Here is a 45,875-nt window from a genome sequence, read left to right as displayed (position 1 = left end):
TTTGATTGGCAGAGTGAAATCGACGAATATCTCCCAATTCGCCAATGATAGATGTCGCTGTGGTTTCTGCGATGCCAGAAATTGACCGTAAGATGTTATACTCTGGTAAAGGCTGAGCTAGAGCTACCATGTCGTTTAAGACAACTTGTCTGCGTTCAGAAAGACGAAGCAATTCTTGAGCATAGTAGCGAACCTCTTCAAGCATTGGAGAGGTTTTCTTGACCGCACAAAAAGATTGTTTAGCGAGTTTTATCAGTTTATCAGTCAGGTAAGCAATACGCTTTTCAGAGATGCGTTTGGAGGTAGATTGACGGATAATCTCACACAAGTCACTTTGAGATAGGCTTAATACAAACTCTTTACATGGAAAAGCCATCACTAAGTTCCAATATTGCTCTCCAGTTGGTGTGGATAAGAGATTTTCCAATTCAGGAAAGGTGACTTGTAGGACCTTGTGCAGACGGTTTTTAGCTCGAACAAGATCTTCAGTCATATTTTGATAGAAACGGCTTAAATCACGCAGGTGTTGATAAACTTCTTCCTGCACGTAAGTTGGTTTACGATTGTGCACAAGCTGAGATTTAGCCAACTTTTCAGCGTCAATTTTATCTGTTTTACGAACTCGCAGACTGTCCAATTGCTAGCCGTATATAAGCGTAACCAGATTCCTCAAGAAAGGCCTGAAGACGCCGAGAATAGACGCCTGTGGCCTCAAATATAATCTCAGGGTTATGAACAGTTTTCAAGTCCCCCAACAGGCGATTGAATCCAATGGCATCATTGAGTATGGTGTAGCCATGAACCTTCTCACCGTTGACTAAAATTGTCACCTCAGAACTTGTTTTACTGACATCCATTTCAAATACTGCACGCATGACATTACCTCTTTTGTCTTGAATAATTCCATGTTTTAGTGATTTTATTTTCAATACGCGACGTTTAGCGTCCCACATACTTTGATCAAACTCCACCTAAAACAAGGTGTCTTGCCAGTTTTTCAAGCGACGTCTAGCGCCATAGAGCCCTACGACTTTACAAGACACCACTACTTTAACATAAAGAAAAAGTAGTGAGTACTCTCTTCCGTCGGAGATTTCTTCACTACTAATCTTAGTATGTTTGTCAACTGTAGTGGGTTGAAGTCAGCTAAGCTCGAGAAAGGACAAATTTCGTCCTTTCTTTTTTGATGTTTAGAGCGATAAAAATCCGCTTTTTGAAATTTTCAAAGTTCCGAAAACCCAAGGCATTGCGTTTGATGACCTTGATGAGGTTATTAGTGGCTTTTAGCTTTGCGTTTGAGTAGGTAAGATCTAAGGCGTTTATAATTTTAGATCCATAATTCCTACAGTGGTTTTACCCACTACAGAAATTATAGATTTTCTCATTATTGGAGAAAAATTCTTTTTCGATCCTTTTAGATTTCCATGCTTCATTGCTGGGGAAATGTGGTAAAATAAAAGATAGATTTTTACGAGGATGAGAGAAGAAATGTCTAAGAGAAAATTTGATAGCCATTCTATCACGGGCCGACTTTACCTTCTATTTGGTATAGTCGGGGTCTTATTTTTGGTGCTGATCGCTCGTCTGGGCTATATGCAGGTCGTCAATCAAGAATTTTATACAGATAAATTAGCTAAAGCAAGTAAAACGAAGATTAAATCTAGTTCGGTTCGTGGGCAGATCTATGACGCTTCGGGCAAGCCCCTGGTGGAGAACACAACCAAGCAAGTGGTGACCTTTACACGAGACAATAAACTTACAGCAGAAGAAATCCGTGAAACAGCACAAAAATTACTGCAGTATGTGTCAGTGTCTGACCTAAAGGTGACCGAGCGCCAAGAGGTTGATTATTATCTGGCGGATAATAAAGTTTACCGAGAAGTGGTTGAAAAATTACCCAAGGAAGAAAAATTTGATACGGATGGCAATCGTTTGCCTGAAGCCAAGATCTATAAGGCAGCAGCGGATAGTATTGATCCAAGCCAGCTAGGCTATACAGATGAGGAAAAAAGGATTATCGCTCTATTTAGCCAGATGAATGCCGTGCCAAACTTTTCAACAGGGACGATTCAGACGGATGATTTGACGACGGAGCAGGTCGCTACGATTGCGTCCATCGGCAAAGAGCTTCCGGGTATTAGTATTTCAACCAGCTGGAACCGGAAGGTTTTGGAAACATCGTTGGCTTCGATTGTTGGTCAAATTTCGACCGAAAAAACAGGTCTGCCAGCTGAGGAAGCGGATGACTATGTCAAGAAGGGCTATTCTCTGAATGACCGAGTGGGAATTTCTTATCTGGAAAAAGAGTATGAGTCTGTTTTACAAGGAAAACGAGCAGAAAAAGAAATTCGGCTGGACAAAAATGGCAACATGGAGAGCGTTGAGACCATTTCCGAGGGAAGCAAAGGGAACAACCTGAAACTAACCGTAGATCTGACCTTCCAGCAGGGAGTTGAGGATATTCTCAGAAATGCCTTTAATCTGGAGCTGGCAAAGGGCAATGCTACTTACTCAGAAGGTGTCTATGCCGTGGCTATGGATCCCAATACAGGATCAATCTTGGCACTGGCTGGTGTCAAGCACGATCTGGAAACAGGCGAAATCTCGGCGGATGCGCTGGGTACCATTACAAATGTCTTTGTTCCTGGTTCTGTCGTCAAAGCTGCTACCTTAACCGCTGGTTGGCAGTATGGAGCCATTTCAGGAAATCAATCCTTGGTCGATCAGCCGATTCTTTTTGCGGGTTCTACTCCCATCAATTCTTGGTTTACGGCCTACGGTTCACGTTCTATTACGGCAGTGGAGGCTCTGGAATACTCGTCTAATACCTATATGGTTCAGGTGGCCCTAAATATGCTGGGGACTCCGTATAGCCCAAATATGGCCTTAGGAACCAACAATGTCGATGCTTCAATGAAAAAGCTCCGTTCGACTTTTGCAGAATATGGTCTGGGGACTGGAACAGGTATTGATTTACCGACAGAATCAACAGGCTATATTTCTAAAAACTTCACAGTCAGCAATTATATTACGGATGCTTTTGGTCAGTTTGATAACTACACTCCACTTCAGTTGGCTCAATATGCGTCGACAGTAGCCAATAACGGCAAACGGGTAGCTCCGCATCTGGTTGAAGGCATTTACGCCAACAACGACCAAGGTGGACTGGGAGACTTGATTGAGAAGAAGAAAACAAAAGAATTAAATCAGGTCAATATTTCTGAGGAAAATATGGCTCTGATAAAACAAGGTTTCTATCAGGTGGTCAATGGATGGAGTGGCTTTACAACTGGACGGACGATTGCGCAGGGCGCTATGGTTTCAATCAGTGCCAAAACAGGGACTGCCGAAACTTTTGTCAACGGTGGTACATCTGCTATCAACACCAATGTTGTATCGTATGCACCAAGCGATAATCCTAAAATAGCTGTAGCCGTGGTCTTTCCGCACAATACTGACCTTTCCTCAACGGTCAGCCACAGTATTACCCGTGATATTATCAATCTTTATAACCAACAGCACCCTATGAATTAGAAAGGAAAAGCGGTAAAATTTGCTGATTATTTTACTGCTCAACTATTACTATTATGCTTTATCCAACCCCTATCGCCAAATTGGTTGATAGCTTTTCCAAGCTGCCGGGTATCGGCATCAAGACAGCTACTCGTCTGGCCTTTTATACCATCGGGATGAGTGACGATGATGTCAATGAATTTGCCAAAAATCTACTAGCTGCCAAGCGTGAGCTGACTTACTGCTCTATCTGTGGCAATCTGACGGACGATGATCCTTGTGCTATCTGTACGGATCAAACGCGCGATCAGACTGTGATTCTGATCGTTGAGGATAGCCGCGATGTGTCTGCTATGGAAAATATCCAAGAATACCACGGCCTTTATCATGTTCTCCACGGCCTCATTTCCCCCATGAACGGTGTAGGACCAGATGACATCAACCTCAAGAGTCTCTTGACTCGCTTGATGGACAGTCAAGTGATGGAAGTGATTGTGGCTACCAATGCAACGGCTGACGGAGAAGCGACTTCTATGTATATTTCTCGCGTGCTCAAGCCTGCAGGTATCAAGGTGACTCGACTGGCCCGCGGACTGGCTGTCGGCGCTGATATCGAATATGCAGACGAAGTGACCCTGCTCCGAGCGATTGAAAATCGGACAGAATTGTAAGATGAAAGAAAGATTTCCTGCTGAAAAACAGCTTTGGAAGTCTTTTTTCTATTCAAAAATGCCGGGAAATATGATATACTGAAACAGTCTAAAAAGAAGATGGGGCAACCCAAAATGAACTTATAGCTAGAAATGTTAGGATAAGATAATGGTCAAACAAACCTTGATTTTACTATACGGTGGCCGCAGTGCTGAGCGAGAAGTTTCAGTCTTGTCGGCTGAGAGTGTCATGCGAGCTATCAACTATGACAAATTTTCTGTCAAGACTTATTTCATCACAAAAGCTGGCGATTTTATCAAAACGCAGGAATTTACAGAAAAGCCGTCTGCAGATGAAAAGCTCATGACCAATGCAACGGTTGATCTTTCGCAGCAAGTCAAACCGAGTGATATTTATGAGGAAAATGCAGTTGTCTTTCCTGTTCTTCATGGACCGATGGGCGAGGATGGCTCTATCCAAGGCTTCCTTGAAGTGCTGCGCCTTCCTTATGTGGGCTGTAATATCTTGTCTTCAAGTGTTGCCATGGACAAAATCACCACCAAACGTATTCTGGAGTCTGCTGGAATCCCACAGGTACCTTATGTAGCAGTGATTGAGGGTGAAAATCTGGAAGAAAAAATTGCCGAAATCGAAGAAAAATTGACTTATCCGATTTTTACCAAACCATCTAATATGGGCTCTAGTGTCGGTATTTCTAAGTCTGAGAATCAAGAGGAGTTGCGAGCGGCATTGGATTTGGCCTTCAAGTATGACAGCCGTGTCTTGGTTGAGCAGGGAGTCAATGCGCGTGAGATTGAGGTTGGTCTCTTAGGAAATTATGACGTTAAGAGTACCTTGCCGGGCGAAGTGGTCAAAGATGTGGCTTTCTACGACTATGAAGCCAAGTATATTGACAATAAGATTACCATGGATATCCCTGTAAAAATCTCAGACGAGGTTATTTCAGTCATGCGTACGAATGCTGAGACAGCCTTTCGCGCCTTGGGCGGACAGGGATTGGCGCGCTGTGATTTCTTTTACACCGAAGAGGGGGACATTTTCCTCAATGAGCTCAACACCATGCCTGGCTTTACTCAATGGTCTATGTATCCCTTGCTTTGGGAAAATATGGGATTGCCTTATTCCGAGTTGATTGAGAAATTGGTAAATCTAGCTGAAGAGGCCTTTGCTAAGAGAGAAGCGCATCTTTTATAAATATGATATAATAGAGGGACTGAGATAACAGACTGAATATTTAATATTTAGTCTGGCCTCAATCCCTTCTTTTTTGGGAAAAAGCGGAAAAATGAGTTAAAAACATGAAATTAGATTTATATGAAATAGCAGAAGTCTTGGTTGCCAAAAATGATGTCAGTCAGTTTGAAAATGTGACTTTTAGAAAGGCTGAATTTGACAGCCGTTTGATTGAGGCGGGGGATCTTTTTATCCCGCTTAAGGGGGCGCGTGACGGTCATGACTTTATCGCGACCGCCTTCGCTCAGGGAGCTGCAGCGACCTTGTCTGAGCGTCCGGTAGCAGAAGGACCCTATATTTTGGTCGATGATGTGCTAGCGGCCTTTCAAAGTTTGGCTCAATACTATCTGGAAAAGACAGGTGTAGATGTGCTCGTTGTGACAGGCTCCAATGGGAAGACTACAACCAAGGATATGCTGGCTCAGCTATTAGCTACTAGCTACAAAACCTATAAAACTCAAGGCAACTATAATAATGAAATCGGTCTGCCCTACACGGTGCTCCACATGCCAGACGACACAGAAAAGCTAGTTTTGGAAATGGGACAGGATCATTTTGGAGATATCCATCTTCTGTCTGAAATTGCCAAGCCAAAAACGGGCATTGTGACCTTGATTGGCGAAGCTCACTTAGAATTTTTCGGAAGCCGTACGGAAATTGCCAAAGGAAAGATGCAAATTGCAGATGGCATGAGGAAAGGCGGTCTGCTCTTGGCTCCAGCAGACAAGATTGTCAATGACTTTCTGCCAGATCAGCAAAAAGTGGTTCGCTTTGGTCCCGATGCAGATATTTGCTTGACCCGTCTAGAAGAGCGCAAGGACAGCTTGACATTTGAAGCGAATTTTCTGGAGCAGGCGATTGACTTACCTGTGACTGGCAAATACAATGCGACTAACGCTATGATAGCCTCTTACGTAGCTTTGCAGGAGGGTGTCAGTGAGTCGGCGATCCGTCAGGCTTTTGCCCAGCTGGAATTGACTCGCAATCGAACCGAGTGGAAGAAGGCGGCTAATGGGGCCGATATCCTGTCAGATGTTTACAATGCCAATCCAACAGCTATGCGCTTGATTCTTGAAACCTTCTCAGCTATTCCAGCTAGTCAGGGTGGCCGCAAGGCTGCAGTCTTGGCGGATATGAAAGAGCTGGGTGCTGACTCCAAGCTGATGCACGGAGCCATGATTACCAGTCTCAATCCAGAGATTATCACCGATCTTTTCCTTTATGGAGAGGACATGGAAGCCCTCTACGTCTATGCTCGGGAAATCTACCCACCAAATCGGGTGCATTATTTTGTTAAAAATGCTGACAAGGATCAGTTTGAAGATTTGACCAGGACCGTTAAGACTTGGTTGCAATCCTCCGACCAAATCTTGCTCAAGGGCAGTAATTCGATGAAGTTGGATAAATTAGTGGAGGCCTTGGAGCATGGGGACAACTGATACAGCTTTAATTCTGCAACGACTGCTGGCTATAACGGATACAGGTTTGTCTTTTGCAGCCAGTGACTTTGATCGAGAACGCTATGCGGATATCAGAGAAAATCTGAATCAGCTGCTCAGCGAGACCAGTCATCTGGAACCGGATGAGCTGTCTGACTTGCTTCGTCCGACAGATTTTTATGCGACTCCTTTGGTTGATGCCCGAGCTTTTATCGTTCAGCAGGGCAAGATTTGTCTAGTACGAGGACAGCAAGAGGAGACATGGGCTCTGCCGGGTGGTTTCTGCGAAGTAGGCTTATCTCCCAAAGAAAATATAGTAAAAGAAATTCAGGAAGAAACGGGATTTCAAGCTAGTGTAGTACGCTTGCTGGCTGTCTTTGATAGCAATAAATTTCAGCCACAAAGTAAGCAGTACGTCAAGCTCGTGTTTGAGTGTCAGCTGAAAGAGGGAGATTTTCAGCCCAATTTAGAAATTGCCGAGCTGAGTTTCTTTGCCCCACAGGATTTGCCTCTTCTATCCGAGAAAAGGATAACAAAAGAGCAGATGCAGCTTCTCTGGGATATTTATCAGAATCAGCAAGAACAATATATAGACTAGATTGAAGTTGATGCTGATTGGATGCTTATATCCAATAGACCAGATAATCTAGCTCAATCTGTCCAGAGTTATAAGGGCCAGAAGCTATTACCTCTAGAAAGTTGAAAAACTTTTTGAGAAAAATTAAGGACTTTGCTAGGAAGAGCAAGCCCAGTGTCCTTAAAAAATATTTATTAGGATGAAAATTTTAAAGATGAATTTACTAGATTTTTTTACTAGTCACAAAACAGAACCGCCTGTGATGACGCCTTTTGCTTATATTCTGCTTTTGATGAGCCTAGTGTCCGTCATCTATGTTGCTAGTCGTTTTTTTGAGCGAAAGAAAGTACAGACTTTTTTTAGAGTTGCCCAAATCGTGCAATTAGTCTCTTTGTATGGCTGGTACTTAGTTATTCAGGAGCCTTTGTCGGAGAGTCTCCCCTTGTACCATTGCCGAGTCGCTATGTTTGCTGTCTTGCTACTGCCAGATAAAGTAGCTTATAAGCAATATTTCGCCTTATTGGGAGTATTTGGACCGATTTGCGCCATTGTCTATCCGATTTTGGACCCCTATCCATTTCCACATATCACGCTATTTTCATTTTTCATCGGTCATTTGGCCCTGTTAGGCAATTCGATTATTTACCTGATGAAGCATTATGATAGACTAAATCTGTCCTATCGACGTATCATAGAAATTACCTTTGGCTTAGATTTCCTCATCTTGCTTGGAAATATTGCATTCGGGGGCAACTACGGTTTCTTAAAGGAGCCACCTCTGGTAGGAGATCATGGTATGCTTGGGAATTATATGATCGTGTCTGTGGTCTTAGCGACGGCCTTGCTTCTATTTTCTTACTTGTTCAAAGAAATGAAGGAAAGACAGGCAGAGCGATTGATCCAATAAGGATTGGAATAAAAGCTGATTTCTCTAGCAACTAGGAAAATTCTGCCTAGATTTTCAATCTGACTGGGAGTTTAAACTTACAGATTTTAAAAGTAGAAAGGAAACAGGATGCATCATTTTTTGACTACCAACCAAACTGAACCGCCCTTTGTTTCAGCTTTGGCCTACTCTTTGATGATGGCATTGCTTTTGCTGTCTGTCTACGCATCGATAAAATACCATAAGAATCCTAGCTTTATCAAAAGCATGAAAATCCTTCAGTTGTGCCAACTGGCAATTCTTTATAGCTGGTATGTGGGTTTTCAGCTCCCTCTGGCAAATAGTCTGCCTTTGTACCATTGCCGTTTGGCCATGTTTGCGGTGGTCTTTCTGCCAGATAAATGGCCCAGCAAGCAGTATTTTGCTCTTCTAGGAGCCAGCGGAGCAGTCTTTGCCCTGGGCTATCCAGTCTTTGATCCTTATGATTTCCCGCATATTACCAGCTTTTCTTTCCTGATTGGTCACTATGCCCTCTTGGTTAATTCCCTGATTTATCTGATGAATCACTACGATAAGACCCAACTCAAGAAATATACGATTGTCCTCTATACTTTTGTGCTTGATGCCTTTCTTGTCGGTGTCAATCAAGTGACGGGTGGGAATTACGGTCTGCTAAAAAGCCCGCCTTTTATCAGCCAGCACAATCTTTTAGTAAAATATCTAGCTGTGTCAATTATCTTGTCCGCTGCCCTGCTTCTTTTTGATGAAATATTTAAGAAACGCTGGAAAAAACAACTGGAAATTGTTTGATATTGAATGTTATAGCTCCTGTCAAGTTTAGTTGGCAGGGCTTTTCTTAAATCTGATTTTAATCTTAATCATTGCAATTTTCTTCTTTAGCAATGTCATTGTCAGATTTTAAGATAAGTTAGCCAAATATAAAGAATAGGAGAGTGGGACAGAAATCGGTAATTCGTTAGAATTCGATTTCGTCGTCCCACCTCCGCACAGTTGAGTAGGGCTGTAAAAGCTGATGAAATCAGCTTAGTAGAGCCCACTCAACCACTGCGTCTTGCTCGACAATCCAAAGACAATTGAGAGGTTAGGACTTTTGTCCCAGCCTCTTTATCTTCTTCAGATAATTGAAAAAAAGCGCTAAATCCGCTATAATAGGTAGGTTGAAAGGATTAGAATATTCCAATGTAAAATATAAAAATACTGACATTCACCATTATCCTAAAATGAAAGAAAGAGAAGAAAATGACTCTACAAGAAGAAATTAAGAAACGACGCACCTTTGCCATTATTTCCCACCCGGACGCGGGGAAAACGACCATTACTGAACAGCTGCTCTACTTTGGGGGTGAAATTCGTGAGGCTGGTACAGTCAAGGGGAAAAAGACTGGTAACTTTGCCAAGTCTGACTGGATGGATATCGAGAAACAACGTGGGATTTCGGTAACTTCATCTGTTATGCAATTTGACTACGACGGCAAACGCGTCAATATCCTAGACACACCAGGGCACGAGGACTTCTCTGAAGATACCTATCGGACCTTGATGGCGGTGGATGCTGCGGTCATGGTCGTGGACTCTGCCAAGGGTATCGAGGCTCAAACTAAGAAATTATTTGAGGTTGTGAAGCACCGTGGTATTCCTGTCTTTACCTTTATGAACAAGCTAGACCGTGACGGTCGTGAGCCACTGGACCTCTTGCAAGAGCTAGAAGAAGTCTTAGGTATTGCGAGCTATCCGATGAACTGGCCAATCGGGATGGGGAAAGCCTTTGAGGGTCTCTATGACCTCTATAACCAACGCTTGGAGCTTTATAAAGGGGATGAACGTTTTGCCAGTCTGGAAGAAGGGGATAAGCTCTTTGGAAGCAATCCTTTCTACGCTCAGGTTAAGGACGACATCGAACTGTTGCAAGAAGCAGGAAATGAATTTTCAGAAGAAGCTATTTTAGCGGGTGAATTGACACCGGTCTTCTTCGGTTCAGCTTTGACCAACTTTGGTGTGCAGACCTTCCTTGAAACTTTCTTGAAATTTGCTCCAGAACCACACGGACATAAGAAAACAGATGGTGAAATTGTGGATCCTTATGATAAGGATTTCTCAGGATTTGTCTTTAAAATCCAAGCCAACATGGATCCTCGTCACCGGGACCGTATCGCCTTTGTTCGGATCGTATCGGGCGAATTTGAGCGTGGCATGAGTGTCAACCTGCCTCGTACTGGTAAGACTGCCAAACTGTCGAATGTCACCCAGTTTATGGCGGAAAGTCGTGAGAATGTGACCAATGCCGTAGCAGGTGATATTATCGGAGTTTACGATACCGGTACTTATCAAGTTGGGGATACCTTGACGGTTGGAAAAAACAAGTTTGAATTTGAACCATTGCCAACCTTTACACCTGAAATTTTCATGAAAGTTTCTGCTAAGAATGTCATGAAACAAAAATCCTTCCACAAGGGGATTGAGCAATTGGTGCAAGAGGGAGCCATTCAGCTTTATAAGAATTACCAAACAGGCGAGTACATGCTGGGCGCCGTCGGCCAACTCCAGTTTGAAGTCTTTAAGCACCGTATGGAAAATGAATACAATGCGGAAGTGGTCATGAATCCTATGGGGAAAAAGACAGTTCGTTGGATCAAGCCGGAAGACCTAGACGAGCGCATGTCGTCTAGTCGTAATATTTTGGCCAAAGACCGCTTTGACCAACCAGTCTTCCTCTTTGAAAACGACTTTGCCCTCCGCTGGTTTGCGGATAAATATCCAGATGTAGAGTTAGAAGAGAAGATGTAGATCGCCAAAGTTACTTGATTGTGTTACAACCTAAGTAACTAACGCCAAGTTTCTATGGAACTTGGCTAGGCGCTCCACTAGTAAAGTTTTACGAATATTATTGATTCGTAAAACTATACGACGTAACGGAAAGGAAGCCAGATACCTACCTGCCTCACTAACTCATCGGCGAAAAAAGACCGTTTTCGTGTCTTCGTGTCGTAGCTAATGACTTGATTTAGCTAACTTCCTTACAAGCTATATTTAAAAGATGATATCGATTTGCTTGGTTATTGTCAGGACATAGGAGCTTTGGCTATGAGGCTAAGTGTGGGCATTATGTATGAGCTATTAGACAATCATTCTAGATCGCAGAAAGGAGTTCTATGTTTCTGGAAAGAAAATTAAAAGACCAATCTGTCTGGATCAACATTGACTCAGATGATGTTAAAAAGAATGGACAGATTTATCAGGATTATAATATCGACCTTGAAACTATCGAATATGCGCTGGATAAAAACGAGCGAGCTCACATGGACTACAATCGTGAGAATGGGACGGTTCTTTTCATCTATAATGTGCTAAATTTAGCGACAGAGAAGGACTACTATGAGACTATTCCGATGACTTTCGTGGTGCAGCAGGATCGTCTCATCACCATCAGCAATCAAGACAATGCCTATGTGGTCGATATCATGAAGGCTTACACTGAGAATCATGAGCCCGTATCGGTCTATAAGTTTCTTTTTGCTAGTTTGGAGTTGATTTCCAATTCCTACTATCCGGTCATTGAGCAGATGGACAAGCGAAAGGATGAGCTTAACAGACTTTTGCGTCAGAAGACCACCAAAAAGCATCTGTTTGCTCTATCGGACTTAGAAACCTCCATGGTCTATCTGGTGGCAGCATCCAAGCAAAATAGTATACTTTTAGAGCATATCAAGAGCCATGCTGTTTATCGTGGCTTTGATGAACTAGAAACCGAGCAGTTTGAAGATGCCATGATTGAAGCACGTCAGCTGGTTTCAATGACGGATTTGATTGCTCAGGTTCTTAGCCAGCTTTCGGGCTCCTACAATAACATCCTGAACAACAATCTGAATGATAATTTGACTGTCTTGACTATTATTTCGGTTCTTCTGGCAGTCCTAGCAGTCATCACTGGCTTCTTCGGTATGAATGTACCCCTGCCTTTGTCAGATGATAAAAATGCTTGGCTTTATATTATCATCATTAGCTTTGTTCTCTGGACTCTTTTGACCAAGCTCCTCAACTGGGTGGTCAATAAAGAGCGATGAATAAAATACATTAAACGAATGAGGTTTTCGAGCCTCATTTTTTTGTGGTATTGGTTGGAGCGAATTTCATATTTTACTTATGAAAAATAGAGGGAAAATTTCTTGTATAGTAGGACAAAAGGATGAAAAACTGCTTTCAAAGTAGTATAATAATCTTAGTATCATAATAGGAGGTTTCGTATGCTTCATGTAGAAAAACTAGAAAAAAGTTTTGGGCAAAAGCAAGTCTTGTTCGGTATTGATTTTGAAGCCCAGCCGGGGCATATCCTTGGTTTGATTGGGAAAAACGGTGCTGGGAAAACAACGATTTTTCACAGTATTTTACGCTTCCTAGACTATAGTGGAGAGATTCGTTTCGAAGGGCAGGTTATCAAGCAGGAGACCTATAGCAGGATTGGCTATCTACCAGAGGAAAGAAGCCTGATGCCTAAGTTGACAGTTTTTGAGCAAGTGCGCTATCTGGCAAATCTAAAAGGTGTGCCGACAGCTGTTGTCAAAGAAAAACTGCCCCAGTGGATGGAAAAGCTCCAGGTCAAGGGAAAATTAACCGACAAAATCAAGAGTTTGTCTAAGGGGAACCAGCAAAAGGTTCAGCTGATTATCACGCTCTTGCATGAGCCAGATTTGATTATTTTAGACGAGCCTTTCAGCGGTCTGGATCCTGTTAATACTGAAATTTTGAAGGAAGTCATTGTTGAGGAGAAGAAGCGCGGAGCGACGATTATCTTCTCGGATCATGTCATGACAAATGTGGAAGAGCTGTGTGATGATGTCTTAATGATTCGTGACGGGCAAGTGGTTCTCAATGGGGATGTGCAGGCAGTCCGCAACCAATATGGCAAGACTCGTCTTTTCGTTTCAAGTGACTTGTCTCAGGCTGAATTAGAAGCCCTGCCCCATGTTGTTAAGGCGACGCAGACCAAGCAAGGTATCTGGAAATTGATTTTGGATGACGAAACAGCTGGTCCTGAATTGTTTGATCGCTTGACTCAGGGAAGCTATGTGGCAACTTTTGACCAGCAGGCACCGACAATTGATGAAATTTTCAAATTAGAATCAGGGGTGGAAGTATGAAACAAATGTTAATCGTAATCAAAGAAACCTACCTGCGTCATGTCAAGTCTTGGAGTTTTGTCTTTATGGTCTTGTCTCCTTTTCTCTTTCTTGGGTTGAGTTTGGGAATTGGCTATCTGCAAGGAAGCTCGATGGCCTCTTCAAAAAAAGTAGCAGTGCTGACCCAGCTTGATTCTGTCAGAGAAGTATTAGGAGCTGAAGATCAGCTGAGCTTTCAGTACAAAGATGAAGCAGCAGCCAAGCAGGCTGTAAAAGATAAGAAAATCGCGGGCTATCTGACGATTGAGGAAAGAGATGGACAGCTTTCTGCCACCTACTACGCAGAAACCAGCATGAACGCTGCGACGAAAATGGCTTTGTCCAATTCCCTTATTCAAGTCCAGCAGGCTTTAAACTTGGCTCAGGCCGAATTATCAGATGAGCAGAGTCAGATTCTTGCGCGGACAGTCCAGTTTGAAGAAAAAATCGATGAAAATAAAGAAAGTAAGAAGATGGTTCAGACCTTTGCTGCAATAGGACTGGGCTTCCTGCTTTATATGATTCTGATTACTTATGCTAGCGTTACTGCCCAAGATGTGGCCAGTGAAAAGGGCACAAAAATCATGGAAGTCATCTTCTCCAGCATTAAAGCGACGGATTATTTCTATGCCCGTATGATTGGGATTTTTGCAGTGATTCTCAGCCATCTGGGCATTTATGTGCTTGGTGGACTGGCAGCCTTTCTCTTTGCGGACAGCATTCCTCTTGTATCCCAAGTCTTGAAGAGCAATCCAGCCATTCAGCAGTATATCGGAGAAGCTGTGTCTTTGAATACCCTAGCTTTTGTAGCAGTTAGTATCTTTATGTATGTTGTCTTGTCGGCCTTTCTTGGTTCAATGGTGGCACGAGCAGAAGATACAGGAAAAGTCCTTTCGCCAGTTATCATGCTGATTTTAGTCGGCTTCATGGGAGTTTCAGCTTTGGGGGCTGCAGGAGACAATGTGATTTTGAAAGTTGGTTCTTATCTTCCTTTCATCTCGACCTTCTTCATGCCATTCCGATCTATCAATGGCTATGCGACCAGCTTGGAAGCTTGGCTTTCTCTAGGAATTACAGCTGCTTTTGCGGTGATGATGACCGTTTTCATTGCACGAATCTACTCCAGTCTTGTTCTACAGACAGATGATTTAGGAGCTTGGAAGACCTTCAAACGTGCTTTAAAATATAAATAAATCACAACTTCACTGGAGTCATCTGGTGGAGTTTCCTTTTTGTATTTTAATTTAATATTTTGAATAATAGGGCTAGGTAAAAAGTGGAATTTATGGTAAAATAGTACAGATAAAATAAGGAGTGGAAAAATGGTAGAACCTAAATATAAGCGTATTTTGATTAAACTATCTGGAGAAGCTTTGGCTGGCGAAAAAGGTGTAGGGATCAACATCGCCACTGTTCAAAAAATGGCTGAAGAAATCAAGGAAGTCCATGAACTGGGCATTCAAATTGCCTTGGTTATTGGTGGCGGTAATCTTTGGCGAGGCGAGCCAGCAGCAGAAGCAGGTATGGATCGCGTTCAAGCGGACTATACTGGCATGTTGGGAACAGTTATGAATGCACTTGTAATGGCAGATTCCTTGCAGCAAGTGGGCGTTGACACCCGCGTTCAGACAGCGATTGCGATGCAGCAGGTGGCTGAGCCTTATATTCGTGGACGTGCTCTTCGTCACCTAGAAAAAGGTCGGATCGTTATTTTCGGTGCTGGTATTGGTTCACCATATTTCTCAACAGATACGACAGCTGCTCTGCGGGCTGCGGAAATTGAAGCAGACGCTATCCTCATGGCTAAAAATGGTGTGGATGGGGTCTACAATGCCGATCCAAACAAGGATAAGACAGCTGTTAAGTTTGATGAATTGACCCACCGTGACGTTATTAATAAAGGCTTACGCATCATGGACTCGACTGCATCTACCCTTTCTATGGACAATGACATTGACCTAGTCGTCTTTAACATGAATGAACCTGGCAATATCAAACGAGTTGTCTTTGGCGAGCAAATCGGGACAACTGTCTCAAATAATTTATAAAAATCAGGAGAAAAGAAAATGGCAAATGCAATTGTAGAAAAAGCAAAAGAAAGAATGACCCATTCGCACCAAAGTTTGGCGCGTGAATTTGGTAGCATCCGTGCAGGCCGCGCTAATGCTAGCCTTTTGGATCGTATCCATGTGGAATACTATGGAGTAGAGACACCGCTTAACCAACTTTCTTCTATCACGATTCCAGAAGCGCGTGTGCTTTTGGTGACACCTTTTGATAAGTCTTCTATCAAGGATATCGAGCGTGCGATCAATGCCTCTGACTTAGGTATCACACCATCTAGCGACGGATCTGTCATTCGTTTGGTCATTCCAGCTCTGACAGAGGAAACTCGTCGTGAATTGGCTAAGGAAGTAAAAAAAGTCGGTGAAAATGCTAAGATTGCGATTCGTAACATCCGCCGCGACGCGATGGACGAAGCTAAGAAACAGGAAAAGGCTAAAGAAATCACTGAAGATGAATTGAAGGTTCTTGAAAAGGATATTCAAAAAGTCACTGATGATGCAGTGAAGCATATCGATGATATGACAGCGACTAAAGAAAAAGAACTTCTAGAAGTTTAATATTTTAGCAGAATCAAAACTCAGTTGGCCTTGGCTGACTGAGTTGTTTTAACATAAAAATCCTTGCGATTAGAAGAGGCAAGGTAGAAGTAGGACTATATGAACACAAATCTTGCTAGCTTCATCGTGGGGATTATCACTGATGAAAACGATCGTTTTTACTTTGTCCAGAAGGATGGACAAACTTATGCCCTTTCTAAAGAAGAAGGGCAACATGAGCTCGGTCAATCTGTTAAAGGCTTTGCCTACAGCGATATGAAGCAGAAACTTCGCCTGACAACTCTTGAAGTCACAGCGACCCAAGAGCAGTTTGGCTGGGGAACAGTGACGGAGGTTCGCAAGGATCTGGGCGTCTTTGTCGATACGGGTCTGCCAGATAAGCAAATCGTGGTGTCACTGGACATCTTGCCAGAAATCAAGGAACTTTGGCCTAAGAAGGGCGACCGCCTCTATATTCGTCTCAGTGTGGACAAGAAAGACCGCATCTGGGGACAGCTGGCCTATCAGGAGGACTTCCAGCGCTTGGCTCGTCCTGCCTACAATAACATGCAGAACCAAAACTGGCCAGCCATTGTTTATCGGCTCAAGCTTTCTGGCACCTTCGTCTATCTGCCAGAGAATAATATGCTGGGCTTTATCCATCCGAGCGAGCGCTATGCAGAGCCACGTCTGGGGCAGGTCTTGGACGCACGGGTAATTGGCTTCCGTGAAGTAGACCGCACCCTTAATCTCTCCCTCAGGCCTCGCTCCTTTGAAATGCTGGAAAACGATGCCCAGATGATCTTGACCTATCTGGAGAGCAATGGCGGCTTCATGATCTTGAACGACAAATCTTCACCAGACGACATCAAGGCCACTTTTGGTATTTCCAAAGGCCAGTTTAAAAAAGCTCTAGGTGGGCTGATGAAAGCTGGTAAAATCAAGCAAGATCCGACTGGAACGGAGTTGGTGTAAATGAGAAAATCTTTTTACAGCTGGCTGATGACGGAGCGCAATCCTAAAAGTAATAAGCCCAAAGCTATTTTGGCGGATTTGGTTTTTCAGGACACGGCCTTTCCTAAGCATACGGATGATTTTGATGAGGTCAGTCGTTTTCTGGAGGAGCATGCAAATTTTTCCTTCAACTTGGGCGAGTTTGATGCTATTTGGGAAGAGTATCAGGACCATTGAGTAGATAGTGGCTAGGGATAGTCATTTTCTGCTTGCTTTGATATAATAAAGGTAATTCATTCAATAAATTAAAATAGAGAGGTTCTTTGTTTGCAGGAACATTCAGTAGAATTGAAACTGGGCCATCCAGATGATGCCTTTCATCTCTTTGGCTCTAATGAACGCCATCTGCGTCTGATGGAGCAGGAATTGAAGGTAACCATTCATGCCCGAACCGAGATTGTGCAGATTTTAGGTACGGAGGCCACCTGTGAGGAGGCTCGCCAGGTTATTCAGGCTCTCTTGGTCTTGGTCAATCGTGGCATGACCATCGGTACACCCGATGTTGTGACAGCCATTACCATGGTCAAAAATGGCGAAATTGATAAGTTTGTAGCTCTTTACGAAGAAGAGATTATCAAGGACAGCTATGGCAAGCCGATTCGGGTTAAGACATTGGGTCAGAAAATCTATGTGGACAGTGTTAAAAATCATGATATTGTCTTTGGGATTGGTCCAGCTGGAACAGGGAAGACTTTTCTGGCGGTGACCTTGGCGGTGACAGCTCTCAAACGTGGGCAGGTCAAACGCATCATCTTGACGCGACCAGCGGTAGAAGCTGGTGAGAGTCTGGGCTTTCTGCCTGGTGACCTTAAGGAAAAGGTGGATCCATATCTGCGTCCGGTCTATGATGCCTTGTATCAGATTTTGGGTAAGGATCAGACGACGCGTCTCATGGAGCGAGAAATTATTGAGATTGCGCCCTTAGCCTATATGCGGGGGCGGACGCTGGATGATGCCTTTGTGATTCTGGATGAGGCTCAAAATACGACCATCATGCAGATGAAGATGTTCCTGACACGTCTGGGCTTCCAGTCTAAGATGATTGTCAATGGAGATATCAGTCAGATCGACCTGCCTCGCAATGTTAAGTCCGGCCTCATTGATGCTCAGGAGAAATTAAAGAACATCTCCCAGATTGACTTTGTGCATTTCTCAGCTAAGGATGTGGTTCGCCATCCAGTAGTGGCGCAGATTATCCGTGCCTATGAGCCACCAGATCCTAAGAAAGAGGATCGTGAAGTAGCTGAGGACGAAAGCGCTAGCTGATGATAAATGATAAAAAAACGACTAACTTGATGAACATGTTAGTCGTTTTCTAGTGTCTGAAAATTATTTGGTTAAACCGTAGTTGTAGTCATCATCTTGCATGGCTTCAACTTCACCAAGAAGGTAACCATTTCCGACCTGAGAGAAGAAGTCGTGGTTAGATGTTCCTGTTGAGATCCCGTTCATGACGATTGGGTTGACATCGTCCGCTGAATCTGGGAAAAGTGGATCTTGTCCCAAGTTCATGAGTGCCTTGTTTGCATTGTAACGAAGGAAGGTTTTAACTTCTTCGGTCCAGCCAACACCGTCATAGAGACTTTCTGTATAGCCCTCTTCGTTCTCGTAGAGGGTATAGAGGAGGTCGTACATCCATTCTTTGAGCTTTTCTTGCTCTTCTTCAGGCAATTCATTGAAACCAAGTTGGAATTTGTAACCAATGTAGGTCCCGTGAACGGACTCATCACGGATGATTAGTTTGATGATTTCTGCAACGTTGGCTAGTTTGTTGTTACCAAGATAGTAGAGGGGCGTAAAGAAACCAGAGTAGAAGAGGAAGGTTTCAAGGAAAACGCTGGCAACTTTCTTTTCAAGTGGGCTACCATTGAGGTAGATTTCATTGATAATTTCTGCTTTTCTTTGAAGATATGGGTTTGTGTTGGTCCATTCAAAGATCTCTTCAATTTCAGCCTTGGTATTCAAGGTTGAAAAGATAGAAGAGTAAGATTTTGCGTGGACGGATTCCATGAATTGGATATTGTTGAAGACGGCTTCTTCGTGGGCAGTACGGACGTCCTTACGTAGAGCATCCACACCAGATTCAGACTGGAGGGTATCCAGCAGGGTCAGGCCACCGAAGACTTTGCCTACTAAGTCTTTTTCCTTGTGGGACAATTTTCTCCAGTCATCCAGGTCATTAGACAAGGGAATCCGTGTATCGAGCCAGAATTGCTCCGTCAGCTTTTCCCAAGTTGATTTGTCGATGACATCTTCGATAGCATTCCAGTTTATGGCTTTATAGTATGTTTCCATGATAATCTCCTATGAACTAATTTTTAAAGTGACGAGAGTTATATAACCAGTTTATATTCTTAAAACGATTATAAATATACATCTGTTGTGCAATATTAAATGGCTTATTTGATATTACATAATAGTTGGCAGTATTAATAGTAGCTTCATTGATATAGCGTAATTTCTCATTTGTCATTTTTACCCATAATTTATCAGAGCAATTCATTTCATTATTTTGAAATTCAAAACACAGATAGGGGGAAATAGGCATTAGGATTTGAAATCCATTTGGAATGTTTGGAGGTCCGAATGTTGAAACAACTGGATTATCACTAGTTAGAAAGCCATTGCCAATAGAAATATGAAAATTCATTTGTTTAGGCTTGTTAAAAAAACTGAGAAAACTCTCTAAATTTTTATCTTTTTTCATTACTTTATTAAAAATATTTATATTTTCTAGATTGTTCTTTATTTCAGCTAATTCAATTGGGAACTCCCGTGATTCTGAGAAATGATTAATAAAATTAGATACCAACCTTACTCTGCCAGAGTCAGTTCTGATTTCTTGGAGAAACATATATTTCCAGATTGTTTCAATTTTGTTTTGATTTAAGATACATGGTTCTTTTGATGATACGATATGTTCAACTATTTCAGAAATCTCTCCTTCAAATCTACTAAGCTTATTTTCAAGAATATTATCAACAATAATGCGATCATCTGATATTTTTTCTTCGTAGGTATATTTTTTGTAACATATACTTTCATAGTGGACATATTGTTCTAGATTAGCGACACAATTATAAACATAAAACTTGCTTGTGCTATCAGCAAAATGTTTAAGTAAGCTTCTTGGATAATAATGTTGTTTTTTGGTAACCATAAATAATCAAATCACACAGCTTTCACATTGGTTAGCGCCTACTTCGCCGCCATCGTCAGTGAAGGTGCGGACGTAGTAGATGGACTTGATTCCCTTGTTGAAGGCGTAGTTACGCAGGATAGAAAGGTCGCGGGTTGTTTGCTTGCTTTCTTTTTTCCACTCGTAGAGGCCTTTAGGAATATCGCTGCGCATAAAGAGAGTCAGTGAAAGTCCTTGGTCCACGTGCTCAGTTGCGGCTGCGTAGACATCGATCACCTTGCGCATGTCCATGTCATAGGCACTGGTGTAGTAAGGGATAGTCTCAGTTGACAGACCAGCAGCAGGATAATAGATCTTACCGATTTTCTTTTCCTGACGTTCCTCGATCCGCTGGGTAATTGGGTGAATTGAAGCAGAAACATCGTTGATGTAGCTGATAGAACCATTTGGTGCAACAGCTAGGCGGTTTTGGTGGTAGAGACCGTCCGCTTTTATCTTGTCACGAAGTTCTTCCCAATCCTCTGCAGATGGGATAAAGATGTCTTTGAAAAGTTCCTTCACACGGTCAGACTTAGGTACAAATTCACCCGTCAGGTATTTGTCAAAGTAAGTGCCGTTAGCATAGTCAGATTTTTCAAAGTTATTGAAGGTCACGCCACGCTCGCGAGCGATATTGTTAGACTCAACTAAAGTCCAGTAGTTCATGAGCATAAAGTAGATGCTGGTGAACTCGACAGCTTCCGCTGATCCATAATCAATCAACTGCTGCGCCAAATAGCTGTGCAGTCCCATAGCTCCCAGACCAAAGGTATGCGCCAGACTGTTACCGTGGTCAATCGAAGGAACAGCTGTAATGTGCGAGCTGTCTGTAACAAAGGTCAAAGCGCGTGTCATAGTCCGGATGGATTTTCCGAAGTCAGGTGAAGTCATCATGTTGACAACGTTTGTAGATCCCAAGTTACATGACACATCTGTTCCTAAGTGGAGATACTCTTGAGCATCATTCAAGAGGCTAGGCTCCTGAACTTGCAGGATTTCTGAGCAAAGGTTGCTCATGATGATTTTACCGTCAATTGGATTTGAACGATTAGCTGTATCGATGTTTACGACATAAGGATAGCCAGATTCTTGTTGGAGTTTAGAAATTTCTGTTTCCAAATCACGAGCCTTGATCTTAGTCTTGGTGATCTTAGGATTGGCAACTAGCTCATCGTATTTCTCTGTGATATCGATATAGGCAAATGGTACACCGTATTCACGTTCGATTGAGTAAGGGCTGAAGAGGTACATTTCTTCATTCTTGCGCGCTAATTCGTAGAATTTATCTGGAATGACAACACCGAGTGAGAGGGTTTTAACCCGAACTTTTTCGTCAGCATTTTCTTTTTTGGTAGAAAGGAAGGCGATAATATCTGGGTGGAAGACATTGAGGTAAACAACCCCAGCTCCCTGACGTTGGCCCAGCTGGTTAGAGTATGAGAAGCTATCTTCAAACAGTTTCATAACAGGAACAACTCCAGATGCAGCTCCTTCATAACCCTTGATAGGAGCTCCAGCTTCCCGCAGATTGCTGAGGGAAATACCGACCCCACCTCCGATACGAGAGAGCTGCAGGGCGGAGTTGATGGAGCGGCCGATTGAGTTCATGTCATCTGTTACTTGGATGAGGAAGCAGGAAACCAATTCGCCACGACGAGCCCGGCCAGCGTTGAGGAAGCTTGGTGTAGCCGGTTGATAGCGCTGGTGGATGATTTCATTTGCAATATCCTTGGCAATGGCTTCATCTCCGTTGGCAAAGTAGAGGGCATTAAAGAGCACCCGATCTTCCATGCTTTCCAGATAGTATTCACCATCATTTGTCTTCAGTGCATACTGGTTATAGAATTTATAGGCAGCCATGAAAGATTTGAACTTGAAATCTTGAGCATGGATAAAAGCAGACAACTCTTCAATATATTCAGGAGAATAGAGTTGGATAAATTCTTTTTCCAAGTAGTTTTCTTCGATTAAATATTGAATTTTTTCAGTAATAGAAGCAAACTTCATCGTGTTTGGTTCAACATTTTCTTTAAAGAAGGCTTCCAAGGCTTCTTTATCTTTGTGAAGCATGATTTGCCCATTGACTGGACGGTTGATTTCGTTATTTAGACGGAAGTAAGTCACATCTTCTAAGTGTTTGAGTCCCATAATTTTCCTTTTTCTAAAATGTCTTTTGCTTTTACAAAATAAACGGCTCCTACGAATGATAGGAGCGGCAACAAAGCTCTAAATACTGGTGAGATTATGATAATTTTTTAAGTTTACCAGGCTGGAAACCAGAAAATGCTTCAGTTGGCGTTTGAATAACAGGAGCTGCATTGAAACCGAGGCTTTTAACATGGTCGATGTATTCTGGTTGCTCATCAAGATTGATTTCACGATATTCTACATTGTTGGTATCAAGAAAACGCTTGGTCATCTTGCATTGAACACAATCATTTTTAGAGTAAATAGTTACCATTAGATGATTCCTCTATACTTTCATTTTCTTAAATTTTAATCTGAAACTAGTATATCTAAAAGCGAATTCGATGTCAACAGTTTTGAACTAAATATTGTATGATATTTTCTTATAGCAACTATAGAGATACAATATATAGTGTATAAAACATCGAAACAAAGAGAAATAACCACAAGAAGTAACAGCGCTTACTGTACTTTAAGCGAAGCTAGACCAAGAAGAATTCATTATAAGGAAGAAAGCCTTGAAACTATTTCGGAAAGAGAGGGAGTTGATGATTGAATCTACTATAATTAAAACAGAATTCATTTTCAAACTCTAACGAAATATTTTGTAAGCGGGCTATAAAATTCTTGAAAAAGATTTCAAAAAGTGATATAATATCAACTTGTAAGGGTTATCACTTTAACTCAAAAAGAATTATTTTAAAGGAGAGTCTAACTATGGCTTCTAAAGATTTCCACATTGTGGCAGAAACAGGTATTCACGCGCGTCCAGCAACATTGTTGGTACAAACAGCTAGCAAATTTGCTTCAGATATCACTCTTGAGTACAAAGGTAAATCAGTAAACCTTAAATCAATTATGGGTGTTATGAGTCTTGGTGTTGGTCAAGGTGCTGACGTTACAATCTCAGCTGAAGGTGCAGACGCGGATGATGCTATCGCTGCTATCTCAGAAACAATGGAAAAAGAAGGATTGGCATAAGAAAATGACAGAAATGCTTAAAGGAATTGCGGCATCTGATGGTGTTGCTGTTGCTAAGGCATATCTATTAGTTCAACCGGATTTGTCATTTGAGACTGTTTCAGTCGATGATACGAATGCAGAAGAGGCTCGTTTGGATGCAGCTCTTGAAGCTTCACAGAACGAGCTTTCTGTTATCCGTGAGAAAGCAGTAGATAGCCTTGGTGAGGAAGCGGCTCAAGTATTTGACGCTCACTTAATGGTACTCGCTGACCCTGAAATGGTTGGTCAAATCAAAGAAACGATCCGTACTAAGAAAGTCAATGCGGAAGCTGGTCTGAAAGAAGTTACAGACATGTTTATCGCTATTTTTGAAGGTATGGAAGACAATCCATACATGCAAGAACGTGCGGCAGATATTCGTGACGTAACGAAGCGCGTTTTGGCAAACCTTTTGGGCAAGAAATTACCAAATCCAGCTTCTATCAATGAAGAATCAGTTGTCATTGCACATGACTTGACTCCTTCTGATACAGCTCAATTAGACAAGAAATTTGTTAAAGCGTTTGTAACCAATATTGGTGGACGAACAAGCCACTCTGCGATTATGGCACGTACGCTTGAAATCGCAGCCGTATTGGGGACCAATAATATCACTGAACTCGTTAAAGACGGCGATATCATCGCAGCTAATGGTATCACTGGTGAAGTAATCATTAACCCAACTGAAGAGCAAGCAGCAGAATTCAAAGCAGCTGGTGAAGCTTATGCGAAGCAAAAAGCTGAATGGGCTCTCTTGAAAGATGCTCAAACAGTGACTGCCGATGGCAAACACTTTGAACTCGCTGCTAACATTGGTACACCAAAAGACGTTGAAGGTGTCAATGCAAATGGTGCTGAAGCCGTAGGTCTTTACCGTACAGAATTCCTTTACATGGATTCACAAGACTTCCCAACAGAAGACGAGCAGTACGAAGCATACAAGGCTGTACTTGAAGGAATGAATGGTAAACCAGTGGTTGTCCGTACCATGGATATCGGTGGAGATAAGGAGCTTCCTTACTTCGATATGCCGCATGAAATGAATCCATTCCTTGGTTTCCGTGCATTGCGTATCTCTATCTCTGAAACTGGTGACGCTATGTTCCGTACACAGATCCGCGCCCTCTTGCGTGCTTCTGTACATGGACAATTGCGTATCATGTTCCCGATGGTTGCCCTTTTGACAGAATTCCGTAAAGCTAAAGTAGTTTACGAAGAAGAAAAAGCGAAATTGCAAGCTGAAGGTGTTGCTGTAGCGGACAATATCCAAGTGGGTATCATGATTGAAATTCCAGCAGCAGCAATGCTAGCTGATCAATTTGCGAAAGAAGTTGACTTCTTCTCTATCGGTACAAACGACTTGATCCAATACACAATGGCTGCCGACCGTATGAACGAACAAGTTTCATACCTCTACCAACCATACAACCCATCTATCCTTCGCTTGATCAACAACGTTATCAAGGCAGCTCACGCTGAAGGCAAGTGGGCAGGTATGTGTGGAGAAATGGCCGGTGACCAAACAGCTGTGCCGCTTCTTGTCGGTATGGGCTTGGATGAGTTCTCTATGAGTGCCACTTCTGTCCTTCGGACTCGTAGCCTTATGAAGAAATTGGATACGAAGAAGATGGAAGAACTTGCACAACGCGCATTGACTGAATGTGCAACGATGGAAGAAGTTCTTGAACTTGAAAAAGAATATCTTGACTTCGATTAATCTGAAAATTAAGATCAGGAAATTTTCCTGGTCTTTTTTTGTTTTCTTCGGCGTCATAGTAGACCTAGTGTAGAAAGTGAGACTCGATGAAAAATCGAGAAATATGGAGAGTTCATATAAACAAAAGAAAATGATTTGTGAAATTTGTGAAAAATTTCTTTAAATTTATAAAATTTAGTTGAAATTTTCAGAAAATTTGATAAAATGATACTTAATAACATTTTGGAGGGGACACGTGACACAATATAAGAACTATATAAATGGAGAGTGGAGAGCTTCTGAAAATGAAATCACCATCTCATCTCCTATCAATAATGAGATTTTAGGAACTGTTCCTGCGATGAGTCAGGCAGAGGTTGACTATGCGATGGCAAGCGCTCGTGCGGCTTTGCCAGCTTGGCGCGCTCTTTCAGCAGTCGAACGTGCAGCTTATCTGCATAAGGTTGCGGATATTTTGGAGCGCGATCAGGAGAAGATTGGCGAAATCCTTGCAAAAGAAGTTGCCAAGGGTATTAAAGCGGCGATTGGAGAAGTTGTTCGGACAGCAGACTTGATTCGTTATGCGGCTGAAGAGGGCATCCGCATTCATGGCCAGGTCATGGAAGGTGGCGGCTTTGAGGCTGCCAGCAAGAAAAAATTGGCTGTGGTTCGTCGTGAGCCTGTAGGAGTTGTACTGGCCATTGCGCCATTTAACTACCCAGTCAACCTGTCTGGTTCTAAGATTGCTCCTGCCCTTATCGGCGGAAATGTTGTAATGTTTAAGCCACCTACTCAAGGTTCCATCTCTGGTCTGCTCTTGGCTCAGGCTTTTGCTGAAGCTGGTCTGCCTGCTGGTGTTTTTAATACCATTACAGGACGTGGTTCAGAAATCGGGGACTACATCATTGAGCATAAGGAAGTAAATTACATTAACTTTACTGGCTCCACTCCAATCGGAGAACGCATCGGTAAGTTGGCTGGCATGCGTCCAATTATGTTAGAATTGGGTGGTAAGGATGCTGCAGTTGTGCTGGAAGATGCTGACTTGGAGCATGCAGCTAAGCAGATTGTTGGTGGGGCATACAGTTATTCCGGCCAGCGCTGTACGGCTATTAAACGTGTCATTGTTATGGAGAGCGTAGCAGATAAATTAGCGGCGCTGCTTCAGGCAGAGGTAGAGAAACTGACGGTTGGTGATCCCTTTGATAATGCGGATATCACACCAGTCATTGATCATGCATCAGCAGATTTCATCTGGGGCTTGATTGAAGATGCTCAAGAAAAGGGAGCGTCAGCCTTGACGGAAATCAAACGTGAAGTAAATCTCATCTGGCCTGCCTTGTTTGACCATGTGACACTGGATATGAAATTAGCTTGGGAAGAGCCATTTGGTCCTGTTCTTCCGATTATTCGTGTGACTTCCGTTGAAGAGGCTATTCAGATCTGTAACCAGTCAGAATTTGGTCTTCAATCTTCAGTCTTTACAAATGATTTCCCGAAAGCATTTGAGATTGCTGAAAAACTGGAAGTGGGTACTGTACACATCAATAATAAGACCCAACGTGGTCCAGATAACTTCCCATTCCTTGGTGTTAAGGGATCTGGAGCCGGAGTGCAAGGGATTCGTTACAGTATCGAAGCGATGACACAAGTGAAATCCATCGTGTTTGATGTGAAATAATGAGAAAGGCGGCTTTGTGCGGCCTTTTTTCTTACCTTTATGAACTTGTAATTCTAACAAGTGTTCGAACAATATAAAAATAAGCAGGCGTTTATATTTTTGATTACTTATCATTTTAAAATGTAAATTTACATATTGGTCTAGATAAATTATTTTAGGAATCCTAGTACAGGGATTGATTTTTAAGTACAGATATTAGCCTCAAACTCTTTGAAATCAGTATTTTATCAGATATTTTCCACAAAAACCTTGATATAGCAACTCATTCTTTTGAAGAAATTGGGCTTTTGAAATTTTTGAGATAGTTTTTGGAAATTTACTTGAAAAATATAAGAAAATGGGGTAAAATAGAAACATAGAAAACGCTTACAAATAGAAAGGTGACTAAATGGACAAAAAAGAAGCATTAAGAACCTTTACAACAGGTGAAAACTTTCATTTGCAGCATTATTTGGGAGTGCATCAGGATGTGGTGGATGGCAAGGTTGGCTACACCTTTAGAGTTTGGGCTCCAAATGCGCAGAATGTGCATCTGATTGGAGATTTCACCAATTGGTATGGAGAGCAGATTCCTATGACTCGCAATGAAGGCGGTGTCTGGGAAGTCTTCACGGATTTGCCTAAGGAAGGAGATATTTACAAGTACAATATCAAACGCAGTAGTGGTCAGGAAATCTTGAAAATTGATCCGCTGGCTATCTATTTGGAAGAGCGCCCAGGGACAGGAGCTATTGTTCGGACTATTCCAGAGAAGAAGTGGCAAGATGGACTTTGGCTGGCTCGGAGAAAGCGTTGGGGCTTTTTCTCAAGACCGGTCAATATTTATGAAGTGCATGCTGGATCTTGGAAACGAAATTCTGACGGCAGTCCATATTCTATGGCTCAGCTTAAGGAGGAGTTGATTCCTTATCTGGTAGAAATGAACTACACGCACGTTGAGTTCATGCCGCTCATGGCCCATCCTTTGGGACTCAGCTGGGGTTACCAGCTCATGGGTTACTTTGCCTTTGAACATACTTATGGAACGCCAGAGGAATTTCAGGACTTTGTCGAAGAATGTCACTTGAATAATATTGGTGTCATTGTGGACTGGGTTCCGGGTCACTTTACCATCAATGACGATGCCTTGGCCTACTATGATGGAACACCAACCTTTGAGTACCAGGATCATGACCGAGCCCACAACTATGGCTGGGGTGCTTTGAATTTTGACTTAGGAAAAAATGAAGTGCAATCTTTCTTGATTTCTAGTATCAAATTCTGGATTGATTTCTACCATCTAGATGGGGTTCGTGTGGATGCAGTTAGCAACATGCTCTATCTAGACTACGATAGTGGTCCTTGGCAGCCAAACAAGGATGGCGGTAATCGTAACTATGAAGGCTATTATTTCTTGCAACGTTTGAACACAGTCATCAAGCTATTTCATCCAGAAGTTATGATGATTGCTGAAGAGAGCTCGTCCGAAACCAAGATTACGGGTATGAGAGAAATGGGCGGTTTGGGCTTTGACTTCAAGTGGAATATGGGCTGGATGAACGATATTCTGCGTTTCTATGAAGAAGACCCGATTTACCGCAAGTACGATTTTAATCTGGTGACCTTCAGCTTTATGTATGCTTTTTCTGAAAACTTCCTCTTGCCTTTCTCTCACGACGAAGTCGTTCATGGTAAGAAGAGCATGATGCATAAGATGTGGGGTGACCGCTATAATCAATTTGCTGGTCTCCGCAACCTCTTGACCTATCAAATCTGCCATCCAGGTAAGAAATTGCTCTTTATGGGTTCAGAATTTGGTCAATTCCTAGAGTGGAAGTCAGAAGAGCAGCTGGAATGGTCAAATCTGGACGATCATATGAATAAGCAGATGCAAACCTTCACTTCTGCCCTCAACGCCTTTTATCGAGATAATCGTCCGCTTTGGGAGATCGATTTGAGCTACGATGGCATCGAAATCATCGATGCAGACAATACCGATCAGAGCGCCCTTTCCTTTATTCGTAAGACGGAAAAAGGAGATATGTTAGTCTGTGTATTCAATATGGTGCCAGTAGAGCGCAAAAACTTTACCATTGGTGTGCCAGTGGCAGCCGTTTATGAAGAAGTATGGAATACTGAATTAGAGAAATGGGGAGGTGTTTGGAAAGAACACAACGAAACAGTACAGTCTCAAGAGGGACTATGGAAAGATTATCCGCAGACCTTGACCTTTACATTACCAGCTTTGGGAGCAAGTATTTGGAAAATCAAGCGTCGTGTGAATGTTCGTAAAAATGCTAAAAAAGATTCCACAAAGGAGTAGGATATGAAGAATGAAATGCTAGCTTTGATTCTTGCCGGTGGGCAAGGAACTCGTCTTGGAAAGCTCACACAAAGTATTGCGAAACCAGCAGTACAGTTTGGTGGTCGTTATCGTATTATTGATTTCGCGCTGTCAAACTGTGCCAACTCTGGGATTAATAATGTCGGTGTGATTACCCAGTACCAACCACTTGCTTTGAACAGTCACATCGGGAACGGTTCAAGCTGGGGCTTGGATGGTATCAACACAGGTGTATCCATTCTTCAGCCTTACTCTGCCAGTGAAGGAAATCGTTGGTTTGAGGGAACTAGCCACGCTATTTTCCAAAATATTGACTATATCGACAGTATCAATCCTGAATATGTCTTAATCCTATCTGGTGACCATATCTACAAGATGGACTACGATGATATGCTCCAATCCCACAAGGATAACAGCGCTAGTTTGACGGTTGCTGTCTTAGATGTGCCTCTCAAGGAAGCTAGCCGTTTTGGTATTATGAATACCGATGCCAATAACCGGATCGTTGAATTTGAAGAAAAACCAGAAAATCCTAAATCTACCAAGGCTTCTATGGGAATCTATATCTTTGACTGGCAACGTCTCCGCAATATGCTGATTGCTGCTGAAAAGAGCAATGTAGATATGTCTGACTTTGGTAAGAATGTTATTCCTAACTATCTTGAATCTGGCGAAAGCGTTTATGCTTACGAATTTAATGGCTACTGGAAAGACGTTGGTACGATTGAGTCACTTTGGGAAGCTAACATGGAATACATTAGTCCAGAAAATGCTTTAGATAGTCGTGACCGTCAGTGGAAAATTTACTCACGTAACTTGATTTCACCACCAAACTACCTTGGTGCAAATGCTCATGTTGAAGATTCTTTGGTAGTTGACGGATGCTTTGTAGATGGAACTGTTAAGCACTCTATTCTTTCAACAGGCGCTCAAGTTCGTGAGGGTGCAGAAGTCACTGATTCTGTCATTATGAGTGGCGCTATTATTGGTCAGGGAGCTAAGATTAAACGTGCGATCATTGGTGAGGGCGCTGTTATTTCTGATGGTGTAGAGATTGACGGAACAGATGAAGTGCAAGTAGTCGGATATAATGAAAAAGTGGGGGTACCAACAGATGAAGATTGATAAATATTCAGCGATTTTAGGAAATACGGTCGGTTTCCACGACATGTCAACCTTAACAGAACATCGTCCAGTTGCTAGTTTGCCATTTGGTGGAAAATACCGCTTGATTGACTTCCCACTTTCTAGTCTTGCTAATGCTGGTGTTCGTAGCGTCTTTGGTATCTTCCAACAAGACAATATCAGCTCTGTCTTTGACCATATTCGTTCAGGTCGTGAGTGGGGCTTGTCTACACTTTTGAGCCACTACTATCTAGGCATTTACAATACTCGTGTAGAAAGTAGCACAGTAGGTAAGGAATATTATGAACAATTACTGACTTATCTGAAGCGTTCAGGCTCTAACCAAACTGTAGCCCTGAATTGTGATGTGTTGATCAACATTGACCTTAATCAGGTCTTCCACTTGCATAACACAACCCAGCAACCGATGACAGTGGTTTACAAGAAATTGCCATCTAAAGATATTTCAGATGTGAATGCAGTTCTGCAAGTCAGTGAAACAGACCATGTCCTAGGACATAAGCTGCATAGTGATAGAGACGAGGGCGAGCTCTTCAATATGTCTACAGATATTTTTGTAGTAGATACGCCTTGGTTGATTGAAAAATTGGAAGAAGAAGCCCAAAAAGAATTCCCACAAAAACTGCGCTATGTTCTTCGGGACTTGGCAGCTGAAGTTGGAGCTTTTGCTTACGAGTACACAGGCTATTTGGCAAATATCTACTCTGTTGATTCATACTATAAGGCTAACCTTGACATGCTTGAACAGAAGAAATTCTATTCTCTCTTCTCACCAAATCACAAGATTTATACAAAGGTGAAAAACGAAGAGCCGACTTACTATGCAACTACATCAAAAGTGAATCGCTCTCAGTTTGCGTCAGGTAGTATTGTAGAAGGTGAAGTTGTAAACTCTGTTATTTCGCGGAATACAAGAATTTTAGCGGGTAGCAGTGTCAAAGACAGTCTCCTCTTCCCACGCGTTGTCGTTGGAAAAAATGCAGTGGTAGAATATGCAATTGTGGACAAGGGCGTTGAGATTGCTGAAGGAGTAGTCGTTCGAGGGACAGCTGAACATCCAGTTGTCCTGAAGAAAGGTCAAAAAGTTACAGAGGACATCGTTTCATGAAAATTTTATTTGTAGCAGCAGAAGGGGCACCTTTTTCCAAGACGGGTGGTTTGGGAGACGTTATCGGCGCCCTCCCCAAATCCTTGGTCAAAGCTGGCCATGAAGTTGGAGTCATTCTGCCATACTATGACATGACGGATGCTAAATTTGGTGATCAAGTTGAAGACCTCTTCTCCTTTGAAGTCAGTGTCGGCTGGCGTCGGGAGTATGTCGGTGTCAAAAAGATTGAGTTGGAAGGTGTGAACTTCTACTTTATCGATAATCAGCATTATTTCTTCCGTGGACATGTCTATGGTGATTTTGATGATGGCGAACGTTTTGCTTACTTCCAATTAGCAGCAATCGAACTGATGGAGCGCATTGATTTTATTCCAGATGTTCTCCATGCGCACGACTACCATACGGCCATGATTCCTTTCTTGGTCAAGGAAAAATACCGCTGGATTCAGGCCTATAATAACATCAAGACAGTGCTGACGATTCACAATTTAGAGTTTCAGGGACAATTTCCGGATAGCATTCTTTGGGAACTCTTTGGTGTCGGCTATGAACGTTATGCGGATGGCACTCTCCGTTGGAATGACTGCCTCAACTGGATGAAGGCGGGCATTCTCTATGCAGATCGCGTGACAACTGTTTCACCTAGCTATGCCAACGAAATTCGGACAACTGAGTTTGGCTGCGGTCTGGATCAGATTCTTCGGATGGAGTCAGGCAAGCTGGTCGGTATTGTCAATGGTATCGATACAGATATCTACAATCCAGAAACCGATAAATTGCTGGCTTACCACTTTAACAAAGATGATTTGACTGGGAAATTGGAAAACAAACGAGCTCTTCAAGCAAAAGTAGGCTTGCCAGTTCGGGATGATGTTCCTGTCGTTGGTATCGTCTCTCGATTGACACGTCAAAAAGGTTTTGATTTGGTGGTGGAAGAGTTGCATAATCTGCTTCAGGAAGATGTGCAAATTGTGCTACTTGGAACAGGTGACCCTGCATTTGAACGTGCCTTCGCTTGGTTTGGCCAGGCTTATCCTGAAAAACTATCCGCTAACATCCTTTTTGATGTTACTTTGGCTCAGGAAATCTATGCGGCTAGTGATATTTTCCTTATGCCGAGCCGCTTTGAACCTTGCGGTCTATCTCAGATGATGTCTATGCGTTACGGGACACTGCCACTTGTTCACGAAGTTGGTGGTTTGCGCGATACGGTTGAACCTTTCAATGTCTATAGTGGACAGGGAACAGGCTTTAGCTTCAATAACTTCTCTGGTTATTGGCTAACATGGACTTTCAAAGAAGCCCTCAATCTTTACTGGCATGACCAAGAAGCTTGGCGTAGTCTGCAAATACAGGCGATGGAAAGAGATTTCTCTTGGGATACAGCTAGTCGAGCATACAGTGATTTATATGAGTCACTAGTCTAATATGTTGCATTAGAACAGCAATCCTCTCTTGTTTTTGACAAGAGAGGATTTGTCGGGTAAGTGGTCTTTCTCATGTTGACATCTTATCCAGACGGATGCTTTTCCCTAAAAGAAAGGAAGTTGATTGGTAAAAATGGAATTAAATAAAGAACAGTTTATCCGAGATTTCAAGGATACCTTGCACGAAAGACAGCTGATTAAGATTGCGGATGCTACAGCAGCCGAGCTTTTTCAAGCCCTCGCTAGTACCATTCGTAAATATATTACGCCACTGTGGCTGGAGCGCCGCAATAAACTCGTGGAACAGCAGCAAAAAACAGCCTATTATTTCTCGATTGAGTTTCTGCCGGGACGTATGCTGGAAACTAACCTACTCAATTTAGGTATTCTTGACACGGTCAAGGAAAGCTTTGCTGAGCTAGGAGTTGACTTTGAGGATGTAAAAAATGCTGAGCACGACATGGCCTTGGGAAATGGGGGCCTTGGTCGCTTGGCAGCAGCCTTCATGGACTCGCTAGCTACAACTGGCTATCCAGGTTTTGGAAATGGGATTCGCTATCGCTACGGTCTTTTCAAGCAAAGAATCGTAGATGGCTATCAGGTGGAAATTCCAGATGATTGGTTTGGCAGTCTGGGCAATGTCTGGGAAACCCGTAAGGATCACGGCATTGTGGATGTCAAGATCTTTGGTAATGTCTACTTGCGTGCCAATGAAGAAGGCCGCATTGTGCCAGTTTATGAGCATTCTAAAACCTTGCGTGCTGTTCCTTATGACGTGCCGCAGATTGGCTTTGGTAATGACAATATCAACAATCTCCGTCTTTGGGATGTTGAAGTCCCAGAAGAATATGAATTGGACTATCCAACTATTGAAGCCCGTCGGCGGGTGCAGGACATCACTGCCATTCTCTATCCAGACGATTCTAGTTACGAAGGAAAAGAACTGCGCCTGATTCAGGAATACTTCATGACCAGCGCGGGGCTGCAAACCATTATCAAATCTTATCTCAAGCAAGGTCGTCCGCTCAAGGATATTCATGAGAAGGTGTCTGTCCATATCAACGATACCCACCCTGCGGTTGCGCCGGCTGAGTTTATGCGCCTTTTGCTGGATGACTATGGTCTCGAGTGGGCTGATGCTTGGAACACAACGGTTAAGACCATGAGTTATACCAACCACACTATTTTATCTGAAGCTTTGGAAAAATGGGATGCTGAGCTCTTTAAGAATGTCCTGCCTCGGGTTTATCAGATTATCCTAGAAATTGACAACCGCTATGTGGCTGAAATGGCTGGACGCGGCCTTGATCCGCAAGTCATCGAAAACACTCGGATCGTCAAGGACAATCAAATCCACATGGCCCACTTGGCTATCATTGGCGGTCATTCAATCAATGGGGTTGCCAAGCTCCACACCGAATTGCTCAAAGAAGACACTTTGCGTGATTTCTACAGCATTTACCCAGAGAAGTTTAATAACAAAACCAACGGGATTATCCAGCGCCGCTGGCTGCAGATTGCGGATGAGCCTTTATCGACTGAGATTGATAAGCTGATTGGTAAGGGCTGGAGAAGTGATATCCATGAGTTGCGTAAGCTTTTGGAATTCAAAGATGATCAGCAAGTGCTGGGCGATTTCTACCGAGTGAAGCAAGAAGCCAAGGCTCGTCTGGCTGACTTCATCAAGGAATCAACAGGAGTAGAAGTTTCTACAGAAGCTATCTTTGATGTGCAGGTAAAACGCCTCCACGCCTACAAACGTCAGCTGCTCAACCTGCTTCATATCATCAAGCTTTACTGGGATCTCAAGGACAATCCTGATAAGGATATGGTACCACGCGTCTTTATCTTCGGTGCCAAGGCTGCCCCAGGCTACCACTTTGCCAAGTCGGTTATCAAGCTAATCAATGAAGTAGCCAATCTGGTCAACAAGGATGAAAGCCTGCAAGGCAAACTCAAGGTTGTCTTCCTAGAAAACTACCGCGTCAGCCTGGCTGAGCTCATCATTCCTGCGGCAGATGTATCTGAGCAGATTTCTCTGGCTTCCAAGGAAGCTTCGGGCACTTCCAACATGAAGTTCATGATGACGGGTGCTATTACCCTAGCTACACTGGACGGAGCCAATATCGAAATCAAGGACGAGGTCGGTGACGACAACATTGTCATCTTCGGGATGGACAAGGACCAAGTTTACGAGCACTATGCCCGCCACGATTACTACTCACGCGGTGTCTATGAAAGCAATCCAGACATTCGTCGAGTGGTCGACACCTTTGTCAATGGAACGATTCCAAACGTCCGTGAAGAAGGCTCTGAAATCTACGAAGCCCTCATCACTCACAATGATGAATACTTCCTCTTGGAAGACTTCCATGCCTACGTGGAAGCTCAAGAGAAGATTGATGCTCTCTATCGTGACAAAGAAAAATGGGCCTGCATGAGCTTGATTAATATCGCTACATCTGACAAGTTTACCTCAGATGATACCATTGAGCAATATGCCAAGGAAATCTGGAATCTGGAGAAATAAACCTCTTCAGAAAACATGAATACTAAGAGATTGGGGCTTGGGTCTCAGTCTCTTTTGCTATCCAACTACCATCTTGTCTAGAAATATGCTATAGTAGAGAAAGTATGAGAGTCCAACTTTTAGAAAAGCAGGGTAAGCAAGCATGAAAGACTACACGATTTTTTATCAACAATTAACGACTCCCTTTCGCAGTCGCCCTCAGTGGCTGAAAGGACTGGTTTACTTCAATCGGGGAATGACCCTCTTCATACCTATCGTTTATGGTCTCGTTCTAATCAGTGCCTTTCTGACGGTAGGCTGGAAAGGGTTGCTTACTTTTTTCTTCCTGCCAGCGATTGGATTTGGTCTCTTGTCAGCGATTCGTAAATGGCTGAATCAAGCACGGCCTTACGAAAAATGGGCTATTCAGCCCTTGCTGGCCAAGGATACATCAGGCAAGTCCATGCCCAGTCGCCATGTCTTTTCGGCAACTGTCATTTCCATGTGCCTGCTCTACTTTTTTTGGCTGCCGGGGCTTCTCTGCCTCTTACTTTCGGCAGGGCTGGCTCTAGTGCGCGTGATTGGCGGAGTGCACTATCCAAAGGATGTAGTGATAGGATACCTTTGCGGCATTTGCTGGGGAGCTTTAATCTTTTTATTATAAATGTCTGGCGAGAGCCAGATTTTTCTTTGTAAAGTAAGTTGAGGAGTAGACAAAGTGCCCGAGTCTATATTATAATGTAAGCAGTACCAAACTTTTATCATCAAGGATTGCCTGATTTTGGAAGATGAAAAATATGTAAGGAGACTATTATGTCAGAACCGTTATTTCTAGAGTCTGTGATGCAGGAGAAAATTTGGGGCGGCACTAAGCTGCGTGATGTTTTTGGCTATGAAATCCCCAGCGACCATGTGGGCGAGTATTGGGCAATTTCGGCTCATCCAAACGGTGTCTCAACCGTCAAGAATGGTCGTTTTGCAGGTCAGAAGCTAAATGCTCTCTATGCTGAGCACCGTGAGCTCTTTGGTAATCGCCTGGAGCCTGTCTTTCCACTTTTGACGAAGATTTTGGATGCCAATGACTGGCTCAGCGTTCAGGTCCATCCAGATGATGCCTATGGACTAGAGCACGAAGGGGAGCTTGGTAAGACTGAATGCTGGTATGTTATCGCTGCAGACGAAGGGGCAGAGATTATCTACGGTCACAATGCCAAGAGCAAGGAAGAGCTGCGTCAGCAAATCGAGAGCAAGGACTGGGATCATCTTTTGACCAAAATTCCAGTCAAGGCTGGTGACTTCTTCTATGTACCAAGTGGCACCATGCATGCCATTGGTTCAGGCATTCTGATTTTAGAAACTCAGCAGTCTAGCGATACTACTTATCGGGTCTATGACTTTGATCGTAAGGACGATGCTGGCAATCTTCGTGAGTTGCATTTGGAGCAATCGATTGATGTTTTGACTATCGGAGAGCCTGCTAATAGCCGTCCCGTTACTATTCAGGCAGACGATTTGACCTCTACTCTTTTGGTAGCCAATGACTTCTTTGCTGTTTACAAGTGGGACATTGCTGGTTCTGTTGAATTTAAAAAGACAGCAGACTACAGTCTGTTCAGCGTTTTGGAAGGTGCTGGCGAGCTGACAGTGGATGGACTAGTGTATCCTATCAAAAAAGGATCTCATTTCATCCTGCCGAGCGATGTCACAGAGTGGACCTTGTCTGGCGACTTGCAACTGATTGTCAGCCATCCATAGTGAAAAAACAAATGAGAGTGGGACAGAAATCGGTAATTCGTTAGAATTCGATTTCGTCGTCCCACCTCCGCACAGTTGAGTAGGGCTGTAAAAGCTGATGAAATCAGCGTAGTAGAGCCCACTCAACCACTGCGTCTTGCTCGACATTCCAAAGACAATTGAGAGGCTAGGATTTTTGTCCCAGCCTCATTTTTCTTTATTTTCGAAGAATGAATAGAGAAAACAGGACTTTAACTTCAATCAGTGAGAAAGTCCGATAAATGAGGCATTTCATCATGGTTGCTTGAAGAATTTTTTTTTGAAAAATGGTACAATGAAATGGAATATCCAAAGGAGTCGAATATGGAACACAAAGAAAAAGATTTTAGTTTATCCTGGTTTTTTAGATGGTTCTTGGATAATAAGGCCATTACCGTATTTTTGGTGACCTTGCTCATCGGTTTGAATATTTTTATTCTTAGCAAAATTAGCTTTATTTTTACACCGGTGATTGAGTTTATTGGTGTTATCATGCTGCCAGTGATTTTGGCTGGACTGCTTTACTATCTGCTTAATCCCATTGTCGACTGGATGGAAAAGCGCAAGATTAACCGTGTGGCTGGGATTACAATTGTCTTTGTCTTGATTGGTGTTTTGATTGTGTGGGGCTTGGCGGTCGCTATTCCTAACTTGCAGCATCAGGTAGTGAGTTTTTCAAAAAATGTTCCCGCTTATCTCAAGCAAGCCAATAAAATGATTGATGATGTTTTGACCAATCATATTTCAGATGATTTGAAGCCACAAATCGAGCAAGTTACGAATAAGCTTTCGACTCAGATCACTTCATGGGCTAGTAATTTTTCATCAAAGGCAGTCAATTGGGCTAGCAATCTGATTAGTACGGCTTCACAAATCATTGTGGCTATTATCATCATGCCTTTTATTCTTTTCTATTTATTGCGCGACGGGAAGAATCTCAAAGGTTATGTGGTTCAGTTCTTGCCAACGAAATTCCGCGAGTCATTTGGTCAGGTCATGACAGATGTCAATACCCAGTTGGCCAATTATGTTCGTGGTCAAGTGACCGTAGCGATTATTGTGGCCTTTATGTTTATGATTCTTTTCAAGATCATTGGCTTGCGTTACGGTGTAACTCTAGCCGTTGTCGCAGGAGTTTTGAACTTAGTGCCTTATCTGGGAAGCTTCCTTGCTATGTTGCCAGCCTTGGTTCTTGGATTGATTGCTGGTCCGATCATGCTGTTGAAAGTCATTATCGTCTTTATTGTGGAGCAGACCATTGAGGGACGCTTCGTGTCTCCATTGATCTTGGGAAGCCAATTAAGCATCCATCCGATTACGATTTTATTTGTTTTGCTGACTTCAGGAACCATGTTTGGTATCTGGGGTGTCTTGCTGGGAATTCCAGCTTATGCATCAGCCAAGGTTGCCATCACAGCGCTCTTTAAGTGGTACAAGAAGGTTAGCGGTTTGTATGAAGAAAGTGTTCAAGAATTAGGAGAAGGCAGTGAATAAGAGTGAACAAATGTTAACAGCCCTGCAAAATCAAGATTTAGCGCAGGCTGAGAAATATTTTGAAGAGGCTTTGAGCCAAGATACCGATCAAAAGTTATTAGAATTAGCCGATTACTTAGAAAGTATCGGCTTTTTCCCTCAAGCCAAACGAATTTATGAAAAATTGGCTCCGCTCTTTCCGGAATCCTATATCAGTCTGGCAACGATTGCTGCTGACGATGGTGACTTGGAAGAAGCTTTTGCCTATTTAGAGGAAATTGACTCAGAAAGTGAATGGTATGTGGCTGCTCTCTTGACCAAGGCTGACCTCTATCAGCTAGAGGGATTGCCAGATGTGGCGCGGGAGAAATTGCTGGAAGCTGCCAAACTGTCGGACGAACCTTTGGTGACTTTTGGTTTAGCAGAAATTGAGTTTGAATTGGAAAATTTTGCCCAGGCCATCAAGGAATATGCTCAGCTAGATAATCGCTCTATCTACGAGCAGACAGGAGTGTCCACTTATCAGCGTATTGGCCTTTGCTATGCCAGTCTGGGGAAAATCGAAGCAGCCATTGAATTTTTGGAAAAGGCCGTGGAGCTGGAGTACGATGAAGAGACGGTCTATGAATTAGCAGCTATCTTGTATGAGCAAGAGGAATACCAAAAAGCTAATTTGTACTTCAAGCAGCTGGATACGATTTCGCCAGATTTTGAAGGATATGAGTATGCCTATGCGCAGTCTCTCCATGCGGAGCATAAGACGGAGGAAGCTTTGGAAATGGCAGAGCAAGGTTTGACCAAGAATCCTTTCGAGACTCGCCTCTTGCTTCTTGCTTCGCAACTATCTTACGAACTGCATGATGTGGAAAAATCTGAAAACTACTTGCTGGCAGCTCAGGAAAATGCAGATGATTTGGAGGAAATTGCTCTACGCCTGACCAATCTCTATCTGGAGCAGGAACGCTACGATGAGGTTTTAGCTTTTGAGGAACAAGAGCTAGACAATGTCTTGACTCGCTGGAATCTGGCGCGTGCTTATCAGGCCTTGGAAAATCTGGAGAAAGCTGGGGAGCTTTATCAGGAGCTGGCAGTTGACTTGCAGGAAAACCCTGAATTTCTGGAAGAATATGTTTATTTATTACGCGAACTAGGGCGTGTGGAAGAAGCGAAAATACAGGCTGGTAAGTACCTGCGTTTGGTTCCAGATGACACTGCTATGGCAGATTTGTACGAAAGTTTGTAAAATTTTATTGAGAAAGCTCTTTTGTACTGCCTTTCGGGTATATTAGGAAGAAGATTTTCTTACTGACACGATAGTTTGATTAAAGAAGGAGTAGAGATATTGTCCCAATTGAAACGAATCCAAGAAATGGAAGAGCATTTGAATAAATACGCTCAGGTCTTGGCGAAAGCTCAATCTGCTTTGGCTGAGCTGGAGGCCAGCCAGAAGAATTATATCCAGCTCCGAGATTATTACACTAGCCAAGTTTTCTTTGACGATTTGGAGTTTTCCAATCGACCAGACTTTCCTGAGGATGTGGCCTGTGGCATTTTGAGCGAAGATGCTGTTTATGACCTAATGGGAGAGCACTTTGAGACGGCGCTGCAGCTGCTAGACCTATCCAGTGCCATGCTGAAAGAAAGGTAATGGCCTAGGATGAAATAAAATGACTTCTGTCGAAAAGATAAAACATGGATAACGTCAACGAAAGGATCGGAAATGTGGAAAATCTAAAACAAAGGCCGACCAACCGTTGACATTATTAAAGGAACACAAGATTTGCAGAAAGGCGGTCCAGCATGCGCGACAACCATCTTCATACCTATTTTTCCTATGATTCTGAGGCGGATTTTTCTGACTATCTGGACCATTACGAGGGCGAGATTGTCACTACCGAGCACTATGACCTGTCCAATCCCTACCCTTACCAAGCTACCTCGCCCCATGATGATGTGCCTGACTATGCGGCCTATTCGGCAAAAATTGCAGAGCTGAACCAGCAATATGGCAACCGCATCAAAAAGGGGATTGAAATTGGCTATTATGCTCCGCGTAAAGATGATATCCTAGCTTTCCTAGCGGACAAGGACTATGACCTGAAACTCCTATCTGTCCACCACAATGGTAGTTTTGACTATCTGGAAGAGCCTGTCTTGCAGCTGGATAAGATGGAGTTAATTCCTCGTTACCTGAGAGAGTTAGAAGAGGCTATCGAGGCTGTGCCAGCAGATGTCCTAGCTCACTTTGACTATGGTTTCCGAAAATTTGCGCTTACCGTAGAGGAGTTAAAAACTTTTGAGCCTCAGCTGCGACAGCTTTTTCAAAAGATGATTGATCATGGTCTGGCCTTTGAACTCAACTGCAAGTCTATGTATCTCTACGGTCATGAAGATCTCTATATCTACGCTCTTGGCCTAGTCAAGGAGCTGGGCGGTCAGCGCTTTTCAGTTGGCTCCGACGGCCACAAACTAGAACATTTTCGACTTAAGTTTGACCGTGTGGCTCAAATCCTCGCTGATGCCGGTATTGAGGAAAGTCAGTTGATTTAGGGTATCGGAATTACATTTTTATTGTCCATTAAACGCATTTTTTGAATTTCGACCAGAATATGATATACTTAATTATCTTAGAAAATACAGAAATTTGTTGATATAGGAGAAAAAATGGCAGAGCCAGTGAAATTATTTCAGTATAATACCCTAGGAGCCTTGATGGCTGGACTTTATGGTGGGAGCATGACGATTGGGGAGCTCCTGAAATACGGCGATTTAGGGATTGGTACACTGGATTCCATCGATGGGGAATTGATCGTTCTTGATGGTAAGGCCTATCAGGCTAAGGGATCTGGCAATGTGCCTGAAGTTGTAGAAGTTTCGGATGATGTAACGGTACCCTACGCTGCGGTTGTTCCCCACCAAGCGGAGGTCATTTTCCGCCAACGCTTTGAAATGACAGATGAAGAGCTGGAAAAGCGGATTGAATCCTATTACGATGGAGAAAATCTATTTCGATCCATCAAGATTCATGGTGAATTTTCCCACATGCATGTGCGAATGATTCCGAAATCAACCTCAGAGAAGAAGTTTGCTGAAGTAGCCGTGAGTCAGCCTGAGTACCATGCGAACAATGTTTCTGGAACTATTGTTGGCTTTTGGACACCCGAAATTTTCCACGGTGTCAGTGTGGCGGGCTACCATCTTCACTTTATTTCGGACGACCATACCTTTGGTGGTCACGTTATGGACTTTGTTATCAAGGAAGGGATTGTGGAGCTAGGTGCTGTCGATCAGTTGGATCAACGTTTCCCAGTTCAAGACCGTAAGTTCCTCTTTGCAAAATTCAATGTCGATGAAGTAAGATCGGACATGGATAGGGTTGAGTAGCCAATTACTGTGACAATTGTCTACTTCTGATAAAAAAGAGGCTAGGAATCTGCTGTCCCAACCTCTGAAAGATAAGTAGAATTTTAAATTTAGTAAGTTTGAGGAGCCTCGGCTCCTCTTTAGTTTTTCAATATCCGCCAAATCGATATTTTAGAAACTGATTAGTTTACATTTTCATGCTTCTAATCTTTTCTTCATCTGGTGTGACGCGCAGGGTTTTCTGGCCAGTATAAGTGACGAATCCCGGCTTACCACCAGTTGGTTTGTTGAGTTTTCTGACTTCAATCATGTCCACTTGGACCAGATTGGAGAGTCTGGCCTTGGAGAAGTAGGCAGCTAGCTCGGCAGCATCTGTCTTGACTTGATCGCTGGGCTGGAGATTGCCTGTGATGACCACATGGCTACCTGGAATATCCTTGGCATGAAACCAAAGCTCGTCCTTCTTGGCCATCTTAAACGTTAGCTCATCATTTTGTAGATTGTTGCGACCAACTAGGATAATGGTTTGGCCATCTGTTGCCAGATATTTCTCCGGTTTCTGCCTTTTCTGGATTTTCTCTCTCTGGCGTCGGCGGATAAAGCCAGTCTGGATTAATTCCTCTCGGATTTCCGCGATTTCAGTTAGACTAGCCTGAGCAAGGGCGGTTTCCACGCTCTCTAGATAGAGAATTGTAGCCCGAGTCTCCTCAATCAAGCCGGTCAGATGTTTGACGGCTTCCTTGAGTTTCTGGTAACGTTTGAAATAGCGCTGGGCATTTTGATTGGGGGTCAGGGCCTTATCAAGCGAGATGATAATCTTCTCACCTGTGTAGTAATTGTTCAGCTCCACCTGATCTTGATCGTTGGGCACCTGATGGAGGAAGGTGGTCAAGAGTTCCCCTTTTTGGCGGAATTCTTCTGCATTCTCCGTTGCTAGGAGCTCTTCCTCTTGCTTGCCTAGCTTTTTCCGATTCTTTTCCAACTCATTCTCTACCCTGCGAATCAGTTCGCTAGCCTGCTGGTTGACCCGATCGCGCTCCGCCTTATCCTTATAGAAAGTGTCTAGAAGCTCGGATAACGTGGACATTTGGGTCTTACTGTCGGAAAATAGCAGAGCAGAGAAGGATTTTTCGGTCAGGCTAGGTTGAGTCGGACTGGCAAAAAATGCTCGAAAGTTTTTGAGCTTGTCAGCTGTCAAACGGCCACTGAGCTCAGTAGCCGTATCCCGACCCAAGCCCTGAAAAATCTGCTGCAGGCGTTTGGGCTCTAAATTCTCTGTCTGTAGGATTTGGAAGAGCTTTTCATCACCTACAGTGAAAGGATTGAGACTACCTGTTTGAGGCGGTGCGACATAGGTTGAGCCTGGGAGGATCGTTCGATAGCTATTTTGTGAAAATCCGACGTGTTTGATAGCTTCAATAATCTTACCGCTGGCCTTATCCAAGAGAATGATATTGCTGTGCTTGCCCATGATTTCGATGACCAGAGTCACAGCCACGCTATCTCCGATTTCGTTCTTATTGGAGACGCTGATTTCCAAAATCCGGTCATTCTCCACTTGCTGGATCGCTTCAATAACAGCGCCCTGCAGATATTTGCGCATGACCATGATAAAGGTATTGGGAACAGCAGGATTTTCAAACGTAGTCTCTGTCAGCTGGACGCGCCCAAAGACCGAGTGAGCTGACAGGAGCAGTTTGTGGCTTTTTCGATTGCTGCGAATCTGTAAAACCAGCTCCTGTTCAAAAGGTTGATTAATCTTTTGGATGCGGCCGCCCAGCAATTCGCGGCGGAGCTCCTCTGTCATGTGGTGTAAAAAAAATCCGTCGAAAGACATGCTTTTCTCCTTGAAAGTTGCTAAAGAAGATTATAACAAAAAACCAAGCTAAAAGCTTCTAAAGTCTCATCAAAAAGAAATTTATTTTTTGTCAATGATTATCAATATAAATAAAAACCGAACATTTTATAAAAAATTTCAAAAAAGCCTTGACATCCCTTCAGGAAAAATTTACAATATAGGAAATTAGAAAAGTAGTAGATGCATTTGTTTTTAGCGAGCTTGTGGTTGGTGGAAATGAGCAGCAAATCTTTACGAAATTGGGCTAATTGATAAAATGAATTTGAAACAATAAGAATTCGGTGCGCACACCTTACAGTGCAGCTTGTTTGATGACAAGACAGAGATATGGGGAAAGACTAGTTATTTTTCCATAAATGAGGTGGCACCGCGATTTACGCCCTCACACAGAATACCTGTGTGAGGTTTTTTGTTGCTTATTATAAAAAATAAGGAGAAATGTCCATGTTTAAACGATGGCGTCCCTAGGGATTGAATAGAAAAAATGGAATAAAGAAATGGAGAAAAAATATGAAAAATAAACGTTTAATGACTATTTTGGGCCTCTTGGCTATTTTGGTAATCGGTGGGATGGCTTATTCCAGCTTGAGCAGCAAGAGCAAGGCTACTAATAGTGGCGATGAGAGTAAGACAGTAAAGGTTGGTGTCTTGCAGTATGTCAGCCATCCATCGCTTGATTTGATTTACAAGGGAATTCAAGATGGTCTAGCTGAGGAAGGCTACAAGGGTGACAAGATCAAGATTGACTTTATGAATGCTGAGGGAGATCAGAGCAAAGTTTCTACTATGAGTAAGCAGTTGGTGTCCAATGACAATGATGTGCTGATTGGGATTGCCACTCCATCTGCGCAAGGACTAGCTGCGGCTACTAAGGACAAGCCTATCGTCATGGGAGCTATCACAGATCCAGTCGGAGCAAACCTAGTGAAAAATCTGGAAAAGCCAGGTGGTAATATCACAGGTGTTTCTGACCACAATCCAGCTAAGCAACAACTAGAGTTGATTAAAAAATTAACGCCAAATGTGAAAACAATCGGTGCCCTCTATTCTAGCAGTGAAGACAACTCCAAAGCTCAGGTAGAAGAGTTCAAAAAATTAGCTGAAGAGGCAGGCTACAAGGTAGAGGAATACTCTGTTCCTTCAACAAATGAAATTGCTTCAACTATGAATGTCATGACTGGTAAGGTTGATGCTATCTGGATTCCAATTGACAATACCATTGCGTCAGCATTTGCGACAGTCGTGTCCAGCAATAAAGAAGCTAAGAAACCGATTTATCCAAGTGCGACAGCCATGGTAGAAGAAGGCGGTCTTGCCTCTGTCGTTGTAGACCAGTATGACCTCGGTGTTGCGACAGGTAAAATGGCTGCTAAAGTCCTTAAAGGTGCCAAGCCTGCTGATACTGCAGTAGATATTTTTGATAAAGGTAAATCTGTTATCAATACTAAAAATGCCAAAGAACTCGGTATCACTGTACCAGAAGATGCTCTCAAAGAAGCAGGACAAGTGATTAAATAGAGAGAAAGGAAGTCCGTTGCTCAATGGACTTCTTTTTCTTCTTGTAAATTCTATAACTGAGCTTGCGAAATGTTTAGAAATCTGTTAGAATGAATTATAATTGAATAGCAATCCGCAAGACCAGTAACCTAGGGGAAGTTTGACAGGGAGGGGAGCCAGCGACTGAGAGCTCTCTAGATGAAAGCTAGGCGAATTCACTTGCTTTGGGATTGGTAATTAAGGTCTGGCTTGCCAGATAAAAAACGGATGGTACCGCGTGTCAACGCTCCGCTTCGGTGTGAGTGAGACCGCGGTTTTTATTTTGGAGGAACTATGTCAACAATTGAAGAACGATTGCAGAGTCTGCGTGAGGAAACTTTAGCCCAATTGCAGACCATTACTCTGGAAAATGCTAAGGATATGCAGGAGCTGAAAGTATCTGTCCTAGGGAAAAAAGGAAGTCTGACTGAGATTCTCAAAGGGATGAAGGATGTTTCTGCTGAGATGCGCCCTATTATCGGGAAGCACGTCAATGAAGCACGA

At 43.0% G+C, this 45,875-nt stretch carries 38 protein-coding genes, 2 pseudogenes and 1 other annotated feature (1 of these 41 cut by a window edge); of the genes and pseudogenes, 33 read left to right on the top strand and 7 right to left on the bottom strand.

The features are described 5' to 3' along the window. Positions 1-875, bottom strand: a pseudogene (locus tag D8797_RS06210) (IS110 family transposase); the annotation flags it as partial. Positions 876-1,146: 271 nt separating this feature from the next. After that, positions 1,147-1,332, bottom strand: a pseudogene (locus tag D8797_RS06205) (transposase); the annotation flags it as partial. A 144-nt stretch (positions 1,333-1,476) separates the two neighbouring features. Here D8797_RS06205 and pbp2b point away from each other — a divergent pair. The 16 genes from pbp2b to D8797_RS06120 all read left to right on the top strand — a co-directional run bounded on the left by pbp2b (position 1,477) and on the right by D8797_RS06120 (position 18,377). Then, positions 1,477-3,534, top strand: coding sequence for a penicillin-binding protein PBP2B (pbp2b, locus tag D8797_RS06200; RefSeq protein WP_125379675.1), 2,058 nt, complete (start codon positions 1,477-1,479; stop codon positions 3,532-3,534). 53 nt (positions 3,535-3,587) lie between these two features. Then, entirely contained in the window at positions 3,588-4,184 is a 597-nt protein-coding gene (gene recR / locus D8797_RS06195) for a recombination mediator RecR (RefSeq protein WP_125379674.1), read from the top strand. A 148-nt stretch (positions 4,185-4,332) separates the two neighbouring features. Then, the gene (locus D8797_RS06190) at positions 4,333-5,379 is read left to right on the top strand and encodes a D-alanine--D-alanine ligase (protein WP_125379673.1); all 1,047 of its coding nucleotides are present in this window, start codon (positions 4,333-4,335) and stop codon (positions 5,377-5,379) included. A 104-nt stretch (positions 5,380-5,483) separates the two neighbouring features. Continuing rightward, a complete protein-coding gene (locus D8797_RS06185; RefSeq protein WP_125379672.1) occupies positions 5,484-6,857 on the top strand; it encodes a UDP-N-acetylmuramoyl-tripeptide--D-alanyl-D-alanine ligase in 1,374 nt (457 codons plus the stop codon). Further along, positions 6,844-7,455, top strand: a complete 612-nt coding sequence (locus D8797_RS06180) for an NUDIX hydrolase N-terminal domain-containing protein (RefSeq protein WP_125379671.1) — start codon at positions 6,844-6,846, stop codon at positions 7,453-7,455. Before D8797_RS06185 ends, D8797_RS06180 begins: the two co-directional genes overlap by 14 nt. A gap of 193 nt (positions 7,456-7,648) precedes the next feature. Then, entirely contained in the window at positions 7,649-8,341 is a 693-nt protein-coding gene (locus D8797_RS06175; protein WP_125379670.1) for a YwaF family protein, read from the top strand. Positions 8,342-8,449: 108 nt separating this feature from the next. Next, positions 8,450-9,130: a YwaF family protein gene (locus D8797_RS06170; RefSeq protein WP_125379669.1), complete on the top strand. Its 681-nt coding sequence runs from the start codon at positions 8,450-8,452 to the stop codon at positions 9,128-9,130. A gap of 450 nt (positions 9,131-9,580) precedes the next feature. Beyond that, positions 9,581-11,125: a peptide chain release factor 3 gene (locus tag D8797_RS06160; RefSeq protein WP_125379668.1), complete on the top strand. Its 1,545-nt coding sequence runs from the start codon at positions 9,581-9,583 to the stop codon at positions 11,123-11,125. A 365-nt stretch (positions 11,126-11,490) separates the two neighbouring features. Then, a complete protein-coding gene (locus tag D8797_RS06155; RefSeq protein ID WP_061910918.1) occupies positions 11,491-12,402 on the top strand; it encodes a magnesium transporter CorA family protein in 912 nt (303 codons plus the stop codon). 180 nt (positions 12,403-12,582) lie between these two features. Continuing rightward, a complete protein-coding gene (locus tag D8797_RS06150) occupies positions 12,583-13,476 on the top strand; it encodes an ABC transporter ATP-binding protein (protein WP_125379667.1) in 894 nt (297 codons plus the stop codon). Further along, entirely contained in the window at positions 13,473-14,687 is a 1,215-nt protein-coding gene (locus tag D8797_RS06145) for an ABC transporter permease (RefSeq protein WP_125379666.1), read from the top strand. The genes D8797_RS06150 and D8797_RS06145 overlap by 4 nt, the downstream gene beginning before the upstream one ends. Positions 14,688-14,816: 129 nt before the next feature. Beyond that, the gene (gene pyrH / locus D8797_RS06140; protein ID WP_005589574.1) at positions 14,817-15,542 is read left to right on the top strand and encodes a UMP kinase; all 726 of its coding nucleotides are present in this window, start codon (positions 14,817-14,819) and stop codon (positions 15,540-15,542) included. 18 nt (positions 15,543-15,560) lie between these two features. Then, positions 15,561-16,118 carry a ribosome recycling factor gene (gene frr, locus D8797_RS06135; RefSeq protein WP_005589576.1) on the top strand — a complete coding sequence of 186 codons (558 nt, stop codon included), beginning with the start codon at positions 15,561-15,563 and terminating at the stop codon, positions 16,116-16,118. Between the two features lie 99 nt (positions 16,119-16,217). Continuing rightward, a complete protein-coding gene (cvfB, locus tag D8797_RS06130) occupies positions 16,218-17,072 on the top strand; it encodes an RNA-binding virulence regulatory protein CvfB (protein ID WP_125379665.1) in 855 nt (284 codons plus the stop codon). Beyond that, positions 17,073-17,288 carry a YozE family protein gene (locus D8797_RS06125; RefSeq protein WP_125379664.1) on the top strand — a complete coding sequence of 72 codons (216 nt, stop codon included), beginning with the start codon at positions 17,073-17,075 and terminating at the stop codon, positions 17,286-17,288. A gap of 90 nt (positions 17,289-17,378) precedes the next feature. Further along, positions 17,379-18,377, top strand: a complete 999-nt coding sequence (locus D8797_RS06120; protein WP_125379663.1) for a PhoH family protein — start codon at positions 17,379-17,381, stop codon at positions 18,375-18,377. Positions 18,378-18,440: 63 nt separating this feature from the next. Here D8797_RS06120 and nrdF read toward each other — a convergent pair whose 3' ends face one another. The 4 genes from nrdF to nrdH form a co-directional block, all read right to left on the bottom strand. Beyond that, positions 18,441-19,406, bottom strand: coding sequence for a class 1b ribonucleoside-diphosphate reductase subunit beta (gene nrdF / locus D8797_RS06115; RefSeq protein ID WP_125379662.1), 966 nt, complete (start codon positions 19,404-19,406; stop codon positions 18,441-18,443). 16 nt (positions 19,407-19,422) lie between these two features. Further along, positions 19,423-20,271, bottom strand: a complete 849-nt coding sequence (locus D8797_RS06110) for a DUF4238 domain-containing protein (RefSeq protein WP_125379661.1) — start codon at positions 20,269-20,271, stop codon at positions 19,423-19,425. A gap of 6 nt (positions 20,272-20,277) precedes the next feature. Next, positions 20,278-22,437 (bottom strand): class 1b ribonucleoside-diphosphate reductase subunit alpha, encoded by a 2,160-nt coding sequence (nrdE, locus tag D8797_RS06105; protein ID WP_125379660.1) that lies wholly within the window; start codon positions 22,435-22,437, stop codon positions 20,278-20,280. A gap of 94 nt (positions 22,438-22,531) precedes the next feature. Then, positions 22,532-22,750 (bottom strand): glutaredoxin-like protein NrdH, encoded by a 219-nt coding sequence (nrdH, locus tag D8797_RS06100; RefSeq protein WP_005589588.1) that lies wholly within the window; start codon positions 22,748-22,750, stop codon positions 22,532-22,534. 443 nt (positions 22,751-23,193) lie between these two features. Here nrdH and D8797_RS06095 point away from each other — a divergent pair, with 443 nt between their 5' ends. From D8797_RS06095 to budA, 15 genes are all read left to right on the top strand, one after another. Then, positions 23,194-23,457 carry a phosphocarrier protein HPr gene (locus D8797_RS06095; protein ID WP_005589589.1) on the top strand — a complete coding sequence of 88 codons (264 nt, stop codon included), beginning with the start codon at positions 23,194-23,196 and terminating at the stop codon, positions 23,455-23,457. Between the two features lie 4 nt (positions 23,458-23,461). Further along, a complete protein-coding gene (ptsP, locus tag D8797_RS06090; RefSeq protein WP_125379659.1) occupies positions 23,462-25,195 on the top strand; it encodes a phosphoenolpyruvate--protein phosphotransferase in 1,734 nt (577 codons plus the stop codon). 235 nt (positions 25,196-25,430) lie between these two features. Next, entirely contained in the window at positions 25,431-26,855 is a 1,425-nt protein-coding gene (locus D8797_RS06085; RefSeq protein WP_125379658.1) for an NADP-dependent glyceraldehyde-3-phosphate dehydrogenase, read from the top strand. 388 nt (positions 26,856-27,243) lie between these two features. Then, a complete protein-coding gene (glgB, locus tag D8797_RS06080; protein ID WP_125379657.1) occupies positions 27,244-29,157 on the top strand; it encodes a 1,4-alpha-glucan branching protein GlgB in 1,914 nt (637 codons plus the stop codon). 3 nt (positions 29,158-29,160) lie between these two features. Continuing rightward, the gene (locus tag D8797_RS06075; RefSeq protein WP_045496498.1) at positions 29,161-30,303 is read left to right on the top strand and encodes a glucose-1-phosphate adenylyltransferase; all 1,143 of its coding nucleotides are present in this window, start codon (positions 29,161-29,163) and stop codon (positions 30,301-30,303) included. Continuing rightward, positions 30,293-31,432 carry a glucose-1-phosphate adenylyltransferase subunit GlgD gene (gene glgD / locus D8797_RS06070; protein ID WP_125379683.1) on the top strand — a complete coding sequence of 380 codons (1,140 nt, stop codon included), beginning with the start codon at positions 30,293-30,295 and terminating at the stop codon, positions 31,430-31,432. The genes D8797_RS06075 and glgD overlap by 11 nt, the downstream gene beginning before the upstream one ends. Further along, positions 31,429-32,859: a glycogen synthase GlgA gene (gene glgA, locus D8797_RS06065; protein WP_125379656.1), complete on the top strand. Its 1,431-nt coding sequence runs from the start codon at positions 31,429-31,431 to the stop codon at positions 32,857-32,859. The genes glgD and glgA overlap by 4 nt, the downstream gene beginning before the upstream one ends. A gap of 133 nt (positions 32,860-32,992) precedes the next feature. Next, a complete protein-coding gene (locus D8797_RS06060; RefSeq protein WP_125379655.1) occupies positions 32,993-35,389 on the top strand; it encodes a glycogen/starch/alpha-glucan phosphorylase in 2,397 nt (798 codons plus the stop codon). Between the two features lie 142 nt (positions 35,390-35,531). Then, positions 35,532-36,032, top strand: coding sequence for a phosphatase PAP2 family protein (locus tag D8797_RS06055; protein ID WP_125379654.1), 501 nt, complete (start codon positions 35,532-35,534; stop codon positions 36,030-36,032). Between the two features lie 149 nt (positions 36,033-36,181). Then, on the top strand, positions 36,182-37,123 hold the full coding sequence (gene manA / locus D8797_RS06050; protein ID WP_005589600.1) for a mannose-6-phosphate isomerase, class I: 942 nt from the start codon (positions 36,182-36,184) through the stop codon (positions 37,121-37,123). A gap of 342 nt (positions 37,124-37,465) precedes the next feature. Beyond that, positions 37,466-38,635, top strand: a complete 1,170-nt coding sequence (locus D8797_RS06045) for an AI-2E family transporter (protein ID WP_039975113.1) — start codon at positions 37,466-37,468, stop codon at positions 38,633-38,635. Further along, positions 38,628-39,857, top strand: a complete 1,230-nt coding sequence (locus tag D8797_RS06040; protein WP_005589602.1) for a tetratricopeptide repeat protein — start codon at positions 38,628-38,630, stop codon at positions 39,855-39,857. Before D8797_RS06045 ends, D8797_RS06040 begins: the two co-directional genes overlap by 8 nt. Positions 39,858-39,956: 99 nt before the next feature. After that, positions 39,957-40,262 carry a DUF4298 domain-containing protein gene (locus tag D8797_RS06035; protein WP_125379653.1) on the top strand — a complete coding sequence of 102 codons (306 nt, stop codon included), beginning with the start codon at positions 39,957-39,959 and terminating at the stop codon, positions 40,260-40,262. 152 nt (positions 40,263-40,414) lie between these two features. Then, complete coding sequence (locus D8797_RS06030; protein ID WP_125379652.1) at positions 40,415-41,164, top strand: PHP domain-containing protein; 750 nt, start codon at positions 40,415-40,417, stop codon at positions 41,162-41,164. Positions 41,165-41,278: 114 nt separating this feature from the next. Next, positions 41,279-41,998 (top strand): acetolactate decarboxylase, encoded by a 720-nt coding sequence (gene budA / locus D8797_RS06025; protein ID WP_125379651.1) that lies wholly within the window; start codon positions 41,279-41,281, stop codon positions 41,996-41,998. A gap of 166 nt (positions 41,999-42,164) precedes the next feature. Here budA and fbpA read toward each other — a convergent pair whose 3' ends face one another. After that, the gene (gene fbpA, locus D8797_RS06020; protein ID WP_125379650.1) at positions 42,165-43,814 is read right to left on the bottom strand and encodes an Rqc2 family fibronectin-binding protein FbpA; all 1,650 of its coding nucleotides are present in this window, start codon (positions 43,812-43,814) and stop codon (positions 42,165-42,167) included. A 171-nt stretch (positions 43,815-43,985) separates the two neighbouring features. Next, positions 43,986-44,222: a binding site (T-box leader), on the top strand. Positions 44,223-44,345: 123 nt separating this feature from the next. Between fbpA and trpX the strand changes: the two genes are divergently transcribed. Both trpX and pheS read left to right on the top strand, forming a co-directional pair. Then, entirely contained in the window at positions 44,346-45,353 is a 1,008-nt protein-coding gene (trpX, locus tag D8797_RS06015) for a tryptophan ABC transporter substrate-binding protein (RefSeq protein ID WP_125373519.1), read from the top strand. Between the two features lie 312 nt (positions 45,354-45,665). Further along, positions 45,666-45,875: the 5' portion of a phenylalanine--tRNA ligase subunit alpha gene (gene pheS, locus D8797_RS06010; protein ID WP_125373518.1), read on the top strand. 837 nt of this gene lie beyond the right edge of the window; only the first 210 of its 1,047 coding nucleotides appear in the window; it begins with the start codon at positions 45,666-45,668; its stop codon lies beyond the right edge, outside the window.

Source organism: Streptococcus cristatus, from assembly GCF_003944225.1.
GTDB classification, from domain to species: domain Bacteria; phylum Bacillota; class Bacilli; order Lactobacillales; family Streptococcaceae; genus Streptococcus; species Streptococcus cristatus_K.
Note: the sequence above shows the minus strand (reverse complement) of the source record. Positions and strands in the feature narration are given on the sequence as shown.

Bases quoted from the DNA above. Each gene is read 5' to 3' on its own strand.
- cvfB (WP_125379665.1), top strand. From the start codon at position 16,218: ATGAACACAAATCTTGCTAGCTTCATCGTGGGGATTATCACTGATGAA.
- D8797_RS06125 (WP_125379664.1), top strand. From the start codon at position 17,073: ATGAGAAAATCTTTTTACAGCTGGCTGATGACGGAGCGCAATCCTAAA.
- glgB (WP_125379657.1), top strand. From the start codon at position 27,244: ATGGACAAAAAAGAAGCATTAAGAACCTTTACAACAGGTGAAAACTTT.
- D8797_RS06075 (WP_045496498.1), top strand. From the start codon at position 29,161: ATGAAGAATGAAATGCTAGCTTTGATTCTTGCCGGTGGGCAAGGAACT.
- D8797_RS06185 (WP_125379672.1), top strand. From the start codon at position 5,484: ATGAAATTAGATTTATATGAAATAGCAGAAGTCTTGGTTGCCAAAAAT.
- D8797_RS06190 (WP_125379673.1), top strand. From the start codon at position 4,333: ATGGTCAAACAAACCTTGATTTTACTATACGGTGGCCGCAGTGCTGAG.
- frr (WP_005589576.1), top strand. From the start codon at position 15,561: ATGGCAAATGCAATTGTAGAAAAAGCAAAAGAAAGAATGACCCATTCG.
- recR (WP_125379674.1), top strand. From the start codon at position 3,588: ATGCTTTATCCAACCCCTATCGCCAAATTGGTTGATAGCTTTTCCAAG.
- budA (WP_125379651.1), top strand. From the start codon at position 41,279: ATGGCAGAGCCAGTGAAATTATTTCAGTATAATACCCTAGGAGCCTTG.
- nrdE (WP_125379660.1), bottom strand. From the start codon at position 22,437: ATGGGACTCAAACACTTAGAAGATGTGACTTACTTCCGTCTAAATAAC.
- D8797_RS06160 (WP_125379668.1), top strand. From the start codon at position 9,581: ATGACTCTACAAGAAGAAATTAAGAAACGACGCACCTTTGCCATTATT.
- D8797_RS06095 (WP_005589589.1), top strand. From the start codon at position 23,194: ATGGCTTCTAAAGATTTCCACATTGTGGCAGAAACAGGTATTCACGCG.
- D8797_RS06055 (WP_125379654.1), top strand. From the start codon at position 35,532: ATGAAAGACTACACGATTTTTTATCAACAATTAACGACTCCCTTTCGC.
- D8797_RS06180 (WP_125379671.1), top strand. From the start codon at position 6,844: ATGGGGACAACTGATACAGCTTTAATTCTGCAACGACTGCTGGCTATA.
- D8797_RS06145 (WP_125379666.1), top strand. From the start codon at position 13,473: ATGAAACAAATGTTAATCGTAATCAAAGAAACCTACCTGCGTCATGTC.
- ptsP (WP_125379659.1), top strand. From the start codon at position 23,462: ATGACAGAAATGCTTAAAGGAATTGCGGCATCTGATGGTGTTGCTGTT.
- trpX (WP_125373519.1), top strand. From the start codon at position 44,346: ATGAAAAATAAACGTTTAATGACTATTTTGGGCCTCTTGGCTATTTTG.
- nrdH (WP_005589588.1), bottom strand. From the start codon at position 22,750: ATGGTAACTATTTACTCTAAAAATGATTGTGTTCAATGCAAGATGACC.
- nrdF (WP_125379662.1), bottom strand. From the start codon at position 19,406: ATGGAAACATACTATAAAGCCATAAACTGGAATGCTATCGAAGATGTC.
- D8797_RS06170 (WP_125379669.1), top strand. From the start codon at position 8,450: ATGCATCATTTTTTGACTACCAACCAAACTGAACCGCCCTTTGTTTCA.
- D8797_RS06045 (WP_039975113.1), top strand. From the start codon at position 37,466: ATGGAACACAAAGAAAAAGATTTTAGTTTATCCTGGTTTTTTAGATGG.
- D8797_RS06155 (WP_061910918.1), top strand. From the start codon at position 11,491: ATGTTTCTGGAAAGAAAATTAAAAGACCAATCTGTCTGGATCAACATT.
- D8797_RS06030 (WP_125379652.1), top strand. From the start codon at position 40,415: ATGCGCGACAACCATCTTCATACCTATTTTTCCTATGATTCTGAGGCG.
- manA (WP_005589600.1), top strand. From the start codon at position 36,182: ATGTCAGAACCGTTATTTCTAGAGTCTGTGATGCAGGAGAAAATTTGG.
- pbp2b (WP_125379675.1), top strand. From the start codon at position 1,477: ATGAGAGAAGAAATGTCTAAGAGAAAATTTGATAGCCATTCTATCACG.
- glgD (WP_125379683.1), top strand. From the start codon at position 30,293: ATGAAGATTGATAAATATTCAGCGATTTTAGGAAATACGGTCGGTTTC.
- fbpA (WP_125379650.1), bottom strand. From the start codon at position 43,814: ATGTCTTTCGACGGATTTTTTTTACACCACATGACAGAGGAGCTCCGC.
- D8797_RS06060 (WP_125379655.1), top strand. From the start codon at position 32,993: ATGGAATTAAATAAAGAACAGTTTATCCGAGATTTCAAGGATACCTTG.
- D8797_RS06150 (WP_125379667.1), top strand. From the start codon at position 12,583: ATGCTTCATGTAGAAAAACTAGAAAAAAGTTTTGGGCAAAAGCAAGTC.
- D8797_RS06110 (WP_125379661.1), bottom strand. From the start codon at position 20,271: ATGGTTACCAAAAAACAACATTATTATCCAAGAAGCTTACTTAAACAT.
- pyrH (WP_005589574.1), top strand. From the start codon at position 14,817: ATGGTAGAACCTAAATATAAGCGTATTTTGATTAAACTATCTGGAGAA.
- D8797_RS06175 (WP_125379670.1), top strand. From the start codon at position 7,649: ATGAATTTACTAGATTTTTTTACTAGTCACAAAACAGAACCGCCTGTG.
- glgA (WP_125379656.1), top strand. From the start codon at position 31,429: ATGAAAATTTTATTTGTAGCAGCAGAAGGGGCACCTTTTTCCAAGACG.